50 protein-coding genes (2 of these 50 cut by a window edge) are annotated in these 57671 nt (G+C 70.5%); 24 read left to right on the top strand and 26 right to left on the bottom strand.

Annotation, left to right across the window (positions count from 1 at the left end; all coding sequences use genetic code 11):
• From BLR68_RS07885 to BLR68_RS07870, 4 genes are all read right to left on the bottom strand, one after another.
• A protein-coding gene (locus tag BLR68_RS07885; RefSeq protein ID WP_051082814.1) for a DUF5684 domain-containing protein crosses the window boundary here: on the bottom strand, nt 1-115 show its beginning. The gene continues 1262 nt to the left of window position 1, outside the view; 115 of the gene's 1377 nt are visible here — the first part of the coding sequence; it begins with the start codon at nt 113-115; its stop codon lies beyond the left edge, outside the window.
• Between the two features lie 34 nt (nt 116-149).
• Entirely contained in the window at nt 150-809 is a 660-nt protein-coding gene (locus BLR68_RS07880; RefSeq protein ID WP_018187370.1) for a hypothetical protein, read from the bottom strand.
• A gap of 65 nt (nt 810-874) precedes the next feature.
• Nucleotides 875-1342: a hypothetical protein gene (locus BLR68_RS07875; RefSeq protein ID WP_018187371.1), complete on the bottom strand. Its 468-nt coding sequence runs from the start codon at nt 1340-1342 to the stop codon at nt 875-877.
• 16 nt (nt 1343-1358) lie between these two features.
• A complete protein-coding gene (locus BLR68_RS07870) occupies nt 1359-2435 on the bottom strand; it encodes a hypothetical protein (protein ID WP_051082816.1) in 1077 nt (358 codons plus the stop codon).
• Between the two features lie 131 nt (nt 2436-2566).
• Here BLR68_RS07870 and BLR68_RS07865 point away from each other — a divergent pair, with 131 nt between their 5' ends.
• Nucleotides 2567-3175, top strand: a complete 609-nt coding sequence (locus BLR68_RS07865) for a hypothetical protein (RefSeq protein WP_040570586.1) — start codon at nt 2567-2569, stop codon at nt 3173-3175.
• Nucleotides 3176-3200: 25 nt separating this feature from the next.
• Here BLR68_RS07865 and BLR68_RS07860 read toward each other — a convergent pair whose 3' ends face one another.
• The 6 genes from BLR68_RS07860 to pxpA form a co-directional block, all read right to left on the bottom strand.
• On the bottom strand, nt 3201-3827 hold the full coding sequence (locus BLR68_RS07860; protein ID WP_018187373.1) for a hypothetical protein: 627 nt from the start codon (nt 3825-3827) through the stop codon (nt 3201-3203).
• A 101-nt stretch (nt 3828-3928) separates the two neighbouring features.
• Nucleotides 3929-7804, bottom strand: coding sequence for a DNA-directed RNA polymerase subunit beta' (gene rpoC / locus BLR68_RS07855; protein ID WP_018187374.1), 3876 nt, complete (start codon nt 7802-7804; stop codon nt 3929-3931).
• A 41-nt stretch (nt 7805-7845) separates the two neighbouring features.
• The gene (locus BLR68_RS07850; RefSeq protein ID WP_018187375.1) at nt 7846-11343 is read right to left on the bottom strand and encodes a DNA-directed RNA polymerase subunit beta; all 3498 of its coding nucleotides are present in this window, start codon (nt 11341-11343) and stop codon (nt 7846-7848) included.
• 237 nt (nt 11344-11580) lie between these two features.
• On the bottom strand, nt 11581-12165 hold the full coding sequence (locus BLR68_RS07845; RefSeq protein ID WP_018187376.1) for a hypothetical protein: 585 nt from the start codon (nt 12163-12165) through the stop codon (nt 11581-11583).
• Nucleotides 12166-12192: 27 nt separating this feature from the next.
• The gene (locus BLR68_RS07840; RefSeq protein ID WP_256335342.1) at nt 12193-13731 is read right to left on the bottom strand and encodes a 5-oxoprolinase subunit B/C family protein; all 1539 of its coding nucleotides are present in this window, start codon (nt 13729-13731) and stop codon (nt 12193-12195) included.
• Nucleotides 13728-14483, bottom strand: a complete 756-nt coding sequence (pxpA, locus tag BLR68_RS07835) for a 5-oxoprolinase subunit PxpA (protein WP_018187378.1) — start codon at nt 14481-14483, stop codon at nt 13728-13730. The genes BLR68_RS07840 and pxpA overlap by 4 nt, the downstream gene beginning before the upstream one ends.
• 130 nt (nt 14484-14613) lie before the next feature.
• Between pxpA and BLR68_RS07830 the strand changes: the two genes are divergently transcribed.
• Both BLR68_RS07830 and BLR68_RS07825 read left to right on the top strand, forming a co-directional pair.
• Nucleotides 14614-15450, top strand: a complete 837-nt coding sequence (locus BLR68_RS07830) for an alpha/beta fold hydrolase (protein ID WP_018187379.1) — start codon at nt 14614-14616, stop codon at nt 15448-15450.
• A gap of 72 nt (nt 15451-15522) precedes the next feature.
• Nucleotides 15523-16044, top strand: a complete 522-nt coding sequence (locus BLR68_RS07825) for a hypothetical protein (protein WP_018187380.1) — start codon at nt 15523-15525, stop codon at nt 16042-16044.
• A gap of 86 nt (nt 16045-16130) precedes the next feature.
• On the opposite strand, the gene BLR68_RS07820 is transcribed toward BLR68_RS07825, so the two are convergent.
• The 3 genes from BLR68_RS07820 to BLR68_RS07810 are packed head-to-tail and all read right to left on the bottom strand — an operon-like array spanning nt 16131 to nt 19031.
• Nucleotides 16131-17078: a DNA-methyltransferase gene (locus tag BLR68_RS07820; protein WP_018187381.1), complete on the bottom strand. Its 948-nt coding sequence runs from the start codon at nt 17076-17078 to the stop codon at nt 16131-16133.
• Nucleotides 17075-18124 carry a lipoate-protein ligase LplAB gene (locus BLR68_RS07815; protein ID WP_018187382.1) on the bottom strand — a complete coding sequence of 350 codons (1050 nt, stop codon included), beginning with the start codon at nt 18122-18124 and terminating at the stop codon, nt 17075-17077. Before BLR68_RS07815 ends, BLR68_RS07820 begins: the two co-directional genes overlap by 4 nt.
• Before the next feature lie 4 nt (nt 18125-18128).
• Entirely contained in the window at nt 18129-19031 is a 903-nt protein-coding gene (locus BLR68_RS07810) for an alpha/beta fold hydrolase (RefSeq protein ID WP_018187383.1), read from the bottom strand.
• Nucleotides 19032-19114: 83 nt separating this feature from the next.
• On the opposite strand from BLR68_RS07810, the gene BLR68_RS07805 reads away from it, so the two are divergent.
• Both BLR68_RS07805 and BLR68_RS07800 read left to right on the top strand, forming a co-directional pair.
• Nucleotides 19115-19576 carry a MarR family winged helix-turn-helix transcriptional regulator gene (locus tag BLR68_RS07805; protein WP_018187384.1) on the top strand — a complete coding sequence of 154 codons (462 nt, stop codon included), beginning with the start codon at nt 19115-19117 and terminating at the stop codon, nt 19574-19576.
• Nucleotides 19573-20937, top strand: coding sequence for an MFS transporter (locus BLR68_RS07800; protein WP_018187385.1), 1365 nt, complete (start codon nt 19573-19575; stop codon nt 20935-20937). The genes BLR68_RS07805 and BLR68_RS07800 overlap by 4 nt, the downstream gene beginning before the upstream one ends.
• A 16-nt stretch (nt 20938-20953) precedes the next feature.
• On the opposite strand, the gene BLR68_RS07795 is transcribed toward BLR68_RS07800, so the two are convergent.
• Genes BLR68_RS07795 through BLR68_RS07775 form a run of 5 tightly spaced genes read right to left on the bottom strand, consistent with a single transcriptional unit; the run spans nt 20954 to nt 25737 of the window.
• The gene (locus BLR68_RS07795; RefSeq protein WP_018187386.1) at nt 20954-21310 is read right to left on the bottom strand and encodes a DUF202 domain-containing protein; all 357 of its coding nucleotides are present in this window, start codon (nt 21308-21310) and stop codon (nt 20954-20956) included.
• Nucleotides 21307-21672, bottom strand: a complete 366-nt coding sequence (locus tag BLR68_RS07790) for a YidH family protein (protein WP_018187387.1) — start codon at nt 21670-21672, stop codon at nt 21307-21309. The genes BLR68_RS07795 and BLR68_RS07790 overlap by 4 nt, the downstream gene beginning before the upstream one ends.
• Nucleotides 21669-22643 (bottom strand): formylglycine-generating enzyme family protein, encoded by a 975-nt coding sequence (locus tag BLR68_RS07785; RefSeq protein ID WP_018187388.1) that lies wholly within the window; start codon nt 22641-22643, stop codon nt 21669-21671. Before BLR68_RS07785 ends, BLR68_RS07790 begins: the two co-directional genes overlap by 4 nt.
• The gene (locus BLR68_RS07780; protein WP_018187389.1) at nt 22640-25060 is read right to left on the bottom strand and encodes a glycoside hydrolase family 2 TIM barrel-domain containing protein; all 2421 of its coding nucleotides are present in this window, start codon (nt 25058-25060) and stop codon (nt 22640-22642) included. Before BLR68_RS07780 ends, BLR68_RS07785 begins: the two co-directional genes overlap by 4 nt.
• Entirely contained in the window at nt 25057-25737 is a 681-nt protein-coding gene (locus tag BLR68_RS07775) for a TetR/AcrR family transcriptional regulator (protein ID WP_143015735.1), read from the bottom strand. Before BLR68_RS07775 ends, BLR68_RS07780 begins: the two co-directional genes overlap by 4 nt.
• A 185-nt stretch (nt 25738-25922) precedes the next feature.
• On the opposite strand from BLR68_RS07775, the gene BLR68_RS07770 reads away from it, so the two are divergent.
• The 9 genes from BLR68_RS07770 to BLR68_RS07730 are packed head-to-tail and all read left to right on the top strand — an operon-like array spanning nt 25923 to nt 40852.
• Nucleotides 25923-27452 carry an ABC transporter substrate-binding protein gene (locus BLR68_RS07770; protein WP_018187391.1) on the top strand — a complete coding sequence of 510 codons (1530 nt, stop codon included), beginning with the start codon at nt 25923-25925 and terminating at the stop codon, nt 27450-27452.
• Between the two features lie 60 nt (nt 27453-27512).
• Nucleotides 27513-28454, top strand: a complete 942-nt coding sequence (locus BLR68_RS07765; RefSeq protein WP_018187392.1) for an ABC transporter permease — start codon at nt 27513-27515, stop codon at nt 28452-28454.
• The gene (locus BLR68_RS07760) at nt 28451-30340 is read left to right on the top strand and encodes a dipeptide/oligopeptide/nickel ABC transporter permease/ATP-binding protein (protein WP_026302912.1); all 1890 of its coding nucleotides are present in this window, start codon (nt 28451-28453) and stop codon (nt 30338-30340) included. The genes BLR68_RS07765 and BLR68_RS07760 overlap by 4 nt, the downstream gene beginning before the upstream one ends.
• Nucleotides 30337-31185 (top strand): ATP-binding cassette domain-containing protein, encoded by an 849-nt coding sequence (locus tag BLR68_RS07755; RefSeq protein ID WP_018187394.1) that lies wholly within the window; start codon nt 30337-30339, stop codon nt 31183-31185. The genes BLR68_RS07760 and BLR68_RS07755 overlap by 4 nt, the downstream gene beginning before the upstream one ends.
• Before the next feature lie 11 nt (nt 31186-31196).
• Complete coding sequence (locus BLR68_RS07750) at nt 31197-32705, top strand: sulfatase family protein (RefSeq protein WP_018187395.1); 1509 nt, start codon at nt 31197-31199, stop codon at nt 32703-32705.
• Nucleotides 32706-32729: 24 nt separating this feature from the next.
• Complete coding sequence (locus BLR68_RS07745) at nt 32730-35156, top strand: beta-glucosidase H (protein WP_018187396.1); 2427 nt, start codon at nt 32730-32732, stop codon at nt 35154-35156.
• Nucleotides 35153-36265 carry an EstA family serine hydrolase gene (locus BLR68_RS07740; RefSeq protein WP_040570590.1) on the top strand — a complete coding sequence of 371 codons (1113 nt, stop codon included), beginning with the start codon at nt 35153-35155 and terminating at the stop codon, nt 36263-36265. Before BLR68_RS07745 ends, BLR68_RS07740 begins: the two co-directional genes overlap by 4 nt.
• 17 nt (nt 36266-36282) lie before the next feature.
• Complete coding sequence (locus BLR68_RS07735; RefSeq protein WP_018187398.1) at nt 36283-39060, top strand: alpha-L-rhamnosidase; 2778 nt, start codon at nt 36283-36285, stop codon at nt 39058-39060.
• A gap of 19 nt (nt 39061-39079) precedes the next feature.
• Nucleotides 39080-40852, top strand: a complete 1773-nt coding sequence (locus BLR68_RS07730; protein WP_018187399.1) for a DUF5605 domain-containing protein — start codon at nt 39080-39082, stop codon at nt 40850-40852.
• 15 nt (nt 40853-40867) lie between these two features.
• Here the strand turns inward: BLR68_RS07730 and BLR68_RS07725 are convergent, their stop codons facing one another.
• Nucleotides 40868-41551 (bottom strand): Type 1 glutamine amidotransferase-like domain-containing protein, encoded by a 684-nt coding sequence (locus BLR68_RS07725; RefSeq protein ID WP_018187400.1) that lies wholly within the window; start codon nt 41549-41551, stop codon nt 40868-40870.
• Between the two features lie 91 nt (nt 41552-41642).
• Here BLR68_RS07725 and BLR68_RS07720 point away from each other — a divergent pair, with 91 nt between their 5' ends.
• Nucleotides 41643-42071, top strand: a complete 429-nt coding sequence (locus BLR68_RS07720) for a winged helix-turn-helix transcriptional regulator (protein ID WP_018187401.1) — start codon at nt 41643-41645, stop codon at nt 42069-42071.
• Nucleotides 42072-42211: 140 nt separating this feature from the next.
• Entirely contained in the window at nt 42212-42895 is a 684-nt protein-coding gene (locus tag BLR68_RS07715; protein ID WP_018187402.1) for an SDR family NAD(P)-dependent oxidoreductase, read from the top strand.
• On the opposite strand, the gene BLR68_RS07710 is transcribed toward BLR68_RS07715, so the two are convergent.
• The 3 genes from BLR68_RS07710 to BLR68_RS07700 all read right to left on the bottom strand — a co-directional run bounded on the left by BLR68_RS07710 (nt 42885) and on the right by BLR68_RS07700 (nt 46178).
• Nucleotides 42885-43493, bottom strand: coding sequence for a TetR/AcrR family transcriptional regulator (locus BLR68_RS07710; RefSeq protein ID WP_018187403.1), 609 nt, complete (start codon nt 43491-43493; stop codon nt 42885-42887). The genes BLR68_RS07715 and BLR68_RS07710 overlap by 11 nt on opposite strands.
• On the bottom strand, nt 43486-45351 hold the full coding sequence (locus tag BLR68_RS07705; RefSeq protein WP_018187404.1) for a glycoside hydrolase family 3 protein: 1866 nt from the start codon (nt 45349-45351) through the stop codon (nt 43486-43488). The genes BLR68_RS07710 and BLR68_RS07705 overlap by 8 nt, the downstream gene beginning before the upstream one ends.
• Before the next feature lie 92 nt (nt 45352-45443).
• Nucleotides 45444-46178: a FadR/GntR family transcriptional regulator gene (locus BLR68_RS07700; RefSeq protein ID WP_018187405.1), complete on the bottom strand. Its 735-nt coding sequence runs from the start codon at nt 46176-46178 to the stop codon at nt 45444-45446.
• 120 nt (nt 46179-46298) lie between these two features.
• On the opposite strand from BLR68_RS07700, the gene BLR68_RS07695 reads away from it, so the two are divergent.
• From BLR68_RS07695 to BLR68_RS07665, 7 genes are read left to right on the top strand one after another with little or no spacing between them, the layout of a single operon-like run.
• Nucleotides 46299-48059 carry a dihydroxyacetone kinase family protein gene (locus tag BLR68_RS07695; protein WP_018187406.1) on the top strand — a complete coding sequence of 587 codons (1761 nt, stop codon included), beginning with the start codon at nt 46299-46301 and terminating at the stop codon, nt 48057-48059.
• Complete coding sequence (locus tag BLR68_RS07690; RefSeq protein WP_018187407.1) at nt 48056-48526, top strand: ribose-5-phosphate isomerase; 471 nt, start codon at nt 48056-48058, stop codon at nt 48524-48526. The genes BLR68_RS07695 and BLR68_RS07690 overlap by 4 nt, the downstream gene beginning before the upstream one ends.
• On the top strand, nt 48526-49290 hold the full coding sequence (locus BLR68_RS07685; protein ID WP_018187408.1) for a triose-phosphate isomerase family protein: 765 nt from the start codon (nt 48526-48528) through the stop codon (nt 49288-49290). The genes BLR68_RS07690 and BLR68_RS07685 overlap by 1 nt, the downstream gene beginning before the upstream one ends.
• Nucleotides 49287-50081, top strand: coding sequence for a sugar phosphate isomerase/epimerase family protein (locus BLR68_RS07680; protein WP_018187409.1), 795 nt, complete (start codon nt 49287-49289; stop codon nt 50079-50081). Before BLR68_RS07685 ends, BLR68_RS07680 begins: the two co-directional genes overlap by 4 nt.
• On the top strand, nt 50078-50926 hold the full coding sequence (locus BLR68_RS07675; RefSeq protein ID WP_018187410.1) for a phosphogluconate dehydrogenase C-terminal domain-containing protein: 849 nt from the start codon (nt 50078-50080) through the stop codon (nt 50924-50926). Before BLR68_RS07680 ends, BLR68_RS07675 begins: the two co-directional genes overlap by 4 nt.
• Nucleotides 50927-50942: 16 nt before the next feature.
• Nucleotides 50943-51698, top strand: coding sequence for an SDR family NAD(P)-dependent oxidoreductase (locus BLR68_RS07670; RefSeq protein WP_026302914.1), 756 nt, complete (start codon nt 50943-50945; stop codon nt 51696-51698).
• A gap of 1 nt (nt 51699) precedes the next feature.
• Nucleotides 51700-53439 carry a D-apionate lactonase family protein gene (locus BLR68_RS07665; RefSeq protein WP_018187412.1) on the top strand — a complete coding sequence of 580 codons (1740 nt, stop codon included), beginning with the start codon at nt 51700-51702 and terminating at the stop codon, nt 53437-53439.
• A gap of 95 nt (nt 53440-53534) precedes the next feature.
• Here BLR68_RS07665 and BLR68_RS07660 read toward each other — a convergent pair whose 3' ends face one another.
• Nucleotides 53535-54200 (bottom strand): response regulator transcription factor, encoded by a 666-nt coding sequence (locus BLR68_RS07660; RefSeq protein ID WP_018187413.1) that lies wholly within the window; start codon nt 54198-54200, stop codon nt 53535-53537.
• The gene (locus tag BLR68_RS07655; protein ID WP_018187414.1) at nt 54197-55477 is read right to left on the bottom strand and encodes a sensor histidine kinase; all 1281 of its coding nucleotides are present in this window, start codon (nt 55475-55477) and stop codon (nt 54197-54199) included. Before BLR68_RS07655 ends, BLR68_RS07660 begins: the two co-directional genes overlap by 4 nt.
• A gap of 375 nt (nt 55478-55852) precedes the next feature.
• On the opposite strand from BLR68_RS07655, the gene BLR68_RS17965 reads away from it, so the two are divergent.
• Nucleotides 55853-55990 (top strand): hypothetical protein, encoded by a 138-nt coding sequence (locus BLR68_RS17965; RefSeq protein WP_018187415.1) that lies wholly within the window; start codon nt 55853-55855, stop codon nt 55988-55990.
• 21 nt (nt 55991-56011) lie between these two features.
• On the opposite strand, the gene BLR68_RS07650 is transcribed toward BLR68_RS17965, so the two are convergent.
• Nucleotides 56012-56857 carry a transglutaminase family protein gene (locus BLR68_RS07650; protein ID WP_018187416.1) on the bottom strand — a complete coding sequence of 282 codons (846 nt, stop codon included), beginning with the start codon at nt 56855-56857 and terminating at the stop codon, nt 56012-56014.
• Nucleotides 56854-57671: the 3' portion of an alpha-E domain-containing protein gene (locus BLR68_RS07645; RefSeq protein WP_018187417.1), read on the bottom strand. The gene runs 115 nt beyond the window's last position; the window shows 818 of its 933 coding nt (coding positions 116-933); the start codon falls outside the window, past its right edge — the gene reads right to left on this strand; it ends in the stop codon at nt 56854-56856. The genes BLR68_RS07650 and BLR68_RS07645 overlap by 4 nt, the downstream gene beginning before the upstream one ends.

Genomic DNA, 57671 nt, shown 5'->3' with positions numbered 1-57671 from the left:
TCTTCCGGAAGGCGGCCGACAGTGCGAGGGCGATCCAGACGTAGACGGCGAGGCCGAGGATGATCGACAGCAGTCCCAGGACGACACCCGCACCGCTGTCGACACCCGTGTTCATCCCCCCACCCTAAATGAGCAGGTGAGGCGTGCGGTCAGACGCCCGGGAGTCCCTCGCCGGTGTCGAACGGCGCATCCAGCGACCGTGTCAGCTCCTCGAGCATCGCGGCGATCTGCGGCTCCACGTACTGCGCGACCGCGGTCTGGATCCGGAGCCGGTGGCGCAGGAGGATCGTGCACACCTCGCGGCCGACCATGCTCGCGTATTCGTCGGCCAGCCGGACCTCCTGCCGGAGTGCGGCCTTCGCATCCTCGGTGAGCGGCGGGAGCGCGGGCACGGCGGCATCCGCTTCATCGGCCATGCCGGCGATCGTGAAGAGGAAGGGCGCGCCGGGGACCGGGTCGGGGTCGAGGGGAAGGCCCTCGAACTCGGGCTCGAGTCCCTCGGACGGGCGGTAGGTGCGGGACCTGTTGCGATCAGCCTGCTGATCGAGCTCGGCCTGCAGCATGGGCAGGTTGCGCTCGGTGTACTGCGCGACGGACGAGTCGACGATCGTCTTGATCCGCGTCGACAGGCCGTGCTGCACACCGTGCGGGACGTCGGATCCGAGGCCCGCTGCCGACAGGATCGGCGACCCCAGACATCGGCGGCACGGAGCGACCCGGCCACGGTGCGTCGCGGGCTCCCAGCGCGGCAACCAGCGCAACCAGGCCTCGACGGCCTGGTTCACCTGCGTCTCGAGCGAGCGCTCCACGGACCCATTCTCGCGGAGATCCGGGCCGATCGGGGGTATTTCCGGCCATCGGGATGCCGCGCCCGTCACTCGTCCTCGTCGCTGCGCTCCCACGGCCACTCGGGTCGGCGTGCGCGCGTCCGCCCGAGGGCGATCCCGGCCCATGACGCCGCGGCGGCGGTGACGGCGAGGACGAGGGCGAACCAGGACAGCGAGAACGTGCCCGCCGCCCCCAGAGCGAGCGCCGCATCCGCACCCGTCAGCACTCCCCCGAGCACGATCCCCGCCAGATAACCGGCCACCGTCGCGATCATGACCCACACCGCGGCGGGGTACCGTCCGCGGCGCACCGCGCCGTACTCGGCGCCCGCGAACGCGGCCGCCGCGAGCAGCATCGCGGCGATGCCGGCGCCCTGCCCGAGGCCCGGTGCGGCGATGACGTCGGTGTCGGTCACCAGGCTCGTGAAGCCGAATCCGCAGATCGCGAGCGCAGCGAAGCCGACCGCCGCGAAGAACGTGGCGATCGGCGCTGCGACGCCGGCGGGCTGGGTCATCAGCCGCGGGCAGTCATCAGTACTGGTGGAGCTGGGGGCCGGCCTCGAGGGTGCGCTCGTACTCGCGCTGCGCCTCGTCGTTCAGCTCGGTGACCCGACGACCGCGGCGGGCGACCCAGGCACCGAACCAGATGGTGATCTCGCGACCGAGGACGAAAGCGATGACGGCGAGCGGTGCGAGGAGCTGCTCGCCGACGATCTCGTTCGCGCGCGACGGCGCGATGGACCAGAACGGGGCCTGGAAGAGCTGCCCGAGGATGTGCCCGCCGTAAGCGACGGCACCGACGATCAGCCCGAAGACGACCCAGAGGCCCCAGCGACCGCGGTTGATGAACGCGCCGAGCAGCCAGAAGCCGAGGAAGAACACGGCGACGGGGACCCAGAACGCCCAGGTCGTCACGACCTCGACGAGCCGCTGCGCGACGGTGTCGACCGTGAGTCCGTTCTCGAGCGCATCCAGCCCGAGGATCGCCACGAGGTAGAGGACGGCGAAAACGAGCGCGGCGAGCAGGCCGATGAGGCCCGCAGCGCCGCGGTTGCCGCGCGGGCGGGGAGCCTCGGGCGCCTGCACGAAGATCGGCTGCTGCGAGTACGCGGCCGTCGGCGCGGCGGCGGGCTCGCTGGACGTGACCGTCGTCGGGGTCTGGTCTACGTGGGAGGCGGCAGCCGTCGCTGCGGCGGGGGCCGCGGCATCCGTCGTCGAATCGGCGGGGACGGACTCGTTGACGCGGGTGGGAGCATCGGCGTGAGGCATGGCCTCGGTCACCGCATCGTCGCGGGTCTCGGCCGACGGGCGGTAGAGCGGTTCGCTGCTGACCGCGCTGGAGGCGACGGGCGCGTCGGGTTCGCTGTACTTGCCGTAGTCGATCGACAGGTCGGAGCCCCGATCGGTCACGTCGAAGGAACGGTCGCCGCGGGTGCGCTCATCCGAGGTGCGCGAGGCGGCCTCCGCGTCGGCGAGGCTGTCGTTCGCACTGCCGACGACGTCGTCGACACCGCGGGAGTCGTCGGAGGTCGTCGGCTCCTCGATCGGCTCACCGTAAGCGGGCTCGTTGGCCTGGTCGTTCCGCTCGCCGAACTTGGGGTCGCTCATTGCCGTGTCACTCCTCACGCGGGGGCGTGCGCCACCGCTCAAGCGAGCGTATCCCGGCGTTCCGCGGGCGCCGGGGAGGCGCCCCGTCGTTTCTTCAGGCGGCGTGGCGCGGTGTGCGTATCGTGGTGACCATGTCCTCTCGGCGCGCACGCATCGGACGGGCCGTCGGAGCCCTCGTCGGCGCCGCCGCGCTCGCGGCCGCCGTGTCTGCCTGCGCTCCCGAGCCCGACACGCTCCGGCCCGCACCGACGGATGCGGCATCCGGAACCCCCACACCGACGATGACGCCCGTCGCGATCGCCGACTTCCCGTTCGGCCCGTCGACGTCGACCACTCCGCTCCCCTCGGATTGCAAGAGCATCCTGAGCGACAGCATCCTCACCACCCTCCAGGGCATCCCGCTGAACGCCCCGGGGATGGGCGGCGGCATCCGTCCCGACAGCAGCCGCGTCTGCGTGTGGGCCGACCCGGGCGCCAGCCGCACGAGTCTCGTCACGGTCGTCGGCTACTCCCCCGAGCGCGAAGCGCGCGACGCCCTGTACCTGCTCGGCGTCGACGACGGCTACCTCTGCTACGAGCCGGACGAAGGCCTGCGGTGCGAGAAGAGCGGCACCGACGACCTCGGCCTCCCCGTGGGTCGCACCGTCTACTGGCGCGACGGAGTGGCGATCGACACGCAGTACTCGAACCTCGCCCCGCAGGGCTACACCGCGGCGATCGTGTCGAAGATCTGGGGCTGAGGGCTCGGGTCCGGGGCTGAGGGGCTCACCCCTCGGCCGGCCACACCGCATCCGCCACGCCTTCGGCGTACCGGGACGGATGCCACGCCTGCTGCGACGTCGACAGCCACCGGCCACCGCCCGCCTCGATCGACTCGACCAGATCGCCGTCCGTGCGTTCGCATCGGACGCGCCCGTCGTCGTCGGCGCACGTGAACCCCTTGGCGGGGAGGGATGCGGCAGCGATGGCCCCGGCATCCGTCGGCACGGTCGCGACCGTCGTCGAGATCTCACCCGCATCGGACGTCCAGCGACACGTGAGGACGACCGCGGGCTGGAGCGCGGCCACGACGTCCTTCGCACTCGAGACGGGCGGGTCCGTCGACGCGGTGACCACGGCGCCGTCGGTCTGCCGCAGAACCGCCCACGCGGCGTCGTTGTAGAGGTCGCGGCAGCCTTGCGGCGACGACGCGGCATCGGAGGCGCTCGACGCCCCGGGCGACGGAGCCCCGGCACCGTCTGATCCGTCCGACGTCCGTCCGATCTGGGCGAGCCACTGCGACGCCGCCGGGAACATCGGGATCGCGAGGACGAGCAACGTCACGACGATCGCCGCGCTGACGATGCCGACGAACCATGCGAAAGCGGCGTTGCGCCCACCCACCCGTGCCATGCGTCCACGGTAGTGGCCCCGCCGCGCCACCTCCGCGCGGCAACGCCGAAGGCCCCCGGGAACGAGTCCCAGGGGCCTTCGGTCAGACGATCACACCTCGATCAGTTGTAGCTGCCGGGGGTGAAGTCGTCGGTCGAGAAGCTGTCGAAGTCGACGTAGCTCAGGTCGGCGTCGCTGTACGCACCGTCCGAGGCGAAGATGCGGTTGGGGTACCGCTCGCTCTTGGCCTCCTCCGTCGCCTCGACCACGACGTTGCGGTACTTCGCAAGGCCGGTGCCGGCGGGGATGAGCTTTCCGATGATGACGTTCTCCTTGAGGCCGACGAGCGGGTCGCTCTTGCCCTCCATGGCCGCCTGCGTGAGGACGCGGGTGGTCTCCTGGAACGACGCGGCCGAGAGCCACGATTCGGTCGCGAGCGACGCCTTCGTGATACCCATCAGCTCGGGACGACCCGACGCGGGGCGCTTGCCCGCGGCGACCGCTTCGCGGTTCATCTGCTGGTAGCGCTTGAAGTCCACCAGCTCACCGGGCAGCAGGTCCGTCTCGCCGTGGTCGACGACCGTGACCTTGCGCAGCATCTGGCGCACGATGACCTCGATGTGCTTGTCGTGGATCGGCACACCCTGCGAGCGGTAGACGCCCTGCACGCCGCCGACGAGGTACTTCTGCACCTCGCGGGCACCCATGACACGCATGACCTCCTTGGGGTCGAGCGTGCCGACCTGCAGGGGCTGACCGACCTCGACGCGCTGGCCGTCCTCGACGAGGAGGGTGGCGCGCTTGAGGACCGGGTAGACATGCGGCTCGTCGCCGTTGTCCGGAGTCAGGATGAGCTTCTTGGCCTTGTCGGTCTCATCGATCTTGATGACACCGTCGGCCTCGGCGATCGGGGACGCACCCTTGGGGGTACGAGCCTCGAACAGCTCCTGGACACGGGGCAGACCCTGGGTGATGTCGTCCGCCGATGCCGAACCACCGGTGTGGAACGTACGCATCGTCAGCTGGGTACCGGGCTCACCGATCGACTGAGCGGCGATGATGCCGACGGCCTCGCCGATGTCGACGAGCTTGCCGCTGGCCAGCGAACGGCCGTAGCACTTCGCGCAGACACCGACGGCCGAGTCGCAGGTCAGGACCGAGCGCACCTTGATGCTCTCGATGCCACCGGCGACCAGCTTGTCGATGAGGACGTCGCCCACGTCGTCGCCGGCCTCGGCCAGGACGGTGCCCTGAGCGTCGACCACGGCGGCGGCGAGGGTACGGGCGAACACCGAGTTCTCGACGTTCGCGTCGCGGACGAGCTCGCCGTCGGCGCCGGGAGCGGCGATCGTGAACTCGAGACCCTTGGTCGTGCCGCAGTCCTCCTCGCGGATGATGACATCCTGCGAGACGTCCACGAGACGACGCGTGAGGTACCCCGAGTCGGCCGTACGGAGGGCCGTGTCGGCCAGACCCTTACGGGCACCGTGCGTCGCGATGAAGTACTCCGCCACCGACAGACCCTCGCGGTACGAGGAGATGATCGGACGGGGGATGATCTCACCCTTGGGGTTGTTCACCAGGCCTCGCATACCCGCGATGTTGCGGATCTGCAGCCAGTTACCACGGGCGCCCGAGCTCACCATGCGGTTGATGGTGTTGTCGGCCGGGAAGTTGTCCCGCATCGCCTTCTGGACCTCGTCGGTCGCCTCGGTCCAGATCTTGATGAGCTCCTGACGACGCTCGGCGTCGGTCGTGAGGCCCTTCTCGAACTGACCCTGGACCTTCGCTGCCTGCTTCTCGTAGGCGGCGACGATCTCCTTCTTGTTCGGCGGCGTGAGGACGTCGCTGAGGGCGACGGTCACACCCGAACGAGTGGCCCAGTAGAAGCCGGCGTCCTTGATCCGGTCGAGGGATGCCGCGACCTCGGTCTTCGGGTACTCCTCAGCCAGCTTGTTGACGATCTGCGACAGCTTGCCCTTGTCGGCCTGCTCGCGAACGAACGGGTAGCCCTTGGGGAGGGTGTCGTTGAAGATCGCCTGGCCGAGCGAGGCATCCACCAGACCGTGACGCTCGTAGCCCTCCGGAGCCTCCCCCTCGAGGAAGGTCAGGCCGGGGACGCGGATGCGGACCTTGGCCTGCAGGTCGAGGGTGCCCTCGTCCTTGGCCAGGATGGCCTCGCCGACGGAACCGAACACACGGCCCTCACCGGCAGCGCCCTCCTTGAGGGTCGTCAGGTGGTGCAGACCGATGATCATGTCCTGCGAGGGCAGGGTGACCGGACGGCCGTCAGACGGCTTGAGGATGTTGTTCGAGGCGAGCATCAGCACGCGGGCCTCGGCCTGAGCCTCGACCGACAGCGGCAGGTGCACGGCCATCTGGTCACCGTCGAAGTCCGCGTTGAAGGCGGCGCAGACGAGCGGGTGGAGCTGGATGGCCTTGCCCTCGACGAGCTGCGGCTCGAACGCCTGGATGCCGAGGCGGTGCAGCGTGGGCGCACGGTTCAGCAGAACCGGACGCTCGCGGATGATCTCCTCGAGCACGTCCCAGACCTCGGGACGGGTGCGCTCGACGGCGCGCTTGGCGGCCTTGATGTTCTGCGAGTGACCGAGGTCGATCAGGCGCTTGATGACGAACGGCTTGAAGAGCTCCAGCGCCATCTGCTTGGGCAGACCACACTGGTGCAGCTTCAGCTGCGGGCCGACGATGATGACCGAACGGCCAGAGTAGTCGACGCGCTTGCCGAGCAGGTTCTGGCGGAAACGACCCTGCTTACCCTTCAGCATGTCGCTGAGGGACTTCAGGGCGCGGTTGCCGGTACCGGTGACGGGACGACCGCGGCGGCCGTTGTCGAACAGGGCGTCGACGGCCTCCTGCAGCATCCGCTTCTCGTTGTTGACGATGATCTCGGGGGCACCGAGGTCGATCAGGCGACGGAGACGGTTGTTGCGGTTGATCACGCGACGGTACAGGTCGTTCAGGTCGGACGTGGCGAAACGGCCACCGTCGAGCTGGACCATGGGGCGGAGCTCCGGCGGGATGACCGGGACGACGTCCAGGACCATCGATGCGGGGCTCATACCCGTCGACAGGAACGAGTTGACGACCTTGAGACGCTTGATCGCACGGATCTTGCGCTGGCCCTTGCCCTCGGAGATCTGCAGGTGGAGCGACTCGGCCTCAGCGGCCAGGTCGAACGCCAGCAGGCGACGCTTGATCGACTCCGCGCCCATGTAGGCCTCGAAGTACTGACCGAAGCGGTCCTGCAGCTCCTGGAAGATGTCGTCTTCCTGCTTGAGCTGACCGACCTCGAGTCCGCGGAACTCGTCCCACATCCGCTCGAGCTTGGCGACCTGCTCGTCGCCGCGCTTGCGGATCGTGGTCATCTCCTTCTCGGCGGCGTCCTTGGCCTTCTTCTTCTGGTCGGCCTTGGCTCCCTCCGCCTCGAGGGCGGCGAGCTCGTCTTCCAGCTTCTGCAGGCGGTCGGCGACGCGGGCGTCACGACGGTCGGCGATGTTCTTGATCTCGAGGCGGAGGTTCGCCTCGTGGGTCGGCAGGTCGCGGTGACGCGCATCCTCGTCGACCGAGATCACCATGTAGGCGGCGAAGTAGATGACCTTCTCGAGGTCCTTCGGCGCCATGTCCAGCAGGTATCCGAGGCGCGAGGGAACGCCCTTGAAGTACCAGATGTGGGTGACGGGGGCGGCGAGCTCGATGTGGCCCATGCGCTCACGACGGACGGAGGACTTGGTGACCTCCACGCCGCAGCGCTCGCAGACGATGCCCTTGAAGCGGACGCGCTTGTACTTGCCGCAGGCGCACTCCCAGTCGCGCGAAGGTCCGAAGATCTGCTCTCCGAAGAGGCCGTCCTTCTCGGGCTTCAGGGTGCGGTAGTTGATGGTTTCGGGCTTCTTGACCTCGCCGAAGGACCAACGACGGATGTCGTCGGCGGTGGCGAGACCGATGCGAAGCTGATCGAAGGTGTGTGACTCGAGCACTGATTCTCCTGTGTCGGAATTCTGTTCGTTGCCGGTACGGGTCAGATCTCGTCGATCGACGTCGACTCGAACCGGGTGGAGATGTTGATGCCGAGCTCTTCCGCTGCACGGAAGGCCTCGTCGTCACTGTCACGCAGGTTCACCTCGGTGCCGTCGGCCGAGAGGACCTCGACGTTCAGGCAGAGGGACTGCATCTCCTTCATGAGGACCTTGAACGACTCCGGGATGCCGGGCTCCTGGATGTTCTCGCCCTTGACGATCGCTTCGTAGACCTTGACGCGGCCCACGATGTCGTCGGACTTGATCGTCAGCAGCTCCTGCAGCGCGTATGCGGCGCCGTAGGCCTCGAGCGCCCAGACCTCCATCTCACCGAAGCGCTGGCCACCGAACTGGGCCTTACCGCCGAGCGGCTGCTGGGTGATCATCGAGTAGGGGCCCGTCGAGCGTGCGTGGATCTTGTCGTCGACAAGGTGGTGCAGCTTCAGGATGTACATGTAACCGACCGAGATGCCGGCCGGGAACGGCTCACCGGAGCGACCGTCGAACAGCTTCGCCTTGCCGGAGCTGTCGATGAGACGCTCTCCGTCGCGGGTCAGGTTCGTGGAGTCGAGGAGACCCGCGATCTCCTCCTCGAACGCGCCGTCGAACACCGGGGTGGCGACCTTCGTGCCGGGAGCGGCCTCGCGAGCCTGCTCGGGGAGCTTCGCAGCCCACTCCGGCGAGCCGTCGACCTTCCAGCCCTGCTTCGCGACCCACCCGAGGTGGGTCTCGAGGACCTGGCCGAAGTTCATTCGACCGGGGATGCCGAGCGGGTTGAGGACGACGTCGACCGGGGTGCCGTCCGCCATGAACGGCATGTCCTCGACGGGCAGGATCTTCGCGATGACGCCCTTGTTGCCGTGACGACCGGCGAGCTTGTCGCCCGCGGTGATCTTGCGCTTCTGGGCGATGTAGACCACGACGCGGCGGTTGACGCCCGAGCCGAGCTCGTCGTCGCCGTCCTCGGCGTTGAACTCCTTGACGGCGATGATCGTGCCCTGCTCACCGTGGGGAACCTTCAGCGAGGTGTCACGGACTTCGCGGCTCTTCTCGTTGAAGATCGCGCGGAGCAGGCGCTCCTCGGCCGAGAGCTCGGTCTCGCCCTTGGGCGTGACCTTGCCGACGAGGATGTCGCCGGGACGCACCTCGGCGCCGATGCGGATGATGCCGCGCTCGTCGAGGTCCTTCAGCAGGTCGGGGCTGACGTTGGGGAGGTCACGGGTGATCTCCTCCTTGCCCAGCTTGGTGTCGCGAGCGTCGACCTCGTACTCCTCGATGTGGATCGAGGAGAGGGTGTCGTTCTTGACGAGCTCCTGGCTGAGGATGATCGCGTCCTCGAAGTTGTGACCCTCCCACGTCATGAACGCGACGAGGAGGTTCTTGCCGAGGGCGAGTTCACCCTCCTCGGTGGCGGGACCGTCGGCGATGACCTCGCCGACCTCGACGCGCTCACCGGCCGAGACCACGACGCGCTGGTTGTACGACGTGCCCTGGTTGGAGCGGTCGAACTTCCGGAGGAAGTAGTCCTGCGTGCCACCCTCGTCGAGCTGGACGGTGACGACGTCGGCCGAGACCTCGGAGACGACACCGGCCTTCTGAGCCGTGAGGACGTCACCCGCGTCGATGGCGGCGTAGCCCTCCATACCGGTGCCGACGATCGGCGACTCGCTGCGCAGCAGCGGGACGGCCTGACGCTGCATGTTCGCACCCATGAGGGCGCGGTTCGCGTCGTCGTGCTCGAGGAACGGGATGAGCGAGGTCGCGACCGACACCATCTGGCGCGGCGAGACATCCATGTAGCCGATCTCGTCGACGGGGAACAGGTCGACCTCGCCGCCCTGACCGCGACGGGCCAGGATGCGGTCGTTGACGAACGTGCCGTCGGCGTTGAGCTCGACACCGGCCTGGGCCACGACGTAGTCGGCCTCTTCAGCCGCCGTCAGGTAGTCGATCTGGTCGGTGACCTTGTTGCCCACGACGCGGCGGTACGGCGTCTCAATGAAGCCGAACGCGTTGATGCGAGCGAACGATGCGAGCGAACCGATCAGGCCGATGTTCGGGCCTTCCGGGGTCTCGATCGGGCACATGCGGCCGTAGTGCGAGGGGTGGACGTCACGGACCTCGACGCCGGCGCGCTCACGCGACAGACCACCGGGGCCGAGCGCCGACAGGCGACGCTTGTGGGTCAGACCCGCGAGCGGGTTGTTCTGGTCCATGAACTGCGACAGCTGCGAGGTTCCGAAGAACTCCTTGATCGCGGCCACGACGGGGCGGACGTTGATCAGGGTCTGCGGCGTGATCGCCTCGATGTCCTGCGTGGTCATGCGCTCGCGGACGACGCGCTCCATGCGGGACAGACCGGTGCGGACCTGGTTCTGGATGAGCTCGCCGACGGCACGGATGCGACGGTTGCCGAAGTTGTCGATGTCATCGACGTCCAGGCGGATCTCGGCGGGCTTGCCGCTGCGGACGCCGTCGTAGCTGACGTCGCCGCGGTGCAGACGGACGAGGTACTTGATCGTCGCGACGATGTCCTCGACGGTCAGGACCGAGTCACTGAGGGCCTTGTCGATGCCCAGCTTCTGGTTGATCTTGTAGCGACCGACCTTGGCGAGGTCGTAGCGCTTCGAGTTGAAGTAGAAGTTGTCCAGCAGCGCGCGGGCGGCCTCGGCGGCGACCTGCTCGCCCGGACGGAGCTTGCGGTAGATGTCGCGGAGCGCATCTTCCTTCGTGAGGATGGTGTCCTTCTCGAGGGTCTCCTCGATCGAGCTGAAGCCCGCGAACTCCTGCATGATGTCTTCGCTCGACAGGCCGAGGGCCTTCAGGAAGACGGTGACCGACTGCTTGCGCTTGCGGTCGATGCGGACGCCGACCTGGTCGCGCTTGTCGATCTCGAACTCGAGCCACGCACCGCGGCTGGGGATGACGCGCGCCGAGACGATGTCCTTGTCGGAGGTCTTGTCGGGCGTCTTGTCGAAGTAGACACCGGGCGAACGCACGAGCTGCGAGACGACGACGCGCTCGGTGCCGTTGATGATGAACGTGCCCTTGGCGGTCTGGAGCGGGAAGTCGCCCATGAAGACCGTCTGCGTCTTGATCTCACCCGTGAGGTGGTTCATGAACTCGGCCTCGACGTAGAGCGGGGCGGCGTAGGTCTTGCCGCGCTCCTTGCACTCCTCGATGGAGTACTTCTCGGGCTCGAGGTACGGGTTCGTGAACGAGAGCTGCATGGTCTCGCCCAGGTCCTCGATCGGCGAGATCTCCTCGAAGATCTCCTCGAGGCCGCTGATCTCGGGCACGTCGGTGCGGCCCTCGGCCTGCGCCTGAGCGACGCGTGCCTTCCATGCCTCGTTGCCGACGAGCCAGTCGAACGACTCGGTCTGCAGCGCGAGGAGGTCAGGGACCTCCAGCGTGTCGGAGATCTTGGCGAACGAGAGGCGGGATGCTCCGCGACCGTTCTTGTTGGTGGTGGTGGAAGTTGCGTTGCGCGCAGCAGCCAAGGGGATTACCTCCGTGAGCCCGGGGAGGGCTGGTTTTCCTTGTCGTCAGGTGGAGTACTCCCGTCAACGCCTGCGGCGCGCGCCGACGGAGACCGTCGGGGGCGCAGGCACAAGCCGACCACCATATGAGGGCAAGTAGAGGGGAGCGCAACTACCCACTATAGGACGCGCGACGCGCCGTGTCCAGTCGAATCGTTGACGAGTTCGACGGGCTGCGGTATAACTCGCGGGCGTGGGTCAGGTCCACTGCCAGGTCACGAGGACGGACTGCGCGAGGGCGTCCCGTTCCTCCTGCGACTTCTCCACATCCGACGCGAACGTCACGATGTAGGTCTGTCCCGCGTTGACCAGGTAGAACTGGTCGATCACGTAGGGCGTCTCCCCCTGCTCGACGCGTGCCGACAGGTGGGCCGACTCGGAGCCGGCTGCCGTGACGCGCTCGAGCGCCTTCACGTCGGACGCGCCGGCCTCCTCGAGCTGGGCGACCCCCGCTTCCTCGACCTGCTCGGAGGTCACCTCTCCCCCGGGGGAGACCAGGATGTTGACGTTGTCGCGGTAGCCGTCCTCGATGGTCAGGTCGGCCGCGAAGGTCGTCTCGTCGAAGCCGTCGGGAGCACCGTCGGGGTAGCCCCATCCCTCGGGCAGGGTCAGTGTGTACTGCTCCGCGGTGATCACTTCGCCCGACGCCGGCGCGAACTCGACGGCGTCGCTCTCGGGAGCCGCCTGGCTCGACTCGGCGGGCGGAGCGGACTCCGCGGCGCATCCGGCGAGACCCAGTCCCGCCAGGAGCAGGAGGACGGCGGAGGCGCGGCGGAGGGACATGCCGCCGACCCTACGCGGCGAGGCGTGTCACCGGCGGGGGCTTGCGCTCCGCAACAGAAGATGAGAGCCCGGCCGAGCCTGCGCGAGCGCCGCCCGGCCGGCCGCCGTGATGACACCGATCACGGGGTATCCACCCGTGACCGGACCGTCGGGACCGAGGATCACCGGGACGCCGTCGGGCGGCACCTGCACGGCGCCCGGCAGCATCCCCTCACTCGGGAGCTCGCGCCCCACCGCGTCCGGCGTCCGCGCGAGCGACGGACCGTCGAGGCGGATGCCGACGCGATCCGCCCGCGCCCCGACCACCCACCGGCTCTCGACGAGCGCCCGACGCGCCTCGGGGGTGAACCACGCTGCGCGAGGCCCCGCGGCGATCGTGACCTCGAGCACATCGGGCGGCGGCGTCCACGGCCAGAGGTCCACTGCGGGGACCGGATGCCGCGCGGCATCCGCCGTCGCGACCGCGTCGCCCGCGCGCAGCGGCGCCGGCCCGAGACCTGCGAGCGAGTCGGTCGCGGCCGACCCGAGCGCCGCTGCCGCGGCGACACCGCCGCGCACGGCCAGGACCGCGCGCACGCCGGCCCGGAACGCGCCGATCGAGAGGTCGGTGCCGGCCGGCCACAGCACCGGGCGGTAGGCGTCGACCTCACGGTCGGCGATGCGGACCGGGCCCCACGCACCCGTCACGGCGATCCAGAGGTCGCGGGAGGAGGTCGCGCGGAACCCGCCCAGGGTGATCTCGATCGCCGAAGCACCCTCGGTGTTGCCGACGAGCCGGTTCGCAGCCGCGAACGCCGGACGGTCAGCCGCTCCCGAGAGGGCGATCCCGTCGGCCAGGCGTCCGGGGCGACCGGCATCCTGCACCGTCGCGAGGGCGCCCGGGTCGACGACGTCGAACGCGGGGGCTCCCGCCGGCCGGACGGCCTGCGCGGGCGCGGCGACGGCCACCGAGGCGACGCGGCGGAACCGCACGAGCGTTCCGGGGCGGAGGAGGACGGACTCGGCAGCGCTCGGGTCGAACAGGGGCGCGTCCGTCGTGCCGATCAGTTGCCACCCGCCGGGGGTCTCGCGCGGGTAGGCGCCGGTGAACCCGCCGGCGAGCGCCACCGCGCCGCGGGGCACGCGGGTGCGCGGCGTCGCCCGTCGCGGCATGTCGAGGTTCCAGTCGTCGCTGACGAGGTACCCGAACCCGGGTGCGAAGCCGGTGAACGCGACGCGCCACCGCGCCGCGAGGTGCCGCCCGATGAGCGCGTCGGGTGAGAGACCGACGAGGGATGCCGCCTCGGCGAGGTCCGGGCCGTCGTAGGCGACGGGCAGCTCGACCTCGGTCTGCGCCGGCGCCGTGCCAGCGCGCCTCTCAGCGCTCTCCCCCGCCGTGATCCAGGTGCGGGCTGCGGACAGCGGGAGGACGGCGGTGTCGACGTGCACGAGCACCGTCCGCGCCGCCGGGACCAGATCGAGCACGCCGGGCGGGGCCGCGTCGGCGAGTCGCGCATGGAGGTCGAGGACATCCGCGAGCCCGCCGACCTCGACGAGGAGCGCGCTGTCGCCGAATGGGCGGATCACCACGGGGCGCGCACCGCGACCCCCGCCGTGTCGAGCGCGGCCCGCACCGCCCGGGCCATGGCGACCGACCCCGCGGTGTCGCCGTGCAGGCACAGGGAGGCCGCCTGCACCCGGAGCGTCGACCCGTCGACCGCGTCGACCAGCCCGTCGCCGGCGAGCCGGACCGCCCGCGCGGCGACCGCGTCGGCGTCGTGCAGCAGCGCGCCCGCTTCGCCGCGGGGCACGAGCGCGCCGGACGGCAGGTAGCCGCGGTCGAGGAACGCCTCGATGAGGAACGGGATGCCGCGGGCCGCTGCGGCCCCGACGACGACACCCGGCATCCCGAGCAACGGCAGCGGCCTGCCGAGGTCGTGGGCGATGTCGGCCACGGCGGCCACGACGGCCTCCGCTGACGCGGAATCGACCGTGACGGAGTGATAGAGCGCGCCGTGCGGCTTCACGTAGCGGAGGTCGGCGCCGGCGGCGACGAGCGCGCCGATCTGCGCGCGCACCTGCGCGCGAAGGAGGTCGGGCGCGACGGAGCGCGCGACACGACCGAAGCCGGCCCGATCGACGAAGGAGGGATGTGCGCCCACGGCGACGCCCGCAGCCGTCGCGCGGGCGACGGCATCCGTCATCGACGCGGCGTCACCGGCGTGTCCGCCGCAGGCCACCGACGCACTGGAGACGACCGCGAACATCGCCTCATCGTCGGCGGTCGGCGCGCCGTCGACGGTCTCACCGAGGTCCGCGTTCAGGTCGATCGACGCCATGAGGCCACGGTACCGGCGGGCGGGCGGTGGACGACGGACGAAGGATCCGTCAAGCCCTGGCTCGGCACCTGCACGGACCATAGCGTCGAGGTGTCGCCGGAGATCCACTCCGGCCGGAAGGAGAGCCGCTGTGGCGCACATCACCGTGGGGACCGAGAACTCGGTCGACGTCGACATCTTCTACACCGATCAGGGATCCGGCCAGCCCGTCGTGCTGATCCACGGGTTCCCCCTGAACGGGGAGTCCTGGGGCAAGCAGCAGGCCGCGCTCCTCGAGGCCGGTTACCGCGTCATCGCCTACGACCGCCGTGGGTTCGGCGCGTCGACGAAGACGGCGTCGGGCTCGGACTACGACACCTTCGCCGCCGACCTGCGCGCGCTCATCGAGGAACTCGAGCTCACCGACGCGGTGCTCGTCGGCTTCTCGATGGGAACCGGCGAGATCGCACGCTACCTGTCGCGCTACGGCGCGGACCGCATCGCCAAGGTCGCCTTCCTCGGCTCGCTCGAGCCGTGGCTGCTGAAGACCGACGACAACCCCGACGGCGCCGGCGACCAGGCCTTCTTCGACGGCACGGCTGCCGCCGTCGCCGAGGACCGGTATGCCTTCCTGACCGGGTTCTTCCAGGACTTCTACAACCTCGACGACTACCTCGGGACCCGCATCTCGCAGGAGGCCGTCGACGCGTCGATCGCCGTCGCGAACCAGGCCGGCAACGCCGCGATCGCCGCCGCTCCCCTGACCTGGGCCACCGACTTCCGCAGCGACATCCCCGCCGTCACGGTGCCGGCGCTGATCCTGCACGGGACGGCCGACAACATCCTGCCGATCGACGCGACCGCGCGGAGGTTCCGCGAGCTCCTGCCCGAGGCGACGTACGTCGAGATCGAGGGCGCTCCGCATGGCCTGCTGTGGACCCACGGCGCCGAGGTCAACGAGGCGCTGCTCGGCTTCCTGCAGGACTGAGTCCCCCCGGTCCCGGTGGTGGAACCGGAACCGCGAGCGTGCCACGATGAGGGCACGAGCGAGGGGGTCGCGATGGCGGATGCCGGCGTGCAGGAAACTGTGACGGGCAAGAGCATGGTCGTCGATCACGGGTTGGCGGGGCGCCTCGCGCGCGATCACCAGCAGAAGAAGCAGACGGGGCTGTGGATCGCCGGGACCGCGATCGTCCTGCTCTACGGTCTGGGGCTGTTCGCCCTGAACGGGAACGTCCGCTCCCTGATCATGGCCGGTTTCTGGGGGGTGCTCATCGCGATCGGATTCGTCGCGATCCGCCACCTCGGCACTCAGAAGCTGACCCGGGTCGTCGAGGGGCTCTACCCGACGGGCGATCGCCTCACCGTCACCGTCACTGACGCAGGGCTCACCGTGACCACGTCGACCACGAGCCTGACGGTGGCGGCATCCGCTTTCTGGCGCATCTCGACGGCGCCGCACTCGGTGATGGTGCGCATCCACGGACTCATCGGGCCGGCGATGATCCTGCCTCGCGAGGTCGTGGACGACGCCGATATCGCCCGGATGCGGGCGGCGGCACCCCGCATCCGTCGCGGCTGACGGGACACCGGTCCACCACGACCGCAGACGGATGCCGGGGCGTGGCGCCCCGGCATCCGCTGTCAGTTGCTGCTCGGATCCGCGGCTCAGCCGACGACGGTCGCCTCGGGGATCCGGGCTCGCATGACGGCGAGCGCCTCGGAGCTGTGGTCGACGAGCACGGCGTCGCGGCCGAGCGCGTGGGCGACCGCGCCCGTCGTCCCCGAGCCGGCGAAGAGGTCGAGCACCCGATCGCCCGGCCGGCTCGACGCCTGCACGATCCGCCGCAGGATGCCCTCGGGCTTCTGGGTCGGGTAGCCGGTCTTCTCCCGCCCCGAGGTCGGGACGATCGTGTGCCACCAGACGTCGGTCGGCAGCTTGCCGCGAGCAGCCTTCTCGGGGGTGACGAGCCCCGGAGCCATGTAGGGCTCTCGGTCGACGGCATCCGAGTCGAAGAAGTACGCCGACGGATCCTTGACGTAGACGAGGATCGTGTCGTGCTTGCTCGGCCAGCGCTTGCGCGACTTCGCGCCGTAGTCGTACGCCCAGATGAGCTCGTTGAGGAAGCACTCCCGACCGAAGACGGCGTCGAGCATGACCTTCGCGTAGTGCGCCTCGCGGTAGTCGAGGTGCACGTAGAGGGTGCCGTCGTCGGCCAGGAGCCGCCACGCCTCGCGCAGCCGCGGCTCGAGGAACCCCCAGTAGTCGTCGAACCGGTCGTCGTACAGCTTCAACGCGCCACGCGTGCGGGCGTAGGACGCGCCGCGGAAGCCGCCCTTGACCGGACCGACGGCCGGCGCGGGCGCGTCGGGATCGGGCACGAGATGTGCCGTATTCAGCCCCGTCGGCGCCGGTCCGGTGTCGACGCCGCGCGGTTCTGCGGGCGAAAGGGCGGCGCCTGCACGCGCAGACTGAGTACGGACCGCGGACTCGATCGCCCGCTCCTGGGTACGCCCGGTGTTGAAGGGCGGATCGAGGTAGATGAGCGCGAACGAGGAGTCCGGCAGGCGCCGGGCGACCTCCAGGTTGTCGCCGAGATGGATCTCGACGGTCACGGAACGCGGCGCAGCCAGGCGTCCGTCGAGAACTTCGACTCGACGAGCGCCTCGGCCTCGGCGTACTCCTCCTCGGAGATCGAGCCCGCCTTCGCGCCGTAGAGCGAGGTGAACGTCTCCTTGAAGCGTTCGATGATGTCGGCGCGCGCCATGCCGGTCTGGCTGCGGAGCGGGTCGACGCGCTTGGCCGCCGATGCCGTGCCCTTGTCGGAGAGCTTCTCGCGTCCGATGCGCAGAACCTCGGTCAGCACCTGGCCGTCCATGTCGTAGCTCAGGGTCGCGTGGTGCAGCACTCCCCCGTTGGCGAGGCGCTTCTGCGCGGCGCCGCCGATCTTGCCCTTCGACGATGCGATGTCGTTGAGCGGCTGGTACGTCGCGTCGATCCCGAGCGAGCGCAGCGCGTGCAGCACCCAGTCGTCGAGGAAGGCGTAGGAGTCTGCGAAGGTCATGCCCGAGACGAGGGATGCCGGCACGTACAGCGAGTAGGTGACGATCGAGTTCGCCGCCATCAGCATCGCGCCGCCGCCGGAGATGCGTCGGACGACCTGGAAGCCGTGCTTCGCGGCACCCTCGGGGTCGACCTCGTTGCGGTACGACTGGAACGATCCGATGACGACGGCGGACTCGTTCCACTCCCAGATGCGGAGTGTGGGGGTGCGTCGACCGTCGCCCACGCGAGCGGTCAGCACCTCGTCGAGCGCGAGGTTCATCGCGGGCGAGACAGCCTTCTCGTGGACGACCTCCCACTCGAACTCGGCCCAGCCCGGCGCGACGATGAGCGCGCGGCGGACGGCGGTGGCGACGGCCTCGGGCGTGAAGCCGAGCAGCTGCGCCCCCTCGGGGAGCGCGCCGCGGACGGCGGCGGCGATCGTCGCGACGTCGGCTTCGACGGGCAGACCCGTCACCGCCGCATCGATGTCGGCCAGCGCGTCGTCGGGTTCGAGGAAGAAGTCGCCCGCGAGGTGGAAGTCCGCGATGCGGCCGTCCTCCACCTCGAGGTCGACGACGACCAGCTTGCCGCCAGGGACCTTGTACTCGCCGTGCATGGTCCTATTCTCCCGTGCCCGCAGCGGGTGCGGATCCACTGTCGGGGACGGATGCCGCGTCCCGCCGCGCGATGCGCGCGTCGAGCCATGCGACCAGGTCGGCGCGCACCTCCGGCGCGCAGCGCTCGTTGAAGATCTCGTGGCGCGCCTCGGGGTACACGAGGGTCGTCACGTCGGTGAGGCCGGAGCGCGTGCGGTACGCGTCGGCCAGGCGGTGGACGCTCCGCGGGCCGCCCACCGGGTCGTCCCGGCCGACCAGGAGGAGCACGGGGACGTCGACGCCGAGGTCGCGCTTCGGCTTGCCGATCAGGCGCAGGGTGTCGACCGGACCGAAGAGCTTCGGCAACGGCACCGTGGTCGTGAGCGGGTCGTCGAGGAACGCACGGCCGACCGTGGCATCCGTCGACAGCCATTCGACGCCGGTGGCGTCCGGTCCTGCCCAGCGCTTGTTGAGGGGCGCGGCGTTCAGGTCCCCCGGCCACAGGAGGGACGAGCCCGAGAGGATGACGGCGTCGTAGGCGCGGGGGTCCGCGTTCACGAGCTTCTGCGCGAGGAAAGACCCCCACGAATGCCCCAGGAGGACGAGCGGGAGCCCGGGGTTCTCGTCGCGGATGACGCGCGTGAACAGCTGCAGTCCCGCCACGGTGGCGCGGAGGCCGCCGGGGCCGAGCCGCCCGAGACGGGAGTAATCGCCGCCGTGCTGGCGCAGTCCCGTGCGGCCGTGGCCGCGGTGGTCGTCGGCGTAGACGGTGAAGCCGGCGGCGGTGAGGGCGGCGATGGTGCTGCCGTAGCGGCCGGCGTGCTCGCCGACGCCGTGGAGGAGCTGGACGACGCCGCGCGGGTTGCCCTGCGCCGGGTGGACGTCGTAGACGATCGCGATGCCGTGTGCATCGATGAACTCGGGCATGGCTCGAATACTAGGGCGCTGACGCGGTCGACGGATGCCGGACTCCAAGCTCTTAGCCAGACTAATGAGTTATGCTAACGAAAATGAGCAGTGCACCCGAGACCTCGACGACGGACGATTCGACGACGGAGCTCGCGCTCGCGGCATCCGACTTCCGCATGGCGACCTTCCGTCTCGCGCGGCGCCTCCGCTCGCAGCGCGCCGTCGACACGATGAGCGACGGGCAGTTCGCCGTCCTCGCCGGCCTCAAGGTGCACGGGCCCCACACGCTCGGCGAGCTCGCCGAGCGCGAGCGCGTCTCGGCGCCGTCCATGAACCGCACCGTGAACTGCCTCGAGGAACTCGGCTACCTCACCCGCACCCCCGACGAGAGCGACCGCCGGAAGGTCGTCATCGACCTCACCGAGCCGGGTCGCGAGGTGGTCGTCGAGACCGTCCGCCGGCGCGATTCGTGGCTCGAGCACGCGTTCGAGGAACTGAGCGCCGCGCAGCGCGCGACGCTCGCGAAGGCCGCTGCGATCATGCAGGAGGTGGCCGGCCGATGAGCTCCGCCATGTTCCGCTCGTTCTCGGTGTTCAACTACCGCGTCTGGTTCATCGGCGCCCTCGTCTCGAACGTGGGCGCGTGGATGCAGTCGACCGCCCTCAGCTGGGTGGTGCTGACGCAGCTGACCGACAACGACGCGACGGCCATGGGCGTCACGATGGCGCTGCAGTTCGCTCCCCCACTGCTGCTCGTCGGCGTCACCGGTCTCGTCGCCGACCGGTTCGACCGCCGCAAGCTCCTGTTCTTCACGCAGGGCTCGCTCATGCTGCTCGGCCTCATCATCGGCGTCCTCCTGCTCACGGGCAGCATGAACCTGTGGACGATGTACGCCTTCGCGTTCGCCCTCGGGATCGTGGCCGCCTTCGACAACCCGACCCGACAGGCGTTCGTCTCCGACCTCGTCGCACGTGAGAACGCCTCGAACGCCGTCGCACTGAATGCGGCATCCTTCAACACGGCCCGCATGATCGGGCCCGCCGTCGCCGGCATCGTGATCGTCGCGGTCGGCACCGGATGGGTGTTCATGGTGAACGCCCTCACATTCCTCGCGATGCTCGTGGCGCTGATCCTCATCCGTCCCGCCGAACTCGTACCGCGCCCGAAGCTCCGGACCGCTTCACGGATGGCCGACGGCCTGCGCTACGTGGGCGGCAGGCCCGACCTCGTCGTGACGTTCATCATGGTGTTCCTCCTGGGCGCATTCGGCATGAACTTCCCGATCCTGGCATCCACGATGGCCCTCGAGTTCGGGCAGAACGCCGACGGCTACGGGGTGCTGAGCTCGATCCTCGCGATCGGATCGCTCGCCGGCGCCCTCCTGGCGGCCCGCCGCGACCGGGCGCGACTGCGCCTGGTGATCGGCGGGCTCGGACTCTTCGCGGTCGCATCGGCGCTGTCGGCGGCCATGCCGGTCTACATCGCCTACGCCGCGACGCTCATGCTCATCGGCTTCTCGACCGTCACGACGTTGACGACCGCGAACGGGTACGTGCAGACGACGACCGAGCCGGCGCTCCGCGGACGCGTGCTCGCGCTCTACATGGCGATCCTCATGGGCGGCACGCCGTTCGGCGCACCCATCGTGGGCTGGGTGGCGGATGCCTTCGGCCCGCGCGCCGCCATCCTGCTCGGCGCGGCCGCGGCCCTCATCGCTTTCGCCGTCGGCGGCGGCTGGCTGCTCTTCTCGGGCCGCCTGCACCGTCACGAGTCGCGCCGGTTCGCGGTGACGATCGACGAGACCCGGCCCATCAGCGTCGTCGCTCCCGAGGAGTTCAGCGACGAGGTCGCCGGGACCACCCCGATCCGACTCCCCGATGCGGACATCGCGTCCGAGAAGGACGCCGCGCCCCACCGCCGCTGACCGGCCCCGGGTCGAGTCAGAACCCGCTCTCGAAGACGCCGAGGTGGTGCGCGAGCACCAGGGCGGACGCACCCGCGCCGACGAGGAACACGAGTCCGGCGAGTGCCGCGAGGAGCAGCGCGCCCGGCAGGGGTGCCCGGTCACCATCCCGAAGGAGGATGCGGATCGTGCGGGCAGAGCGCCTGCCGGCGGCAACCCACAGCGCGGCGGTCACCCCGAGGCCAGCCACCCCGACGAAGACCCACGCGACGGCGCCGGTGGCCGCGGGAAGCACGCGCAGGGCAACCAGCGACCCGAGGGTCAGCGAGATCGCCGTGCGGCGCCACGCGAGCGCCGTGCGTTCGGGCTGCAACCCCGGATCGAAGGCGGTCATGGGAACAGGATCGCCAGGATCAGCAGAAATCCCGCGACTCCGACCGCGGCTCCGAGCGCGGCGCCCGCCGGCGACGCGGGCAGGGGACGTCCCTCACGCAGCGCGCGCTCGGCACGCGCCCACCCCACCCAGGCGGCCAGCGGGACGAGGACACCCGACGAGATGAGGACGAGGGATGCCGCCAGCCGCAGAGCCGCGTTCAGATCCGGCCCCAGCACCTCGAGGGCGACCCCGCCGGCGAGGAAGGCGAGCGCCGTCCGGATCCACGCCAGGAAGGTGCGCTCGTTCGCGAGGGTGAACCGCGCGTCCGGCTCGACGCCCCGGCCGTACACCGAGGCCGGGAACCGACGGTCGGCGGTCACCTCGCCACCGTCCGGAACCCGGCGTTCCCCATCGACGAGTCGGGGGTGTTCTGCGACCGCGCCGCATTGCGGTAGCGATTGCAGTACGAGATGTGGCAGAGGTAGCTTCCCCCGCGGAGCACTCTGGTCGCTCCCCGGTCCGGTCCGCGCGGGTCATTCACCGCGTGGGGCGAATACGCCGTCGGCGAGAACCAGTCCGCGCACCATTCCCAGACATTGCCGACGGTCTGCCAGAGCCCGAACCCGTTCGGCTTATAGGACCGCACCGGCGCCGTCGTGAGGAAACCGTCCTCGCCGGAGTTCCAGCTCGGGAAGGTGCCCTGGAAGATGTTGGCGCGCCAGCCACCGGCATCCACCTCGTCGTCGCCCCACGGATACCGCGCGCCCACGAGTCCGCCGCGCGATGCGTACTCCCATTCCGCCTCGGTCGGCAACCGCCGACCCGCCCACGAGCAGTAGTCCTGTGCATCGTTCCAGCTGACGTGGACGACGGGGTGGTCCCCGAGCCCGTCGAGCGTGGACCCGCGTCCGCCCGGCGCGCGCCACGACGCGTTGCGGACACCGCGCCACCACGGGGTCTGGGGCGGCACCCCCACGATGTCCTCCTCCGGCGCCGTCACCGCGAGATGGAACACCGCCGAGTAGCCGAAGACCTCGGCCTCCGTCCGGTACCCCGTGTCCTCCACGAACGCCGCGAAGTCGTCGTTGGAGACCGCCGTCGCATCGATCGAGAACGCCGCGAGCGTCACGTCGTGGAGCGGGACCTCGCCATCTGCCGGATTGCGGTCGCCCGACGAATCGCCCATGAGGAAGACGCCCGCCGGCACCGACGCCTGCGGCGTCCGATGCACGCCTGCCGACACGACCTGCTCAGCAGGGACGTCCGGGGCGGCACCGATCGACAGCAGGGATGCCCGGGACGGCGCTCCGCACCCGCATCCGCATCCCACCGAAGCCTCCTTCGCGGTCACCGCTCCCGCCCGAGGACCGTGACCGTCACGCCGTCATAGCCTGCGGCCGACGCCGTCACGACGAGTTCGCCCGGCCCGTCCGCGCGGACCACCGCGAGCACGCGTCCGTCGTACGTCGTGTACGAGGAGTCACCGAACGACTCTTCGGTCCTCGCCCGCCCCGAGCCGAGCCCCGCGAGGACCCCGGGACCCGAGACCGTGACCTCGACCGGCACGTCGCGGTCGGCGACGGCGATGCCGTCGTCGTCCGCGAGGGTGATCACGACGAAGGCGAGCCCGCCGACCGCGACCTCGTCGCGTTCGGCGTGCGCGCGAAGCCGCGGGGTGCCGGCGGTGCGGAGGACGTGCCGACCGGTCTCGAGACCTGCCCGACGCGCGACGGCGGTGAGCTCGCCTGGCCGATACTCGGTCTCGAACCGGGCGACGAACGACTTCTCCGCACCGACAGCGGCCGCGCCGAGACTCTCCCCGTCGAGCAGCAGCTCGACCTCGTCGGCATCCGCGTACACATCGACCGTCACCGGGGCGCCAGGCGCGGCATCCCAGCTCCACGTCGACACCGTGTCGGTCCACGACCAGGGTGTGGTCGAGGTCGGACGACCGTGGTGCTGGGGTCGGTACACGGAGATGTAGGGGTCGGTGCGGAGCCCGAAGACGATCTCGCGGTAGTACGAGACGGTGCGGCGGTAGCCGGTGATGTCGAGATCGCCGGACTCGGCGAGACGGTACGGGTAGGGCCCGGCGGTCCCGGTGTCCACGAAGCCGGGCGCATCCGAGTAATCGACGCGGCCGATCCCCGCTTCACCGAGGTAGTCCCAGCCGGTCCACGTGAAGTCGCCGATGACGTGGGGGAGCTCCCGGACGAGCTCCCACATGACGTCGATGCGCGCCGGGAACGTCTCGGACCCGACGATCACGCGGCTCGGGTGGTCGAGCGCATCCTGTCGGTACCGGGAGTCGGCGTAGTTGAACCCCACGACGTCCAGCACCGCCGCGGACTCCTCGATCGAGGCGCTCACGAGAGGCGACGCGTTCATCAGGCCCATCTGATCGCCCATGTTCGCCATCATCGTGTTGGCGTCCTCGAGCTGCTGTCGCGCCTCCGCCATACGGGGCAGGTTCGCGATGATCCCGTTGATGCCGTTCGTCACGAAGCGCGTCGGGTCCGCCGAGCGGACGGCTTCGGCGAAGCGGCGGCTCCACGTCGCACCGATCGGGGTGCCGAGTTCGAGGATCTCGTTGCCGATCGAGTACATGATGACGCTCGGGTGATTGCGGTCCTTCGCGACGAGCGACGCGACATCCCGCTCCCACCGCTCGGGGAAGGTGATCGTTGCATCGTGCGGCGCCTTCGCCCGCGTCCAGGCGTCGGCGAGCTCGTCCATCACGACCATGCCGTGCCGGTCGCACGCATCGAGCATGGCTCGGCTCATCGGATTGTGGGCGCTGCGCAGCGCATTGAACCCGGCCTTCTTCAGGAGACGCACCCGACGGTCCTCCGCGTCGTCGAACGTCGCGGCACCGAGCGGACCGTTGTCGTGATGCACGCAGGCACCCCGCAGTTTGACGGGGCGCCCGTTGATCCGAAGGCCACGGCCGGCATCCACCTGCAGAGTGCGGATTCCGAAGCTCGTCGACTCCTCGTCGAGCGCCGCACCGGCGGCATCTGTCACTGTCATCCGCGCCGTGTACAGGTGCGGGTGGTCGGGGTGCCAGAGAAGCGGGGTCGGGACGACGAGCCGGGCTCGGGCGACGGCATCCGCTCCCGGGAGAACCGTCACAGGCGACGTCCCCGACGCGACGGCCACGCCGTGGGGGTCGGTGAGCTCCCACTGCACCCGTGTCTCACGCGTGTGACGGGTGGCGTTGCGCACCGTCACGGCGACCTCGACGACCGCCCTCTCGTCGTCGATGTCGGGGGTCGTCACGACCACGCCGTGCGTCGGGATGTGGACCGGATCCGCGACCACGAGGTGAACCGGGCGGTAGATCCCCGCCCCGCTGTACCAGCGGCTGTCGCGATGCGCCCGCGCCTCGACGGTGAGCCGGTTGGGCTCCCCGTCGAAGCGGAGGTAGGGATCGAGGTGCGCGGTGAACCCGGCGTAGCCGTTCGCCTCATGCACGACGACCTCGCCGTTCATGAAGACGACCGCGTCGCGGTAGACGCCCTCGAACTCCAGGCGGACCGTCTTCTCACGCCACTCCGGAGGGACATCGAGCACGCGCACGTATTCGAAGGCGCCGCCGGGCGTATAGCCGGAGTGGACGCCCTGGACCTCGTCCGCCGACCGTGGCAGATCACGCAGCGCGTCGTGGGGCAGGACGACCTGCATCGGCCCCGACCCCTCGGCGTGGGACTCGAATGGGCCGAGCTTGGGGCCGACCGTCCAGCCCTCGTGCAACAAGGTGCGGGTCATGCGGTGCCCTCCGGGTTCGTGTCGTCGGCGTCGCCCGTCTCGGGTTCCTCCGTCCAGTCGATGTCGGCGAAGGACACGAACAGGGCACGCAACTCGTCCGGCATGTCCAGCGCGGAGCGGTCGAGCAGCCACTGCACCTGAAGGCCGTCCATCATGGCGATGATCGTGATCGCGGCGCGACGAGGTGTCATCCCCCGTCGCAGCCGGCCGTCCCGCTCGAGGTTGCTCAGCGCGCGCTCGATGGTGGAGCGGGTGAACGCGTAGCGACGGACGAAGTACGCGTGAGCGGGGTGGTCGGGGGCGGTCGCCTCGCCCGACAGAGTCGCGAACAGCTCGACCACGCCGGGGATGGAGGCGTTGTACGCGGCGAGCGCGACGAGGCCGCGGAGAACGGCCGCGCCGTCCTCCGAGTCGGTCGGAACTATGGCTCGCGCGCGATCGTCCTTCTCCTCGAGCACCGCTTCGAGGAGAGCGCTCTTGTTGCGGAAGTGATGCAGCAACCCCGCCTCGCTCATCCCGACGCGGACAGCGATCTCCCGGAGGGAGCCGGCGCGGTAGCCGGACCCCGAGAACACCTCCAGGGCGGCATCCAGGATCGCCTGCCGCGTCGCCTCGGTCTTGGCGTACGTGCCTCGTCGCCGCACCGTCGTCGGCGCGATCGTGTCCGTGCTCTTCATCACCATCGATTCTCTGAGACCGCTCCCGTGAGCGCATCATCGGGGCCAGTCTGCACGGTTGGATAACGAAAACCTAGCGATGGCTAGATTTTCGTTCTGAAAACCTAGTGCCCACTAGAAATTGCTGCTAGCGTCCGACGCCAGGGCGATCCGCAGGGGTATCGCCACCCGAAATGAGGACAAAGATGTTCCGATGGAAGGCCACAGCAGCCGTCGCCGTCGCCGCCGCTCTCGCACTGACCGGATGCGCCGGTGGAGACACGACGAGCAGCACCGGTGAAGGAGGGAAGGCCGACCGGCTGACCCTGATCTCGATCGCCGCGCCGACGAGCTACGACATCACCCAGGGCGCCGAATGGGGCAACCGCAGCGCCTTCTTCGAGGCCGTGTTCGACACGATCCTGCGCAAGGACTCGTCCGGTGAGATCCAGCCGAACCTCGCCACGAAGTACGAGTACAACGACGACAACACCGTCCTCACCCTCACGTTGCGCGACGGCGTCACCTTCACCGACGGCACACCGGTGAACGCCGAGGCCGTCGTCAAGAGCATGGAGGAGTTCCGCGACGGAACCGCCCCCCAGGCAGCGACCATGGCCGGCAAGGAGTTCGCGGCCGTCGACGACAGCACCGTGACCATCACGATGGAGGCACCCGACCCCTCCCTCGTCAACCTGCTGTCGATCGCTCCCGGCGTCGTGCAGGCGCCGGCCACCTTCTCGAACCCGGATGCCGCGACGAAGCCCGTCGGCTCCGGCCCGTACGTCCTCGACACCGCCTCGACGGTGACGGGCACGACGTATAACTTCACGGCGAACCCCGACTACTGGAACAAGGACGCCGTCAAATACGACAACCTCACGATCAACGTGATGGAGGACACCACCGCGATCCTCAACGCCATCAAGGCCGGCGAGGCCAACGGTGCCAAGATCGCCGACAACAACACGATCGCCGAGGTCGAAGGCGCCGGCTGGACCATCGAGAAGAACGAGCTCGACTTCCAGGGCCTGCTCCTGCTCGACCGCGCCGGCACCATGGCCCCCGAGCTCGCCGACGTGAAGGTGCGCCAGGCGATCAACATGGCGTTCGACCGCGAGGCGCTGCTGCAGTCCCTGCAGAGCGGGTACGGCTCAGTGACCGAGCAGGTCTTCCCCGCCACCTCCGTCGCCTACGACGAGGCGCTCGACAGCACCTACCCGTACGATCCGGCAGCCGCCAAGGCCCTCCTCGCCGAGGCGGGGTACCCGAACGGCTTCACTCTCAACATGATGTCGACGCCCGCCTTCCAGACGACGTTCGACCTGGTCGCGCAGCAGCTGTCGGACATCGGCATCACGGTCAACTACACCGATCCCGGCGCGAGCAACTTCATCACCGACATGCTCGCCCCGAAGTACCCGGCGACGTGGATGGCGCTCGAGCAGAACCCCGATTGGCAGTTGATCAACTTCATGATCGCCCCCAACGCGACGTTCAACCCCTTCAAGTCCCAGGACGCGACCGTCGACGGCTACATCGAGACGATCCAGCGCGGTTCCGAGGAAGAGGCCGTGGCAGCTACCAAGGCGCTGAACAAGTACATCGTCGACCAGGCCTGGTTCGCCCCGTTCTACCGCGTCCAGGGCTCGTTCGCGACGGACGCGAACACCAACCTGGACTTCTGGCCGACCAACGCCTACCCGTCGATCTTCGACTTCTCGCCGAAGAACTAACCGATCCGGCGGGTGGCGGGCTCCGGCCCGTCACCCGCCGACCACCCTCGGGAAGGCATCATGCTGTCATTCATCATCAGGCGCGTCGTGTCCGGCGTCGTCCTCGTCGCGGTGATCTCCGCCGTCGCGTTCCTCCTCCTGTACGCCGGCGGCGGCGACATCGCCCGCCGCATCCTCGGTGAGAACGCGACCGCCGAGACCGTCGCCAAGAAGACCGAGGAGCTGGGGCTCAACCGTCCGCTCCTCACCCAGTACACCGACTGGCTGACCTCGGCGTTCACGGGCAACCTCGGGAGGAGCTGGTTCACCGGAGAACTGGTCAGCGTGAGCGTGACCAACCGCCTCGCCGTCACCCTCTCGCTCGTCATCGGGGCGACCCTCATCTCCGCGGTCATCGCGATCGTCATCGGGGTCTGGGCCGCACGTCGCGGTGGAGCCGTGGACGGGACGATCCAGATCCTCTCGCTCGTCGGTTTCGCCGTGCCGGGCTTCCTCATCGCCCTCATCCTCGTGCTGATCTTCGCGGTCAACCTGCACTGGTTCAAAGCGACCGGGTACGTCCCCATCGGGACGTCCTTCAACGGGTGGATCTCCTCGGTCACCCTTCCGATCGTCGCCCTCTCGATCGGCGCGATCGCCTCGGTCGCCGTGCAGGTCCGCGGCTCCGTGATCGACGCGACCTCCCGCGACTACGTCCGCACCCTCCGCGCCCGCGGCCTCAGCGAACGCTCCGTCATCTACAAGCATGTCCTCCGCAACGCCGGCGGCCCCGCGCTCGCGGTCCTCGCCCTGCAGTTCGTGGGGCTCCTCGGTGGAGCGGTCGTCGTCGAGCAGATCTTCTCCATCCCGGGCATGGGACAGCTCAGCGTCCGCTCGACCACCCTCGGCGACATCCCCGTCGTGATGGGGCTCGTGATCGCTTTCGCGATCCTCGTCGTCATCGTCAATCTCCTCATCGACCTCGCCCAGGCCGCTCTGAACCCGAAGGTGAGGCTCGCATGAGCGACACAATGAACTCCCCGGCCTCCCCCGCCCTCTCGCTGGCGCCGGCAAACGCCGCGCCCGTGCGCATGCACCTCGCGCGGCGGCTCCTCAAGCGTCCCGTCGGCGTCGGAGCCGCGCTGTTCCTGCTCCTGATCGTGGTCATCGCGGTGATCGGCAGTGCGATCGCGCCGCTCGACCCGAACTACGCCGACATCCGGAACGTGCTCGCCTCACCCGGCGGTGAGAACCTGCTCGGCACGGACAGCAGCGGCCGCGACGTGTGGTCGCGCCTGCTGGTCGCAACACAGACCAGCGTCATCGCGGCACTTCTCGCCGTGGCCGTCGCCATCGTGATCGGAGTCGTCAGCGGCCTCATCGCCGGCTACTACCAGGGTTGGTTCAACGCGGTGGCCACGTGGGTCACCGAACTGAACATGGCCCTCCCGGGCATCGTCATCCTGCTCGCCGCACGCGCCGTCCTCGGCCCCTCGGTCTGGATCTCGATGTTCATCTTCGGCATCCTGCTCGCGCCGTCGTTCTTCCGACTCGTCTACGCCGCGGTCACCGCCGTGCGCGGCGAGCTGTACGTCGACGCGGCCCGGGTATCGGGCCTCAGCGACGCTCGGATCATCGGGCGCCACGTGCTCTCGGTGGTCCGCGCGCCGATCATCATCCAGGCCGCGATCATCGCGGGCATCGCCCTTGCGATCCAGTCGGGGCTCGAGTTCCTCGGCCTCGGCGACGTCAAGGTGCCCACGTGGGGCTCGATGCTCAACGACGGTTTCAAGAACATCTCTCGCACGCCGCTCCTGCTCATCTGGCCGTCGCTCGCGATCGCCCTCACCTGCATCGCCCTGACCCTGCTGGCCAACGTCATGCGCGACGAGCTCGAGCGCACCGTGTCGGTGCGACGCAAGCGTCGCCGGGCCGTCACGACGGCGACCGGCTCGGTCGCGGCCGTGACCACCTCGATCTCGATGAGCGGCGGTGAGCCGATCGAAGACCTCGACGAGCTCCCGGTCATCGAGAACCAGGGCGTGATCCGTCACAACGAGGATGCCCGCAGCAAGGCGACGGAGAAGGTGCTCGAGGTCCGCGACCTGCGGGTCGGGTACGACCAGCCCGACGGCTCGCACATCGAGGTCGTCCACGGCGTCTCGTTCGACATCCGCAAGGGCGAGGTCCACGGCCTCATCGGCGAATCCGGCTCGGGCAAGACCCAGACCGCCTTCGGCGTGCTGGGCCTGCTCCCCCGGGGCGGCCACGTCACCGGCGGATCGATCCTGTACGAGGGAACCGAGCTGGCCGACGCGTCCGAGCGCACCTACGCGGGCATCCGCGGCAAGCGCATCGGGTACATCCCGCAGGAGCCGATGAGCAACCTCGACCCGTCCTTTACGATCGGCAGCCAGCTGGTCGAGCCGCTGCGCGCGCACCTCGGGCTGTCGAAGAAGGAGGCGACGGAACGCTCCCTGGACCTTCTGGCCCGCGTCGGCATCCCCCAGCCCAAGCGGACCTTCGACGCCTATCCGTTCGAGGTTTCGGGTGGCATGGCCCAGCGCGTGCTGATCGCCGGGGCGGTCTCGACCGACCCCGACCTGATCATCGCGGACGAGCCGACCACCGCGCTCGACGTCACCGTGCAGGCGGAGGTCCTCGACCTGTTGCGCGATCTGCAGGCCGAGCGCAACATGGCCATGCTCCTCGTCACGCACAATTTCGGCGTCGTCGCCGACCTCTGCGACCGGGTCACCGTCATGCAGAACGGTCTGTTCGTCGAGCAGGGACCGGTGCGGAGCATCTTCCACCAGGCCCGTCACCCGTACACCCAGGCACTGCTGGACGCGATCCTCGACGAGGGTCCCGCCCGTGGTCCGCTCGTCCCGAAGGGAGCACGGGCATGACCGCTCCGCTGCTCGAGGTGAAAGATCTCGTCGTCGAATACCCCGGCAAGGGATTCCGTGCCGAACCGTTCCGCGCTCTGAAGGGCGTCTCGCTCGACATCCTCCCTGGCGAGACGGTGGGCCTGGTCGGCGAATCGGGGTCGGGGAAGACCACCCTCGGCCGCGCCGCCCTCGGGCTCGCACCGGTCAGCGGCGGCACGATCACCTACGACGGTCGCGACATCTCGCACCTGAGTCGTCGCCAGCGGCGGTCGCTGACCTCCGAGATCCAGGTCGTCTTCCAGGACCCGTACTCGTCGCTGAACCCGTCGATGACGATCGAGGAGATCCTGATCGAACCGCTGACCGCGGCGGGCGTCGCCAAGGCGACGGCGCGCACCCGCGTCCGCGATCTGCTCGACCAGGTGGGCCTCCCCTCCGACGCGCGCAGCCGTCTGCCCCGCGAGTTCTCGGGCGGTCAGCGCCAGCGTGTCGCGATCGCCCGCGCCCTCGCCCTCGAACCGCGGCTGATCGTGTGCGACGAACCGGTCTCCGCGCTCGACCTGTCGACGCAGGCCCGCGTCCTCGACCTGTTCGTCGAGATCCAGGAACGCACCGGGGTCGCCTACCTGTTCGTGACGCACGACCTCGCCGTCGTCCGTCATGTCAGCCACCGCGTCGCGGTGATGTACCGGGGCGAGATCGTCGAGTACGGCGACGGCGACCAGGTGACGAGCGAACCGCAGCACCCCTACACCCAGCGGCTCTTCATGGCCGCTCCCGTGCCGGACCCCGACAAGCAGGAGGAGCGCCGCGCCGCGCGTCGTGCCTTCCTCGCGTCCGAGGCCGCCGCGGGCGTCGCCTGAGGACTCCGACCATGACGCGCCCCAACATCATCTTCATCATGTCGGACGACCATGCCGCCCATGCCATCTCGGCGTACGGCAGCCGGGTCAACTCCACCCCGCACCTCGACCGGATCGCGCAGGACGGTGTCCGCATGGATGCCGTGTACTGCACCAACTCCATCTGCAGCCCCTCCCGCGCCTCGATCCTGACCGGCACGTACAGCCACGTGAACGGGGTGTCGTCGATCTGGACCGAGATGGACTACCGAGTGCCCACCTTCGTGGACGTCCTCCACGAGAAGGGCTACCGCACCGCGATGTTCGGCAAGTGGCACCTCGGCGAGCACGGGGTGTCGCTGCCGCGCAACTTCGACGCGTGGAAGATCTTCCCCGGACAGGGCGACTACGTCGACCCCGAGATGATCGACGAGGACGGCACCGCGGTCGTGCCCGGGTACGCGACCGACATCGTCACGGACCTCGCGATCGACTGGATCGAGGGGCTCTCCGAGGACGAACCGTTCTGCATGATGGTCCACCACAAGGCGCCGCACCGCCCGTGGGTGCCCGATCCGAAGCACGCCGGCCTCTACGCGAACGGCGACATCCCCGAGCCGGAGACCTTCTTCGACGACTACGAGACGCGCTCGCAGGCCGTGCGGAACGTCCACATGACGATCGCCGACGACATGGGCGCCGACGACCTCAAGCAGGAGGTGCCGGAGCACCTGCGCGGCGACGAGAACCGGCACGCCAGGATGTCCTGGAAGTACCAGATCTACATGCGCGACTACCTGCAGTGCGTGCAGTCGATCGATGACAACGTCGGACGTCTCCTCGACCATCTCGACGAGACCGGCCTCGCCGAGAACACCCTCGTGGTCTACACCTCGGACCAGGGCTTTTTCCTCGGCGATCACGGGTGGTTCGACAAGCGACTCATGTTCGATCCCTCCCTGCAGATGCCGATGCTGCTGAAATGGCCGGCCGAGATCCCCGCGGGGTCGCGGTGCGAGGCGATCGTCACGAACGTGGACTTCGCCGCGACCTTCCTCGACATCGCCGGCGAAGACCCCGAGGCCACCCTCCCCACCTCGCAGGGCCGGAGCTTCCGCAGCCTGCTGCGCGGCGAGGACGTCGCCGACTGGCCGGATGCCGCCTACTACCGCTATTGGGAGCACGACGACCCGATCCACGAGGCTCCGGCGCATTACGGCATCCGTACGAAGGATCACAAGCTGATCCACTACTACGGCGCCGGTCTCGACGTCCCGGGCGCCTCGACCAGGGTCTTCGACGGCGAGTGGGAGCTCTACGACCTGACCGCCGACCCCGACGAGATGCGCAACGTCGCCGACGACCCGGCGTACGCCGCGCTCCGTGCGGAACTCGAGACCAAGCTCGCCGAGTACCAGCGCCATTACCGCGACGAGCCTTATGCGGGCGCCGAGACGCCGCATCCGGAGTGGGGTCCGTACGACCACGACCTCCTGGTGCGCGTCGAGCAGTACGTCGCGAACATCCGCAGCTCCAGCTGACCCTCCCATCGCAAGGAAGCACCCGTGACTGACACGACGACGTCGACCGCGTCCACCGACCACCTCCGCCCGCTCCTCGACAGGCTCACCCTCGAGCAGAAGGCCTCCCTCGTGCAGGGCGCGGACTTCTGGACGACGGTCCCGCTCCCCGAGATCGGCCTGCGGGCCATGACACTCTCCGACGGCCCCGCCGGCGTGCGCGGTCCTCGTTGGGACGAGCGCGACCCGTCCCTGAACATGCCGTCCGGGTCGGCGCTCGCGGCATCCTGGGATGCGGGACTGGCGCACCGCTACGGCGCCGCCGCCGCGAGCGAGGCGCGACGCAAGGGCGTCGACGTCGTGCTCGGCCCGACCATCAACCTGCACCGCTCCCCGCTCGGCGGACGCCACTTCGAGTGCTTCTCGGAGGATCCGCAGCTCACATCGGCGCTCGGCGCGGCGTACGTCCGCGGCCTGCAGGACAACGGCGTCGCGGCCACCCCCAAGCACTACGTCGCCAACGACTCCGAGACCGACCGCTTCACGGTCGACGTGAAAGTCGACGAGCGGGCGCTGCGCGAGCTCTATCTCGCCCCGTTCGAGGCGACCGTCGCCGCCGGGACGTGGAGCGTCATGAGCGCGTACAACTCGGTCGACGGGGTCACGATGACCGAGAACGACCTCCTCGAAACGCCCCTGAACAGCGAGTGGGGCTTTGACGGTGTCGTCATCAGCGATTGGACCGCCGTGCGCTCGCTCGATGCGGTCGCCGCCGCTCAGGACCTCGCCATGCCGGGCCCCGCTCCTGCATGGGCCGACCTCGTCGCCGCCGTGCGCGACGGGCGCGTCGCCGAGGCCGACCTGGACCGCAAGGTGCTCCGCCTGCTGCTGCTCGCCGAACGCGTCGGCGCCCTGGAAGGGACGAGCCCGCGCGAGCCCGCGCCGGTCGACGGCGTCGCCTTCGTCCGCGAGGCCGCGATCGAGGGCACGGTGCTCCTGAAGAACGAGAAGGTGCTCCCGCTGGATGCCGGTGGTCTCCGCCGCGTCGCGGTGATCGGCCAGAACGCCCGTGACGCCCGCACGCAGGGCGGCGGTTCGGCGACGGTGCTGCCCGAGCGCACGGTGTCGCCCCTTGACGGCATCCTGGAGGCCCTGCAGGGCGCCGACGTCGACTACGAGATCGGCGCGGTCGTCCAGGAGGGCGTCGCCGAGCTCCCCCTCGACCGCATGACGAACCCCGTCACGGGCGAACCGGGACTGCGCGTGACCTTCCTCGGCGCCGACGGCCAGGAGCTGTTCACCGAGGACCGTCGCGCCAGCGCACTCGTGTGGTTCGGCGGCGACGCGCCCATCGCGGCGAGCCGTACGGTCGTCTTCGAGACCCGCTACACGCCCGAGTCGACCGGCGACATCGAGCTGGGCTTCGCGGGCGCCAACCCCGCGCGCCTGTACGTCGGGGGCGAGCTGCTCCTCGACGACTCCCCCGTCGTCGAGGGCACCGACCTCGGCGCGGCCTTCCTCAACCCGCCGTCCCTCACCGCGCCGGTCGCCGTGCAGAGCGGCGTCCCGATCGACGTCCGCGTCGAGTTCGTCCCCGCCGACGCAGGTGCGCTCGCAGGCGCCATGTCGGCGACCATCGGGATCGCCCCGGAACGCACCGATCCCGACGAGCTCATCGCCCGGGCCGCCGAGGCCGCCCGGGCCGCCGAGGTCGCCGTCGTCGTTGTCGGAACCAACGCGAAGGTCGAGTCCGAGGGCTACGACCGGACCGACCTCGACCTGCCGGGCCGTCAGGACGATCTCGTCCGCGCCGTCGCCGCGACCGGCACTCCCGTGATCGTCGTCGTCAACGCGGGCTCACCCGTCGTTTTGCCGTGGGCCGATGACGTGGCGGCCATCGTGCAGGGCTACTTCGGCGGACAGGAGTTCGGCCACGCCGTCGCCGACGTCCTGACCGGCGCCGCCGAGCCCGGCGGGCGCCTCCCCACCACGTGGCCGGCGGCACTGGCCGACGTGCCCGTCACGCAGGTGACGCCCGACGACGGCGTGCTGCACTATGCCGAAGGCATCCACATCGGGTACCGCGCGTGGCTGCGCGCCGGTGTCAAACCCGCGTTCGCCTTCGGCCACGGCCTCGGCTACACGACGTGGGAGTGGAATGCCGCGATCCGCGCCGGCGAGCGCCTCGAAGTCACCCTCCGCAACGTCGGCGACCGCGCCGGCAAGCACGTCGTGCAGGTCTACGCCGAACGCGCGGACTCCGAGGTCGAGCGTCCGGTGCGCTGGCTCGTGGGCCACGCCGTCGTGCGAGCGGACGCCGGGGCCACCGCGACGGCATCCATCGACCTCCCCTCGCGCCGATTCGCCCACTGGGCCGACGGCTGGGAGGTCGAGGGGGGCGCGTTCACGCTCCGGGTGGGCGCCTCCGTCGCGGACCTGCCGCTCGAGGTCGAGTGGGAGGTCGGCGCATGACCCTGCTGCAGGGCACGGTCGACGACCGTCTCGCGGGCGTCGCCGAACGCCTCGAGGGATGGCTCGCGGCCGATCCCGACCTGTCGTTCCAGGTCGCCGCCCGCCACCACGGCGAGGTCGTCCTGGATGCCTGGGGTGGGCCCCACCTGGGCGAGCAGTCGGTGATGGTGCCGTACTCGGTCACGAAGAACACGATCGGTCTCGCGGTCGGCCTCCTCGTCGAACGCGGCGAACTCGACCTCGACGAGCGGGTCGCGACGTACTGGCCCGAGTTCGCCGCCAAGGGCAAGGGCGCCGTCACGGTCCGTCAGCTGCTCTCGCACCAGGCGGGCCTGCCGCAGGCCGACACGATCCTCACGTGGGACGAGCTCCTCGACCACCACGCCGCAGCCGATCGCCTCGCCGCCTCGACGCCGTTCTGGCACCCGGGCAGCGCGTTCGGGTACCACGCGATCACGATCGGCAACCTGGGTGATGAGCTCGTCTACCGCGTCACCGGTCGCACCCTGCACGAGTTCTACGAGCAGGAGATCCGCGCACCGCACGACATCGACTTCCGCCTCGGGCTGCCCGAGGACATGACGGACCGTCGCGTCGACGTGCTGCCGATGATCCGCCCGGTCTCCGACACCCTCGAGCGCGGCATGTCCGCCCTCGGTCCGCTCGTCTTCGGCTCGATGGCCGGCGACGTCGACCTCGGCAACTCGCCCCGCAGCTGGCGCTACGGGCACCCCGCCGGCAGCGGTACGGGGAGCGCCCGCGGGCTCGCCCGGCTCATGGCGTCCGCCGTCACCGGTGTCGAGGGCGGGGCGCCGTTCCTGTCGGCCGACACCGTCGCGCAGATCGGGCAGCAGCAGATCCGCGGCTACGACGAGGTGCTGCACCAGCACGACCGGGCTCACGCGATCGTCTTCCAGAAGCCGTCGCAGCAACTCGCCTTCGGCGGTCCGCGGGCCTTCGGGCACGACGGCGCGGCGGGCGCCCTCGCCTGCGTCGACCCCGACACGGGTGTCGCGTTCGCGTGGACGATCGCGCGCGGCCCCTGGCCCGGTGGCGCCGACCCGCGCGCCGTCACCCTGGCCGCCGACCTCGGCCGCCTGCTGACCTGATCCCGGAGAGACATCCTGTGAACGCCCGCGTCGGCAGCCTTCGCGCCGAACTCCGCACCGACACTCCGTTCGTCGCGACCGCGACGCCCCGCCTGAGCTGGACAGTCGACACCGACGAGCCGGGCTGGATCCAGGCGCGTGCCGAGGTCGCGGACGGCACGACGACGGTCGCGCTGGACGGCGCCGACAGCGCGCTCGTCGCGTGGCCGTTCGCGCCGCTCCCGCCGGGTGATCGGCGCACCGTGCGGGTACGGGTGCAGGCGGCATCCGGCACCTGGACCGAGTGGTCCAACGGCGTCGAGGTCGCGGCGGGCTTCCTGGCGGACGGCGAGTGGGTCGCGCAGCCCGTCGGGCTCGCAGACCCCACCCGCGAGGCGATGCCGACGGTCGTCAAGACGCGGTTCCGGCTCGGTCGCCCCGTCATGCGCGCGCTGCTGTTCTGGACAGCCCTGGGCGTGGCCGAGCCCGAGGTGAACGGCGCGGCCGTGTCGGACGACGTCCTCTCACCCGGCTGGACGGCCTACCGCGACCGGCTCGTCCACGAGACGGTGGATGTCACCGCGCTCGTCCGCGAGGGCGAGAACGAGCTGTCGGCTGCGCTCGCCGGCGCCTGGTACACCGAGAAGTACGGGTTCTTCGCCTTCGCGGCGCGGCTCTACGGCACGCAGCCCGCCTTCCTCGCACAGCTGCGGGTCACGTTCGACGACGGCACGACGACCACCGTCGCCGCGACCGGCGACGGCTGGGAGGCCGCCGCGCAGTGCCCCGTCGTCGACAGCGGCATCTACGCGGGCGAGCACCAGGACCTGCGGATCGCGGTCGCGGACTTCCACCCGGTCCGTGTCGGGGCGGCGGCCCTTCCCGGGTACGAGACGGTCCCCGTCCCCGAGGCGCGGATCGCGCCTCCCGTCCGCCGCATCGAGACGCTCCCCGTCGCCGCGGTGCTCACGACCCCGTCGGGCGGCACCGTCCTGGACTTCGGGCAGAACCTCGTCGGACGGCTGCGGCTGCGGATTCGCGGCGCGGCCGGCACCCGGGTGACGATCCGTCACGCCGAGGTCCTGGACGACGGCGAGCTCGCGCTCCGCCCTCTCCGCAACGCCGCCGCGACGGCGACGTTCGACCTCTCCGGCGATGACGACGTCCTCGAATCCCGCTTCAGCTTCTACGGCTTCCGCTACGCGCAGGTCACCGGCGCCGACGTCGACCCCGCCGACGTCGAGGCCGTGGTGCTCCACACCGACATGCCGCGGACCGGATGGTTCGCGGCATCCGATCCGCTCATCGAGCGCCTGCACGAGAACGTCGTGTGGGGCATGCGCGGCAACTTCCTGTCGATCCCCACGGACTGTCCGCAGCGCGACGAGCGCCTCGGCTGGACCGGGGACATCCAGGTCTTCGCGCCGACGGCCTCGTTCCTCTACGACTGCGCCGGGTTCCTGACCTCGTGGCTGCGCGACCTCGCCCACGAGCAGACGCGGGACGACGGGTCGGTTCCCGTCGTCGTCCCGGCCGCCCTCACCGGGTTCGCCGGCGGCGCCTCGCCGGCCGCCTGGGGCGACGCCGCGACCGTCCTCCCCACCGTCCTGCACGAGCGCTTCGGCGACCGCGACGTCCTCGCCGCGCAGTACGGGAGTATGCGCGGCTGGGTGGATGCCGTCGGCCGCGACGCGGGCGAGGGCGGCCTGTGGGCGGGTCGCATGCAGCTCGGCGACTGGCTCGACCCTGCGGCGCCGCCGGACAAGCCCGGGCACGCGAAGGTCGACAGCGACATCGTCGCGTCCGCGTACTACGCGCGCTCCCTCCGTCAGGTCGCCGACGCCGCGAGCCTGCTCGGACGGGAGACGGATGCCGCCCACTACGGCACGCTCGCCGAGCGCAGCCGCCTCGCCTTCACCGCCGAGTACGTGACTCCTGCCGGGCGAATGATGAGCGACGCGCCCACCGCGTACGCCCTCGCGCTCGAGTTCGACCTCGTGACCGATCCCGAGGTGCGTGCCGCGCTGGCGGACCGGCTCGCCGCTCTCGTCCGCGAGGGCGGATACCGCATCGGCACCGGCTTCGTCGGCACACCGCTCGTCGCCGACGCACTGACCCGCGGCGGCCACCTCGCCGCAGCCGAGCGCCTGCTGACCCAGACGGAATGCCCATCGTGGCTGTACCCCGTGACGCAGGGGGCGACGACGGTCTGGGAGCGCTGGGACTCGCTCCTGCCCGACGGCAGCGTGAACCCGGGCGAGATGACCTCGTTCAACCACTACGCGCTGGGAGCGGTCGCCGATTGGCTGCACCGGACGGTCGCCGGCCTCGCTTCCGTGGCTCCGGGCTTCCGCCGACTGCGCATCGCGCCCCAACCGCTCGAGACCCTGTCGTCCGCGTCGGCCCGCCACCTCACTCCGTACGGCGAGGCGTCGGTCTCGTGGCGCCGCGACGGCGACGAGATCGTGGTGAGGGCTGTCGTACCGGCGAACACGACCGCCGAGGTCGACATCCCGGACGCACCGCGCGAGGTCGGATCGGGTCGCCACGAGTGGCGCTTCGCTGCTCGCCCCGCTCCCCCGCGCCCCTCGCTGGACGGGTTGCAGGCGTCGCTCGCCGACGTCATCGACGACCCGCGCGCGTACGCCGCCCTCGTTGACACGATCGCCGCCGTCGACCCCGACCGGGCGCAGACGGTGCGGGCCGAGACCCGGTGGGGTGCCGGGCGCCCCGTCACGACCGCGCTCATGTTCACCCCGCCCGACCTGCTCGCGTCCGTCGACGAGGCGATCCGGCGCGCGACGGCATCCGCCTGATCCACCCCGAGGAGACACCATGTTCGACCGTGCCAGCACCTTCGGCGAGGCTATCGACGACCCCGACGCCCGCGCGATCCTCGAGAGGTACCTGCCGGGCGTGGCCGCCTCGCCCATGGCGACGCAGTTCCGGAACGGCCGCCTGGGACAGCTGGTCGCGATCGTCCCCGCCCTCGAGGACCTCGAGGAGCGGGAGAGGTTCTTCGCCGCGCTCGCAGAGGTGGGGTCCGGGGGCGGTCGTCCCCCGTACGCACCCGCAATCGACCCTGACCCGACCTACGAGGGCGACGACGTCCGCCGCGCCTCGGCAAAGGTCACCCGCGCGGCGCCGACACCGCTCTGGGACCCGCTCGAGGTACGCATCGCCGGGCCCTCGCACGGCAACCCGTTCGTCGACGTCGAACTCGACGCCGTCTTCCGCCGGGGCGGTGAGGAGATCCGGGTCGGCGGGTTCTACGACGGCGACGGCGTCTACGTCGTCCGCGCCCTCGCCGACACGACCGGCACGTGGACCTTCGAGACCCGTTCGACGGCGCGCTCGCTCGACGGCCTCACCGGCACGCTCGAGGTGGTCGCCGCCCGCGAGGGCTCGCACGGACCGGTGCGCGTCGACGGACTGCACTTCCGGCACGCCGACGGCACCCGGCACCGCCCGGTCGGCACGACCGCCTACGCCTGGACCCATCAGCCCGAGGAACTCCAGCAGAAGACGCTCGCGACCCTCGCCGAGGCCCCCTTCGTGAAGCTGCGCATGTGCGTCTTCCCGAAGTCGTACCTCTACAACGCCAACGAACCCACCGACTTCCCGTTCATCGGCTCCCTCGCCGGCGGGTTCGACCACACCCGGTTCGACCCCGCGCACTTCCGACGCCTGGAGCGGCGCATCGCGGACTTGGCAGCCCTCGGCATCCAAGCGGACCTCATCCTCTTCCACGCCTACGACCGGTGGGGCTTCGCCGATCTGGGCCCCGCCGTCGACGAACGGTACCTGCGGTACGTGGTGCGGCGGCTCTCGGGTTTCGCGAACGTCTGGTGGTCGATGGCGAACGAGTACGACCTGCTGTGGTCGAAGGACCTCGACGACTGGGAGCGGCTCGCCGCCGTGGTGGGAGAGGAGGATGCCTTCGGTCACCTCAACTCGATCCACAACTGCCGCCCCGTCTACGACTACGCGAAGCCGTGGATCTCGCACGTCAGCATTCAGCGGGTCGACGTGTACCGCACGGCCGAGAACACCGACCAGTGGCGCGAGGAATGGGGCAAACCGGTCGTCATCGACGAGTGCGCCTACGAGGGCGACATCGATCAGGGGTGGGGCAACATCACCGGCGAAGAGATGACCCGTCGGTTCTGGGAGGGAGCCGTCCGCGGCGGCTACGTCGGCCACGGCGAGACCTACTATCCGCCCGCGCTCGGAGGCGCGGCATCCGTCGGAGACGACGACGAGGTGCTCTGGTGGGCGAAGGGCGGCGCACTGCACGGCAGCTCCCCCGCCCGCATCGGCTTCCTCGAGCACCTGCAGTCGCAGGCGCCGGGCGGCGTATGGGATCCGCTGCCGAGCGACTGGGACGTGCCGTGGGGCGGCGTCGCGGGGCGCGTGAAGGTGGCCTACTTCGGCTTCAACCGGCCACGGTTCCGGAACGTCGTCCTCGACGAGGGCGAGTGGCGCGTCGAGGTCATCGACACGTGGGACACGAGCCTCGAGGAGCTGCCCGGCACCCACCGCGGTCAGGTGCGCGTCGAGCTGCCGGGGCGCCAGTTCATGGCGATCCGCGTGACTCGGGTGGACTGACGACGCGGGGTATGTCTAGACGCCGTCGGGTTCGATCCGCATCCACGTGCCCGCCGAGACGACGACCGGATCTTCGGCGGGATCGCGGATGACGAGGGCCGACGCGTCGTCGATGAACCAGACCGTGGCGCCGCTGCGCGCCGCCGCTCGCGCCGCCCGCGCCTCAGCCCCGGGCGACATCCAGTCCGCGCCGAGGTGCCCCAGGAAGATCCAGTCGAACAGGGGCACGGCCGGGTCCACCGCCGCCAGACCGAACATGTCGAGCTCCGACTGATCGTCGAAGATCTGACCCCAGGACGGCAGCGCACGCGTGAAGATCATCGAGCCGGCGCTCCAGCCGACGTACACCTTCTGCTCGATCAGTTCCCGGAGCGCCGGCGCGAGACCGGTCTTCGTCCACGCGTGGGCGAGCCACGTGTTGCTGCCGCCGTAGCCGAGGATCACATCAGCCGACCGCAGGCGCGACTCGACGAGTTCGCGCGGCCCGGCGAACAGGGAGGCCACGTCGAACTCCGCCCAGCCGATCGAGCGAAGGGACTCGAGATGCTCGACGAGCGTCGAGCTGTCGCCCGGGAAACCGAGGATGCCGTCGATGACGACGACGATGCGGACCTCACTGAGGGGGCGATCGACGAGGTCCCGGAGGGCATCGAGGACGACGCGTTCCGACAGCCCGTTCGACGTGAGCAGCATCCGCATCGCGTCAGGGTAGCAATGCCTCATCGCCTTCCCGTGCCCGGCGCCGAGGCTCACCACGCTTGATACCGTGAAGGTGGATCAGGAGGCACCCATGGCAGCGCAACGGACGCCGGTGGGACCGTGCACGGCATGGCCGGAGGACAGCGCCTTCATCCGTGAGGTCTTGGACCGGATCGGCGACAAATGGACCGTGCTGGTCCTCAGTACCCTCGGCGATCGAACCCTCCGCTACTCGGACCTCATGGCGAGCATCCCCGGGGTATCGCAGCGGATGCTCACTGTGACGGTGAAGGCGCTCGAGCGTGACGGCCTCGTGACGCGCCGGGCGTATGCAGAGGTCCCGCCGCGGGTCGAGTACGAGGCGACCGAACTCGGCCGGTCGCTGCAGCGCGCGGTGGTGCAGCTGGCGCAGTGGGCGGCGGAGAACCATGAGACCGTCGCGGCGAACCGCACCCTCAACGACAGGATCGGCGTCGGCCGGTCGCGGTCGCACGGCACCGAGGCGGCTCGTACGCACTGAGCGAGCGCACCGTCCGAGAGGCACGTGGATGTGCCTTTTGTACGCGCGCGTCAACCGCACGATCATGTCCTTACGCACTGATCGTGCGGCGCCCGCTCGACGGATGACTCCGATGCGGCTCGTCGCGCAGAAGGAGAATCATGTCCACCATCGCCATCATCGGGGCCGGCCCCGGCCTCGGTCTCTCGCTCGCGCGTCGGTTCGGGTCGGAGGGCTTGTCCGTCGCCCTGATCTCCCGCAACCGGCAGAACCTCGACGCACTCGTCGCCACCCTCGCCGCGGAGGACATCACCGCGGCGGCATTCACCGCCGACGTCCTCGATCGCCCCTCTCTGACCGCCGCACTCGAGGCGGCGACGGAGCGGTTCGGCCGGATCGACGTCCTCGAGTACTCGCCGGCGGATGCCACATCCGGGCCGCTCGCCCCGATCGACATCCGGCGGACCACCCCCGAAGACGTCCAGCCGCAGATCGAGTACTACCTGTACGGCGCGATGGCGGCGACCGCTGCGGTCCTGCCCGCGATGCTCGAGGCCGGCAGCGGCACCATCATCGTGACCACCGGAGCCGGATCGACCTACCCCGTTCCGATGTTCGGCAACATCACCGCCGGAGGTGCGGCGTTGCGCAACTGGGCCCTCAACCTCGGCCATGCTCTCGCCGCGGACGACACCGGCGTACACGTCGCGCACGTCGCGATCGGCGTGTGGATCACCGACAACGCGCCGGAGGGGGTCGCGAGCATGACCGCCGACGAGATCGCACCCCTGTACGTGGACCTCGTCACGACCCGCGACGTCCACGAACTCGTCGTCACGAGGTAGCCGCCGCGCCGCCCCGATCCACCGGGTCAGTCCGTGCCAGCTGTTCCCACGTCCAGGCGAGCACCTCGGCGATGTCGATCGACGGGTCGACGCCCTGCTGCAGCTGCAGCCCGTCCGAAAGGGCGAGCATGACGGTCGCGGCCATGTCGGCGTCGAGCCCGGCCGGCATCCCTCCCGCCTCCTGGCGCTGACGGATGTCGGCCGCGACGACGTCGTGCACGCTCTCCTGGCGCTCCTCGAAGAAGGCCCGCGCAGGGTGCTCCGAAGCGGATGCCGCGACCAGCAGGTTCGTGTACAGGTGCACGAGCGCGGGCGCCTCGGCGTTGCGGCGCGCGACGCGGACCGACGGCGGCTCTGCGCCGGCCTGCTCCGCAAGGGCTTCTCGGGTCGCGGCATCCCGTCGACGGAGCACCTCGACGAGCAGGTTCTCCTTCGTGCCGAAGTGGTGCAGCATGCCGGCCTGCGTCATGCCGACCTCGCCGGCGATGTCGCGGAGCGAGGTCGCCCCGTAGCCGCGGCGGCCGATGACCTCGAGCGCCGTCTCGAGGATCAGGTCGCGACTCTCGCGGCCCTGCGCAGAGTTCCGCCGTTCACGCATCCGCGGGCGCCGTCACCACGAGCGAGGGGGTGCCGGCCTCGTACACCGGGTCGGCCGTGCCGCCGGGGACGTCGGAGCGCCCGGCGAGGACGGCCGCCTCGTCGCGCGGGATCTCGAAGGGCAGCCGTCCCGCCGCCGGCACCCGTCCGGTGAGCACATCGAGCAGCGCGACCTCCGAGGCGCCGAACGTCGCGACGACGGCGTGCGCGTGCGCCGCGACGGGGGCGAGCAGTGCGGGACGCTCGAGATGCACCGTCACGACGGTCGGCGTCGTCGCAGCGATATCCGCGACGCCCGCCACGACGGCGTCGTCGAAGGCGAGCGAGCCGGCGTGGAAGTGCGCCTCGAGCATGTACTCGTCGCGCGGGTCGAACGGCGACTGCAGCCTCACGACGCTGATGTCTGCACCCGCGGCGTCCGCGGTCGGGATCAGTCCTGAGTCACGGATCGCGTCGTCGGAGACACCGGGGGCGTGCACGGTCGTGCCGGGACGAAGTGGCAGGACGGATGCCGCCTCCCCCGCACCGCCCGGGAGGATAACGGCCGAGCGCGATTGTGCCCGGTCTCCCGCCGCCCGGAACTCGGCGCTGCCGACGATCTCGCCCGCGGCATCCTCGTCGACGAACGGGTCGTCGAACAGGCCGAGCTCGAATTTGACGGTCAGCAGGCGCGCAACCGAGATGTCGAGCCGGGACTCCGGAACAGCACCGGATCGCACGAGCTCGATCACGAGCGCCGGATCGTCCTCGCCGCCGAACTGATCGACGCCCGCGTCGATTGCCTTGCGGACACGGTCGATCTCGCTGAGGTGCTCGACCCCCCACGAGCGCGGGGGCAGCACCTTGCCCATGAGGCGCGACTCGGTGATGAGTCCCCAGTCGGTGCAGACGACACCGGTGAAGCCCAGCTTCTCGCGCAGCAGCCCCGTGATGATCTGGTGGTTGAAGCCGAAGGCCACCTCCTCGATGGGCTCACCGTCGAGGACGACCCCGCGGGGGATCCCATAGGACGGCATGATCGCCGAGACGCCGCGGTCGATCACGCGGCGGAACGGCTCGAGGTGGTACTCGAACATCCCGCCGGGGTACACCTGATCGGTGCCGTACGGGAAGTGCGGGTCCTCGCCGTCCTTCTCGGGGCCGCCGCCGGGGAAGTGCTTGGCCATGCACGCGACGCTCGCCGCCGTCAGCCGGTCGCCCTCGAACCCGTCGACGTACGCGACGCCGAGCCGCCCGACGAGGTCGGCATCCTGTCCGAACGTGCCGTACTGGCGTGGCCACCGCGGTTCGGTCGCGACGTCGAGCATCGGGTGCAGGGCCGAGCGGATGCCGACGGCCAGGTACTCGCGCCGTGCGATGTCGGCAAACTCCCGCACGAGGCCCGCGTCGGCGAGCGCGCCGAGACCCAGGGGTTCGGGCCAGGCCGAGAGGTGGCCGGCCGTGAACGACGCGCCCACGTTCTCGGTGAACGAGTGGCGCGGGTCGGTCGAGATGGTGACGGGGATGCCGTGCCCCGACGCGGCGGCGACGCGCTGCAGCCCGTTCACCCACCGGGCCATCGCGCGCGGCTCGGGGATCTGGTGGATGTTGAGGTGCGTGACATGCATGCCCTCAATGAACTCGCGCGCCGACATGCGACCGGGCATCGTGGACGGCCCGTCGACCTCGCCGTCGGTCGTCGTCGGGACGATCGTCTGGATCATGAGCCCCGCCTTCTCTTCGAGCGAGAGGCGCGACACGAGGTCGGCGACGCGCTCGGCGACGGGCAGGCGCGGATCCTCGTACGGGTCCATCACGCCGTTGCGGTTGAGGTCGCGGTAGCGCGTGCCGTCGGGGGCGGTGGAAAGGGATGCGGTCACTGCGGTCTCCTGCGACGTCGTCGTTGCGGGCGGGCACGGGCGGCCCGATGCCGAAAGACTAAATAACGTTCAGTGGTTTTCGCAACGACGGATCAGTCGGACGAGGCCGCCAGGCGCGCGGCGGCGGTGGCCATGTGCACGGCCATCGCCGAGGCCGCGGCATCCTCGTCCTTCGTCTCGACGGCTCGGAAGACGGCGCCGTGCTCCGCGATCGCGAGGCGCGCGGCGTCGCCGTCGTGGACGGCGCGGTCCGCGTAGACCTGCAGGAGCGATCGGACGACGTGCAACAGATCGACGAGCGCATCGTTACCCGCAGCGCGGGCGAGAGCGTCGTGGAAGGATGCGTCCGCGCGGGCGAAGGCGGTGAGGTCGGCATCCGCCGCGCGCATGCGCTCGAGCGAGGCGGCGAGCCGGCCGATGTCGGCGGCATCCGCTCGGGATGCCGCGAGTCGGGCGCAGTAGATCTCGAGCCCGGAGCGGACGTCGAGAAGGTCGTCGGTGCTCCGTCTGCCGATCAGCAGACCCCACCGGAGCGTCTGCGGGAGGAGGTCGCTCGCCGCACCGCGGAGGTAGGTCCCCGATCCCGGCCGGACGTCGACGATGCCGAGGATCTCCAATGCGGCGAGCGCCTCACGGACGGCGGAACGCCCCACGCCCAGGGTGAGCGAGAGCTGCCGCTCGGGAGGGAGTCGGGTGCCGGGTTCGATGTCGCCGCTCGTGAAGAGGTCCATGAGGCGGCGCGCCACTTCGGAGGCAGGGGTGCCCGACGGGAGCGCACCGAGGGCCGCCGAGATGTCGACGGAGCGGTCGGACGGATAAGCGGGCACGGGATCAAGATACGGGAGAGAGCGCCGGATACCGATGGCGCCATTCTTGCAATTGGTCAACCGGTTGTGCACAATGGCGATGCGGGACCCCCGCACCCCCGACCCGAGGAGCAGCCCGCGATGACGCGCCTGTGGAACGATCCCGCGGACTTCGCCGACGAGATGATCGACGGCTTCGTCGCCGCGAACCGCCGCTACGTGCAGCGCGTCACCGGCGGCGTGGTGCGGAGCACCCGCGTGCCGAACGGTCAGGTCGCCCTCGTCATCGGCGGCGGCTCGGGTCACTACCCCGCGTTCGGCGGGCTCGTCGGCCCCGGGCTCGCCCACGGCGCGGCGATGGGGAACCTTTTCGCCTCTCCGTCGACGCAGCAGGTCCACGCCGTCGCTTCTGCCGCCCACGCCGGCGGCGGGGTGCTGCTCAGCTACGGCAACTACGCCGGCGACGTGCTCAACTTCAACGCCGCCCAGGAGCGTCTGCGCGCCCAGGGCATCGCGTGCGAGACCGTCGTCGTGACCGACGACATCGCGAGCGCAGGCCCTGCCGAGCGGGATCGGCGCCGCGGCATCGCCGGTGACCTCACCGTCTTCCGCGTCGCTGCGGGCGCGGCCGCCGCGGGGTACGACCTGGCCGGGGTCGCCCGCGTCGCCCGCCTGGCCAACGAGCGCACCCGCTCGTTCGGCGTCGCCTTCACCGGGTGCACACTGCCCGGCGCCGAGGCGCCGCTCTTCTCGGTCCCCGACGGTCGCATGGCGGTGGGCCTCGGCATCCACGGCGAACCGGGAATCGACGAGACCGACATCCCCACCGCCGACGGCCTGGCCGAGATGCTCGTGGAGCGGCTGCTCGCCGAGCGCCCGGCCGGCGCCGACGGTCGCGTCGTCCCCCTACTGAACGGACTCGGCTCACTGAAGCACGAGGAGCTGTTCGTCGTCTACCGCCGCGTGGCGGCGCTGCTCGAGGTCGCGGGGCTCGAGGTCGTCGACCCGCACGTCGGCGAATACTGCACGAGCTTCGACATGGCGGGCACGTCCCTGACGCTGTTCTGGCTCGACGATGAACTCGCCGAGCTCTGGGAGACCCCCGTCGACAGCCCCGCGTACCGCCGAGGCGCCGTCGCGGACGGCGAGCGGCGGGATCACGACGGTGCCGACACGACCGTCGCCGCGCACGAGGTCGCCGGGGACGCGGCATCCGTCGTCCTCGCCGCCACGGTCGTCGCCTCGCTCGAGACGGTCGCGCGCACGGTCGACGAAAACGTCGACGAGCTCGGCCGGATCGACGCGGTGGCCGGGGACGGCGACCACGGCATCGGGATGCAGCGGGGCTCCCGCGCAGCCGTCGCCGCCGCCCGCGAGACGGCCGCAGCCGGTGCGGGTGCCGCAACGACCCTCACCCGCGCGGCCGATGCCTGGTCGGACCGTGCCGGCGGCACGTCGGGCGCCCTCTGGGGCCTGATGCTCGGGGAGCTCGCCGCCCGCCTCGGCGACTCCGGTCGGCCCGACGCCACACGGATCGCGGACGGCGTCGCCGCCGGGGTCCGCGCCGTCATCTCCCACGGCAAGGCCGAGCTCGGCGACAAGACCATGGTCGACGCGCTGCTCCCCTTCGCCGAGACGCTCACCCGGTCCGTCGCGGCCGGAGCGCGTCTCGGCGATGCCTGGCGGGTCGCCGCCGACCGCGCGACCGCTGCAGCCGCCGCCACGTCCGACCTCCTCCCCCGCAAGGGGCGCGCCCGTACCCACGGCGAACACGCGATCGGCACCGTCGACGCCGGCGCCCATTCCTTCGCCCTCATCGTCACCGCCGTCGGCGACACCCTCGCCGAGGAACCCGTCATCAGCCGGTCGCACGCCGCCGGCTCCCGAGAGGACCTGACATGACCGAGCCCCTGCGCATCATCATCGGCAGCGACGACGCCGGCTTCGACTACAAGGAGATCCTCAAGCGCGACCTCGAGCAGAGCGACGCGGTCGCCTCGGTCGTCGATGTCGGGGTGGACGCCGACGGTCACACCGCGTACGCGACGGTCGCCATCGAGGCAGCCGAGCGCGTCGCGCGCGGCGAGGCGGACCGTGCGCTCCTCATCTGCGGCACGGGCCTCGGCGTCGCGATCGCGGCCAACAAGGTCACCGGCATCCGCGCCGTCACGGCGCACGACTCGTTCTCGGTCGAGCGCGGCGTGCTGTCGAACGACGCCCAGGTGCTGACGATGGGCCAGCGCGTGGTCGGGATCGAGCTCGCGCGCCGCCTCGTGCGGGAGTGGCTGGGCTACCGGTTCGACCCCTCGTCCGCATCGGCCTCGAAGGTGGCCGTCATCGGCGCGTACGAGAGCACCGGATCCCTCTGATGCCGCGGGTCATGGTGGGGGTGAGCCTGAAGGCGTACTTCGGGCGCCGCCAGGCGCGTGCGTGGTTCGCGCGGACCTCCGCCGCACTGCGGGCGCACGAGGGCGTGCGGTCCGGAGCCGTCGAGGTCTTCATCATCCCGACCTACCTGCAGCTCGACGACGCCGCGGGCGCCTTCGAGGGCACGCGGGCGACCCTCGGCATCCAGGACGTCTCGGCATACGAACCGGGGCCTTACACGGGTGAGGTGACGGCGGCCGAAGCCGCCGAATCGGGCGTCGCGTACGCCGAGGTCGGTCACGCCGAGCGGCGACGATTGTTCGGCGAGACCGATGCCGTCGTCGCCGCGAAGGTGGCCGCCGCGCTTCGCCACGGGGTCACCCCCGTGCTCTGCCTGGGCGAGGAGGACCGGATGGATGCCGCCGACGCGGCATCCATCGGCGTCGCCCAGCTGGCCCGCAACCTCGAAGGCGCGCCCGCCGGGCCTGTCGTCGTCGCCTACGAGCCCGTGTGGGCGATAGGCGCTTCCACGCCGGCGCCCCTCGACCACATCGCACCCGTGGCCCGTGCCCTGCGCGCCGCCCTCGGCGCCGACCCCGCTCGCGCCGGGTCGCGCGTCATCTACGGAGGATCCGCCGGGCCCGGACTCCTGGCGTCCCTCGTGGACGCGGTGGACGGCTTGTTCCTCGGCCGCTTCGCGCACGACCCCGACGCCCTGACCGCGGTCCTCGACGAGGCGTACGCCCTCGCCCGGGAGACGTCGTGATCGGGCTCGGCACCTACGCGTTCTTCTGGGCGCACTCGGAACGAGCGCCCGCACCCCTCTCGCTCATCGGGGCGTTCGAGGCCACGAGAGAGCTCGATGTCGACCTCTTCCAGATCTGCGACTACGCGCCCCTCACCGAGATGTCCGACCGGGAGGTCAGGGATGCCGCCCGCGCCGCGCGGGAGCTCGGGCTGAGAATCGAACTGGGCACCAAGGGCATCGACACAGCCCACCTCGAACGCTTCCTCGCCCTGGCGGAGATGTTCGACGCGACGCTGCTGCGCAGCATGGTGTTCGGGCCGGACTCCCGCCCGTCGCTCGACGAGGCCGGGGCGCTGCTGCGCGACATCCGCTCCTCCCTCGACACCGCCGGCGTCACGTTGGCCCTGGAGACCTACGAGCAGATCGCGACGGCCGACCTCGTCCGGCTCGTGCGCGACGCGGACAGCCCGCGGATCGGCGTCTGCCTCGACCCCGCCAACGTCGTCGCGCGGCTCGAGCCCCCGCGCGCGTGCGTGGAGGAAGCAGCCGACCTGGTCGTGGACATCCACGTGAAGGACTTCGCCTTCGACCGACAGCCCGGCTGGGTGGGCTTCACCTATTCCGGCGCCCGCATGGGCGAAGGCCTGCACGACTACCGGCACCTCGTCGACACGGTCCGGCCGCGGCAGCGCGGCATCAGCGAGATCGTCGAGCACTGGTTGCCCTGGCAGGGCGATCCCGAGACCACCATCCGCACCGAGCGCGACTGGACCCGCGCCACTCTGGACCACCTGAGGAGCATCGAATGAGCCACACCATCGCCGTCATCGGCGCCGGAGGGAAGATGGGCATGCGCGTGTCCAACAACCTCGTGAAGACCGACCACACCGTCCGCTATGTCGAGAACTCGCCCGCTGGTCGCGAGCGCACGATCGCCGCGGGACGGGAGCTGACCGAGGCGTCGGCCGCCGTCGCCGATGCGGACATCGTCGTCCTCGCCGTCCCCGACCTCGCCCTCGGCGCCGTCACAGCCGAGCTCGTCCCGCAGCTGAAGGCCGGCGCGATCGTCCTGACGCTCGACCCCGCCGCCGCCTACGCCGGGCTCCTCACGACTCGCCACGACGTCATCCAGGCCGTCGCGCACCCCTGCCACCCGTCGGTGTTCCTGGAGCGCACGTCGAAGGAGGAATGGGCCGACACCTTCGGCGGCATCGCCGCCCCGCAGGACGCCATCGCCGCCGTCGAGTCCGACGACCCCGAGCATGCCCGGATCGTCGAGGAGACCGTGCGCGCCATCTACGCGCCCGTGATCGACGTCCATTTCGTCACCGTCAAGCAGCTCGCCCAGCTCGAGCCGACGCTCGTCGAGACGGTGGCGTGCATGATCGGGTCGCTCCTCAACGAAGCGCTCGACGAGGCGATCCACACGATGGGCGTGCCCGAGGCGGCGGCTCGCAGCATCCTCTACGGGCACACGCAGGTGGCGCTGGCGAACGGCCTGCGCGGCGACAACCCCTTCAGCGACGCGTGCTTGATCGCCATGGACTACGGTCGCGAGAGCATCATCAAAGACGACTGGAAGAAGATCTTCCGCGACGACGAACTCGACGCCAATCTCGCCCGCATGCTGCACCTCGACCGCATCGAACGCTGACCCGGAGATGACCGACATGACCCGACTCGCCGGCAAGACCGCGCTCGTCACCGGCGGCGCCCTCGGCATCGGTGCCGCCGTGGCCGAGCGCTTCGCCCGCGAGGGAGCGCGCGTCGTCCTCGCCGATCGCAACGGCGACGGCGCGCAGGCGACCGCGGCCGCCATCGGCGACGCCGCGATGGCCGTCACGATGGACATCTCCGACGAAGCGTCGGTCGCCGCCGGGTTCGCCGCCGCGACGGATGCCGGCTGGGCGCCGAACGTGGTCGTGGCGAACGCCGGCATCCAACTCTTCGGGCAGGACGCGCAGGCCGCCGATCTCGACCTCGACGTCTGGCGTCGCACGATCGACGTGAACCTCACCGGCGCGTTCCTCACTGTCAAGTACGCCGTCCGGACGATGCTCGCCCTCGGTGGCGGGTCGATCATCCTCACCGGGAGCCCCACGGCCGTGAACGGCGAAGGCAAGGACTTCACCGCCTACAGCGCGTCGAAGGCGGGCATGCACGGGCTCTCGCGCACGGTCGCGGCGGCCTACGCCGACCGCGGCATCCGGGTGAACACGGTGCAACCCGCCTACACCGAGACGCCGCTCGTCTCGGCCATCAGCGAAGACCCCGAGTCCCGCGCCGCGATCGTCGGCCGGATCCCGATCGGACGCGCCGGCACGCCCGACGACGTCGCCGGCATCATGGTCTACCTCGCGAGTGACGACGGATCGTTCGCGACGGGCGCGACCTTTCAGGTCGACGGCGGGATGACCTCGCTCTGACATGAGCTGGCACACCGAGCATCCGACGTGGCGGAGCGGCCCCTGGACGGTCGAGGTTCGCGGGGACGAACTCGCCGACATCTCCCATGACGGCACGACGGTACTCCGCAGCATCCGAGCCGTCGTCCGCGACGCGGACTGGAACTCGGCCGATCTGGTCGTCGACCGCATGCGGACGACGGAGGTCAGCCTGACGCTCCATGTGCACTCCGAGGGACTCGGCTGCTCCGTCGCCGGCGTCTTGCGCCTCGAGGCGCGGGCCGCGGGGCTGAGGGCCGTGCTCGATCTCGAGACCCGCGAGGAGTTCGCGACGAACCGCACGGGTCTGGTTGTGCTGCACCCGCCGTCGGTCGCCGGAACTCCGCTCGAGGTGCGTCATTCCGACGGGCGCGTCTCGCAGACGGAGTTCCCGGCCGCGATCAGTCCGCACCAGCCCGTGACCGACGTCGCCGCGCTGCGATGGGCCGTTCGCGGAGCCCTGATCGACGCGCACCTCGACGGGGACGTGTTCGAGATGGAGGACCAGCGCAACTGGACGGATGCCTCCTTCAAGACCTACAGCCGACCGCTCGACCTGCCTTTCCCGTACCGTCTCACCGCGGGGACGCGCGTGCGCCAGAGCGTCACGGTGACCGTCACCGGACAGATGCACGCGCAGGAAGGCACGTCCGACACGGTCATCGACCTGCGGCCCGCCGACGCATTTCCCGCGGTGATCCTCGGTGCCGCGAGTGCGCCGGACCCCGCACCCCCGGTCCGGCGCGTGGGCCAGGGCGTGCTCGTCGAACTCGACCTCGCCACCCCCACCTGGCCCGCCGCGCTCGCCCGCGCCCGAACGGCGGGTCTCCCCGTCGACGTCCGGTTCACTGTCGGCGAGGGTGCTGGCGCGAAGAAGGCCCTGCGCGACGCCGTAGCGGCGCTGCGGGGCATCCAGCTCCTGCGCGTCGCGGCCTTCCAAGCCTCGGGACCGGCGCGGCACGTGTCCGACGGCGACGCCGTCGCGGCCCTTCGCCGAGCCCTTGCAGATGCCGGGATCGACGCTCCCGTGGTCGGCGGATCCCGCTCGCACTTCACCGAACTGAACCGGCAACACCACCGGCTCCCCGAGGGCCTCGACGGTCTGACGACGACCGTCACGCCGCTGTTCCACGCCACCGGAACGGAGCAGCTCGTCGAATCCATCGCGATGCAACGGCTGGTCGCCCGCCAGACGGTCGACACGGCAGCAGGCCTACCGGTCCACATCGGGCCGGTCTCCCTGCACCCCCGCTTCAACGATGTCGCCACCGGTCCGCAACCCGCTCCCACGCGCCGTGATCTCGCCGAGGGCTACGGTGCCGCTGTCACCGGCAGGACCGATCCCCGCCAGGACGCCCCCGAGCTCGCCGCCTGGACGGTCGCGAGCGCAGCCGCCCTCGCCGTGCCCGGAGTCGCGTCGCTCACATGGTTCGAGGAGTGGGGGCCTCTCGGCATCCGCTCATCGGACGGCGTGGACCGCCCCGTCGCCGCCGCCATCAGCGACCTGGCGGACCTCTCCGGCTCCACGCTGCTCACGGGCGAGAGCGCGGACGGTCTCGTCTGGGCGGTCGGCGGCCGGTGCCCCTCCGGGACGACCGTGCTGGCGGCCAACCTCGACCGGAGGGCGAGATCGATCACCGTCGACGTCGTCGGTCAGCGGATCGGCCTCGACCTGGCGCCGGGCACCTACCGCCGAACCGTCCTCGCCCCGCAGACCCCCTGACCGAGCGCCGGACGAGGCCCCTGACGGGGCACGTCGACGAGCACGGCGCCGGCGGGTGACCCGAGGGCCTGAGCGCGGATCCGCCCCGCGCCCCCTCAGCCGAGCCGGTTGCGGACACCCCACAGCGCGAGCTGCGTCCGGTCCGCGACGCCGACCTTGCGCAGCGCCGACTGCAACTGCGTCCGCACCGTGTGGACGGAGACGTGCAGCGATGCCGCGATCGCCTCGTTCGCGGTGATCCCCGAGGCGAGCAGGGCGACCACGCGCCGCTCCGCGGGGCTCAGCGAGGCGAGCCGCTCGACGTCCGGATCGGGGCCGCGCCGTCGGACGAACTCCCGGAGAACCGGTGCGATGGCACGCGGCGACACGATCGACTCGCCGCGTGCCGCGGCCTCGACGGCGGCGACCACCTGGTCGGAGTCGTAGCTCTTCAGGAGATATCCGACCGCGCCCGCGTCGATCGCGTCGGTGATGTAGCCGTCGACCGCGAAGCTCGTCATCACGATGACCGCGGGCACGTCGCCCTCGGCAGCGAGCAGCCGCCGCGTGGCATCCGCGCCGTTCATGCCCGGCATCTGCATGTCCATGAGCACGACGTCCACCGTCTCGGCCTGCGCGACGCGCACCGCATCGAGACCGTTGCCGACCTCGCCGACGATGCAGATGCCGCCGGCGGCTTCGAGCTGGAGGCGGAGGCCCTTCCGGACCGACCTGTTGTCGTCCGCGATGAGGACCCGGATCGGCGCACGCGGGGCGGTCACGGCGCCGTCCCCTCGTCCGAGGCGACCGGGATGCCGACGGCCAGGGTCCAGCCGCCACCGGCATCCGCTCCTGCCGAGAACGAGCCGCCCAGGATCTCGACCCGCTCACGGATGCCGCCGAGGCCCCACCCGAGCCCGATGCCGGACAGGTCGCCGACCGGGACGGCGGGTCCGTTCGAGACCGTGACAGCGATGCTGACGGCGTTCCGCGAGATCCTGACGTCGACCGGCGCCCCGGGCGCATGCTTCGCGGCGTTCGTCAGCGCCTCCTGCGTGCAGCGGAACGCCGTCGCCGAGACCACGGCGGGAAGGGAGTCGAGATCGCCGGTCGCCGTGAGCGCGACGGCGACACCACGCGCACGCCAGAAGCCGACCAGCTCCTCGAGATGCCGCAGGTCCTGCGTGGCGTCGGACGGGCCGACGTCGCCTGCGCGCAGATCCGCGAGGGCTCCGGCGAGTCCCGCCGCCGCGAACCGACCCTCGTCGCGGACGTCCTGCATCAACGCCAACGCCTGGCCGGCGTGCGTCGGCGCGACCTTCAGGGCGGCGTCGGCGAGCGTGATGAGTCCTGCGAGGTGCTGCCCGGCGATGTCGTGGAGCTCCTGCGCGATCCGGGCCCGCTCGCGGCGCTGCGCATCGGCGACGCGGTCATCGTGCTCACGCGCGGCGAGTTCAGCCTGCTGCCGGGCCACCCGCATCCGTCTCGCCTTCACCGACCACCAGAGGCCGAGCGCCGTCCCGCCGACCGCCGGGGCCGCCATCGACACGACCTGGGCCGCCATCCACCCGACCGCTGCGGTGAGGCTCGCACCCGTCGTCATGACCCACCAGAGCAGGACGACGGACTCGGCCAGGATCACCACGACGCACCAGGCGATGGCCCGGGCGGCGGCCAACCGCGTCGCCGCGAGGAAGATCGCCACCGAGATCGGCAGGGACATCCCCATGAGCCACGTCGGCACCGAGAGTCCCGTCGCCAGGGCGAGGTGGATGCCGACGACGACGACGATCGTGGAGCGCGGCAGCCGCTGGGACAGGAAGAGGACGCCGGCCTGCACGGCGCAGCCGAGGGTCAGGAGGACGTACACGGCCCCGACCGGCACGGGGAGCGGCCACGGCTGGCCTCCCTCAAGCAACGCGACGGTCGGTGAGACGAGGGCCTGGACGACCGTCGTGAGGAAGACCGCGACGACGAAGAACCACGAGGCGCGGGCGGATCCCTGCAGGGCGATGTGCGAGTTCGCGGTGTCGGTCGTGACGAGCGGGGGTGAAGTCATCGGGGCGTGTTTCCGTGATGCGGCGAGGTCCGGTTCGGTGCGGGTCGCCTAGGAGCATGCCACGACTGACGCCTCTCAGCGGTTACGTCGAGCCGGTGGAGGAATGGTTCACTCAATCGAATGAAACTCGGCGGCCGATCGGAAGGCCCGACCGGGGCGACGACCGTATCCGCGCCGGATCGCGGCGCTCGAGCGCCTTCCCGCCCGCCGCCGCGCCCGTATCGTATGCCACGGGGGAACCGTCGGATCAGGCTTCGATTCGGCGGATCGGGGACCGGTCGACTTCGGGGGAAGTCCCGGCCCCGAGCCCCTCCCCTCGGCGGCCGACTGTCAAGGGGGCGGATGCCGCGGCCCGCGGTGCGTAGCGTCACCGCCATGAGCGACGCATCCACGACCCCCGAACAGGACGACCCGACCGGCGGCGACGAGGGCACCGAGAATCAGCTCGACGCCGACAACGCCGTCGAGGAGGACACCCTCAAAGCCCTCGACCCGAACGACTCCCCCGCCTGACGGGGAGCCTCGTCCGCGCGATCAGGCCTCGCGGGTGATGAGGACCTTCACCTCGAGACGGCTCTTGAACGGGCCCGCGTAGACGCCGCGCAGCGGCGGCACGTCGTTGTAGTCGCGCCCGCGACCGACCGTCACGTGACGATCGCCGATCTCGGCGTCGTTCGTCGGGTCGAAGCCGTGCCAGGACCCCGCGTACCACTCGATCCATGCGTGCGACTCCCCGATGACGGGGACGCCGACCTCGGCGGTGGGGTTCGGGTGCAGGTATCCCGACACGTAGCGCGCCGGGATGCCGACCGAGCGCAGCGCGCCGAGGGCGATGTGCGCCATGTCCTGGCACACGCCCTTCCGCTCGGCCCATGCCTCGGCGCCGGTCGACTGCACCTCGGTCGCACCCGGCACGTACTCGACGGCCTGACCGATCGCCGTCGCGATCGCCAGGGCCGCGTGCGAGGGGTTCTCGTGCTGGGCGGCGATGCCCGCGGCGAGGTCGGCGACCTCGGGATGCGGCTCGGTGCGCCGCGTCTGCGACAGCATCTCGACCGTGCCGATCGACCGCTGAGCGTCGCGCGCCAGAGCGTCCCACGACATGTCGGGGTGGGTCAGCGGCCGTGCGCGCACCTCGACGAGCGAGCGCGCCGTGATCTGCAGGGCCGAATGCTTGGCGAGCACGTCGAAGGCCGCCACCCGCGTGCCGAAGTAGTCGACGAAGTAGTTCACGTTCGTCGACGGGTCGATGTCGAGCTGGGAGCTCAGGACGAACTGACTGTCGCTCGTCGTCGGCAGCATCCGCGCCTCGTTGTACGACGCCCCCACCTCGCCCGGGTAGTCGAAACCGGTCGTGTGCTCGATGCGCAGGCGCTTCATGAGGTCTCTCCGATCCAACTGGGTTCGGCCTGGGTCGGGAAGAACCGCGCCCGGATGGCCTCGGACGCCTCGCGCGTCACCGACTGCACGCTCTGCATGTGGGCGGGGAGCTCGGCGAGCACCTCGTCGATCGGGCGGTACTCGAGTTCGTTGCGCATACGCCCGAGAGCCCTCAGCACCGAGTTGGAGTGCCCGACGCGATCGGCTACGGGGTCGATCGCGCTCATGCACTGCTCGGCCGTGCGGATCGAGTGGATGATCGACCGCGGGAAGAGCCGGTCGAGCAGCAGGAACTCCGCCGCGTTCTGCGAGCTCGGCATCCCGCGGTAGGTCCGGAGGTACGCCTCGTACGCGCCGCACGAGCGCAGGATGGTCGTCCAGGACGGACCGGATGCCTCGGTCAGCGACCTCGTCGCCAGCATCCGCGCGGTCATGTCGGTGCGCTCGATGGCCCGACCGAGCGTGAAGAACTGCCACGCCTCGTCGTGGCTCGACGAGTTGTCGGTGACGCCGACGGCGAGCGCGGCCCGTTCGCGGACCCACTGGAAGAACTCGTGGGTCTTCTCGTCATTGAGGCGGCGCGGCATCCGGGAGTACGTCGTGTTGAGCGTCTCCCAGAGCTCGGTCGACACGATCTCCCGCGCCCGACGGGCGTTCTCGCGGGCCGCCTGCAGGCAGTACGCGATCGACGACGGGTTGACCCGGTCAACGGCCAGGAGTGTGAGCACGTGGGTGCGGGTGACCTCCCCGCCGCCCTTCGGGGGCGTCGCACCCATGACGCCCATGAGCGACCGGCACGCGATGTCCTCGTCGA

Source organism: Microbacterium sp. 77mftsu3.1 (genome assembly GCF_900100525.1).
GTDB lineage: Bacteria > Actinomycetota > Actinomycetes > Actinomycetales > Microbacteriaceae > Microbacterium > Microbacterium aquilitoris.
Note: the sequence above shows the minus strand (reverse complement) of the source record. Positions and strands in the feature narration are given on the sequence as shown.

What these genes read in the sequence shown, in the direction of transcription:
- BLR68_RS07875 (WP_018187371.1), bottom strand. Translation starts at nt 1,342, where the DNA reads ATGACCCAGCCCGCCGGCGTCGCAGCGCCGATCGCCACGTTCTTCGCG.
- BLR68_RS07870 (WP_051082816.1), bottom strand. Translation starts at nt 2,435, where the DNA reads ATGAGCGACCCCAAGTTCGGCGAGCGGAACGACCAGGCCAACGAGCCC.
- BLR68_RS07865 (WP_040570586.1), top strand. Translation starts at nt 2,567, where the DNA reads ATGTCCTCTCGGCGCGCACGCATCGGACGGGCCGTCGGAGCCCTCGTC.
- BLR68_RS07860 (WP_018187373.1), bottom strand. Translation starts at nt 3,827, where the DNA reads ATGGCACGGGTGGGTGGGCGCAACGCCGCTTTCGCATGGTTCGTCGGC.
- BLR68_RS07845 (WP_018187376.1), bottom strand. Translation starts at nt 12,165, where the DNA reads ATGTCCCTCCGCCGCGCCTCCGCCGTCCTCCTGCTCCTGGCGGGACTG.
- pxpA (WP_018187378.1), bottom strand. Translation starts at nt 14,483, where the DNA reads ATGGCGTCGATCGACCTGAACGCGGACCTCGGTGAGACCGTCGACGGC.
- BLR68_RS07825 (WP_018187380.1), top strand. Translation starts at nt 15,523, where the DNA reads ATGGCGGATGCCGGCGTGCAGGAAACTGTGACGGGCAAGAGCATGGTC.
- BLR68_RS07815 (WP_018187382.1), bottom strand. Translation starts at nt 18,124, where the DNA reads ATGCACGGCGAGTACAAGGTCCCTGGCGGCAAGCTGGTCGTCGTCGAC.
- BLR68_RS07810 (WP_018187383.1), bottom strand. Translation starts at nt 19,031, where the DNA reads ATGCCCGAGTTCATCGATGCACACGGCATCGCGATCGTCTACGACGTC.
- BLR68_RS07805 (WP_018187384.1), top strand. Translation starts at nt 19,115, where the DNA reads ATGAGCAGTGCACCCGAGACCTCGACGACGGACGATTCGACGACGGAG.
- BLR68_RS07800 (WP_018187385.1), top strand. Translation starts at nt 19,573, where the DNA reads ATGAGCTCCGCCATGTTCCGCTCGTTCTCGGTGTTCAACTACCGCGTC.
- BLR68_RS07795 (WP_018187386.1), bottom strand. Translation starts at nt 21,310, where the DNA reads ATGACCGCCTTCGATCCGGGGTTGCAGCCCGAACGCACGGCGCTCGCG.
- BLR68_RS07780 (WP_018187389.1), bottom strand. Translation starts at nt 25,060, where the DNA reads ATGACCCGCACCTTGTTGCACGAGGGCTGGACGGTCGGCCCCAAGCTC.
- BLR68_RS07775 (WP_143015735.1), bottom strand. Translation starts at nt 25,737, where the DNA reads ATGAAGAGCACGGACACGATCGCGCCGACGACGGTGCGGCGACGAGGC.
- BLR68_RS07770 (WP_018187391.1), top strand. Translation starts at nt 25,923, where the DNA reads ATGTTCCGATGGAAGGCCACAGCAGCCGTCGCCGTCGCCGCCGCTCTC.
- BLR68_RS07765 (WP_018187392.1), top strand. Translation starts at nt 27,513, where the DNA reads ATGCTGTCATTCATCATCAGGCGCGTCGTGTCCGGCGTCGTCCTCGTC.
- BLR68_RS07760 (WP_026302912.1), top strand. Translation starts at nt 28,451, where the DNA reads ATGAGCGACACAATGAACTCCCCGGCCTCCCCCGCCCTCTCGCTGGCG.
- BLR68_RS07755 (WP_018187394.1), top strand. Translation starts at nt 30,337, where the DNA reads ATGACCGCTCCGCTGCTCGAGGTGAAAGATCTCGTCGTCGAATACCCC.
- BLR68_RS07750 (WP_018187395.1), top strand. Translation starts at nt 31,197, where the DNA reads ATGACGCGCCCCAACATCATCTTCATCATGTCGGACGACCATGCCGCC.
- BLR68_RS07740 (WP_040570590.1), top strand. Translation starts at nt 35,153, where the DNA reads ATGACCCTGCTGCAGGGCACGGTCGACGACCGTCTCGCGGGCGTCGCC.
- BLR68_RS07730 (WP_018187399.1), top strand. Translation starts at nt 39,080, where the DNA reads ATGTTCGACCGTGCCAGCACCTTCGGCGAGGCTATCGACGACCCCGAC.
- BLR68_RS07725 (WP_018187400.1), bottom strand. Translation starts at nt 41,551, where the DNA reads ATGCGGATGCTGCTCACGTCGAACGGGCTGTCGGAACGCGTCGTCCTC.
- BLR68_RS07720 (WP_018187401.1), top strand. Translation starts at nt 41,643, where the DNA reads ATGGCAGCGCAACGGACGCCGGTGGGACCGTGCACGGCATGGCCGGAG.
- BLR68_RS07715 (WP_018187402.1), top strand. Translation starts at nt 42,212, where the DNA reads ATGTCCACCATCGCCATCATCGGGGCCGGCCCCGGCCTCGGTCTCTCG.
- BLR68_RS07710 (WP_018187403.1), bottom strand. Translation starts at nt 43,493, where the DNA reads ATGCGTGAACGGCGGAACTCTGCGCAGGGCCGCGAGAGTCGCGACCTG.
- BLR68_RS07695 (WP_018187406.1), top strand. Translation starts at nt 46,299, where the DNA reads ATGACGCGCCTGTGGAACGATCCCGCGGACTTCGCCGACGAGATGATC.
- BLR68_RS07690 (WP_018187407.1), top strand. Translation starts at nt 48,056, where the DNA reads ATGACCGAGCCCCTGCGCATCATCATCGGCAGCGACGACGCCGGCTTC.
- BLR68_RS07685 (WP_018187408.1), top strand. Translation starts at nt 48,526, where the DNA reads ATGCCGCGGGTCATGGTGGGGGTGAGCCTGAAGGCGTACTTCGGGCGC.
- BLR68_RS07675 (WP_018187410.1), top strand. Translation starts at nt 50,078, where the DNA reads ATGAGCCACACCATCGCCGTCATCGGCGCCGGAGGGAAGATGGGCATG.
- BLR68_RS07670 (WP_026302914.1), top strand. Translation starts at nt 50,943, where the DNA reads ATGACCCGACTCGCCGGCAAGACCGCGCTCGTCACCGGCGGCGCCCTC.
- BLR68_RS07665 (WP_018187412.1), top strand. Translation starts at nt 51,700, where the DNA reads ATGAGCTGGCACACCGAGCATCCGACGTGGCGGAGCGGCCCCTGGACG.
- BLR68_RS07655 (WP_018187414.1), bottom strand. Translation starts at nt 55,477, where the DNA reads ATGACTTCACCCCCGCTCGTCACGACCGACACCGCGAACTCGCACATC.
- BLR68_RS17965 (WP_018187415.1), top strand. Translation starts at nt 55,853, where the DNA reads ATGAGCGACGCATCCACGACCCCCGAACAGGACGACCCGACCGGCGGC.
- BLR68_RS07650 (WP_018187416.1), bottom strand. Translation starts at nt 56,857, where the DNA reads ATGAAGCGCCTGCGCATCGAGCACACGACCGGTTTCGACTACCCGGGC.